The sequence below is a fragment of the Thauera sp. K11 genome (assembly GCF_002354895.1).
In the GTDB taxonomy this organism is placed as follows: domain Bacteria; phylum Pseudomonadota; class Gammaproteobacteria; order Burkholderiales; family Rhodocyclaceae; genus Thauera; species Thauera sinica.
The window spans coordinates 4160661-4218331 of the sequence record NZ_CP023439.1 but is presented as its reverse complement, the minus strand read 5'-3'; the positions used below and the strand labels follow the sequence as shown (position 1 = coordinate 4218331).

Annotated in this window: 49 protein-coding genes, 1 tRNA gene and 1 pseudogene (2 of these 51 cut by a window edge); 25 read left to right on the top strand and 26 right to left on the bottom strand. The window is 66.9% G+C overall.

The window, feature by feature from the left end; all coding sequences use genetic code 11:
- The 3 genes in view from CCZ27_RS18445 to CCZ27_RS18435 are tightly spaced (at most 23 nt apart) and all read left to right on the top strand, a layout consistent with a single transcriptional unit that may run on beyond the window.
- Positions 1-403, top strand: the 3' portion of a protein-coding gene (locus CCZ27_RS18445; protein WP_198363181.1) for an integrating conjugative element protein. The gene continues 1010 nt to the left of window position 1, outside the view; only the last 403 of its 1413 coding nucleotides appear in the window; its start codon lies beyond the left edge, outside the window; its stop codon occupies positions 401-403.
- Positions 403-762, top strand: a complete 360-nt coding sequence (locus CCZ27_RS18440; protein ID WP_096450666.1) for a hypothetical protein — start codon at positions 403-405, stop codon at positions 760-762. The genes CCZ27_RS18445 and CCZ27_RS18440 overlap by 1 nt, the downstream gene beginning before the upstream one ends.
- Before the next feature lie 23 nt (positions 763-785).
- Positions 786-2306, top strand: a complete 1521-nt coding sequence (locus tag CCZ27_RS18435; RefSeq protein ID WP_096450664.1) for a conjugal transfer protein TraG N-terminal domain-containing protein — start codon at positions 786-788, stop codon at positions 2304-2306.
- A 9-nt stretch (positions 2307-2315) separates the two neighbouring features.
- Here the strand turns inward: CCZ27_RS18435 and CCZ27_RS18430 are convergent, their stop codons facing one another.
- The 3 genes from CCZ27_RS18430 to CCZ27_RS18420 are packed head-to-tail and all read right to left on the bottom strand — an operon-like array spanning position 2316 to position 3468.
- On the bottom strand, positions 2316-2690 hold the full coding sequence (locus CCZ27_RS18430; protein ID WP_096450662.1) for a DUF3742 family protein: 375 nt from the start codon (positions 2688-2690) through the stop codon (positions 2316-2318).
- 20 nt (positions 2691-2710) lie between these two features.
- A complete protein-coding gene (locus CCZ27_RS18425; RefSeq protein ID WP_096450660.1) occupies positions 2711-3148 on the bottom strand; it encodes a type II toxin-antitoxin system YhaV family toxin in 438 nt (145 codons plus the stop codon).
- Positions 3148-3468, bottom strand: coding sequence for a type II toxin-antitoxin system PrlF family antitoxin (locus tag CCZ27_RS18420; protein ID WP_096450658.1), 321 nt, complete (start codon positions 3466-3468; stop codon positions 3148-3150). Before CCZ27_RS18420 ends, CCZ27_RS18425 begins: the two co-directional genes overlap by 1 nt.
- A 166-nt stretch (positions 3469-3634) precedes the next feature.
- Between CCZ27_RS18420 and CCZ27_RS18415 the strand changes: the two genes are divergently transcribed.
- The 3 genes from CCZ27_RS18415 (at position 3635) to mobH (ending at position 7457) form a co-directional block, all read left to right on the top strand.
- Positions 3635-4390 (top strand): type IV toxin-antitoxin system AbiEi family antitoxin domain-containing protein, encoded by a 756-nt coding sequence (locus CCZ27_RS18415; RefSeq protein WP_096450656.1) that lies wholly within the window; start codon positions 3635-3637, stop codon positions 4388-4390.
- Positions 4383-5303: a nucleotidyl transferase AbiEii/AbiGii toxin family protein gene (locus CCZ27_RS18410; protein ID WP_096450654.1), complete on the top strand. Its 921-nt coding sequence runs from the start codon at positions 4383-4385 to the stop codon at positions 5301-5303. The genes CCZ27_RS18415 and CCZ27_RS18410 overlap by 8 nt, the downstream gene beginning before the upstream one ends.
- A gap of 288 nt (positions 5304-5591) precedes the next feature.
- Positions 5592-7457 carry a MobH family relaxase gene (mobH, locus tag CCZ27_RS18405; RefSeq protein ID WP_096450652.1) on the top strand — a complete coding sequence of 622 codons (1866 nt, stop codon included), beginning with the start codon at positions 5592-5594 and terminating at the stop codon, positions 7455-7457.
- A 54-nt stretch (positions 7458-7511) separates the two neighbouring features.
- Here mobH and CCZ27_RS18400 read toward each other — a convergent pair whose 3' ends face one another.
- Complete coding sequence (locus CCZ27_RS18400; protein ID WP_096450650.1) at positions 7512-7817, bottom strand: helix-turn-helix domain-containing protein; 306 nt, start codon at positions 7815-7817, stop codon at positions 7512-7514.
- Positions 7818-7939: 122 nt separating this feature from the next.
- Between CCZ27_RS18400 and CCZ27_RS18395 the strand changes: the two genes are divergently transcribed.
- Positions 7940-8560: a substrate-binding domain-containing protein gene (locus CCZ27_RS18395; protein WP_232516462.1), complete on the top strand. Its 621-nt coding sequence runs from the start codon at positions 7940-7942 to the stop codon at positions 8558-8560.
- Positions 8561-8572: 12 nt separating this feature from the next.
- Here the strand turns inward: CCZ27_RS18395 and CCZ27_RS18390 are convergent, their stop codons facing one another.
- The 6 genes from CCZ27_RS18390 to CCZ27_RS18365 form a co-directional block, all read right to left on the bottom strand.
- A complete protein-coding gene (locus CCZ27_RS18390) occupies positions 8573-10495 on the bottom strand; it encodes a tyrosine-type recombinase/integrase (protein ID WP_096450646.1) in 1923 nt (640 codons plus the stop codon).
- Between the two features lie 240 nt (positions 10496-10735).
- Positions 10736-10810 (bottom strand) — tRNA-Gly (locus CCZ27_RS18385).
- Positions 10811-10890: 80 nt separating this feature from the next.
- On the bottom strand, positions 10891-12621 hold the full coding sequence (ptsP, locus tag CCZ27_RS18380) for a phosphoenolpyruvate--protein phosphotransferase (RefSeq protein ID WP_096450644.1): 1731 nt from the start codon (positions 12619-12621) through the stop codon (positions 10891-10893).
- A 4-nt stretch (positions 12622-12625) separates the two neighbouring features.
- Positions 12626-12895 carry an HPr family phosphocarrier protein gene (locus tag CCZ27_RS18375; protein WP_096450642.1) on the bottom strand — a complete coding sequence of 90 codons (270 nt, stop codon included), beginning with the start codon at positions 12893-12895 and terminating at the stop codon, positions 12626-12628.
- 41 nt (positions 12896-12936) lie between these two features.
- Entirely contained in the window at positions 12937-13326 is a 390-nt protein-coding gene (locus tag CCZ27_RS18370; protein ID WP_096450640.1) for a PTS sugar transporter subunit IIA, read from the bottom strand.
- Positions 13327-13420: 94 nt separating this feature from the next.
- Positions 13421-13783 (bottom strand): winged helix-turn-helix transcriptional regulator, encoded by a 363-nt coding sequence (locus tag CCZ27_RS18365; protein ID WP_096450638.1) that lies wholly within the window; start codon positions 13781-13783, stop codon positions 13421-13423.
- 275 nt (positions 13784-14058) lie between these two features.
- On the opposite strand from CCZ27_RS18365, the gene wrbA reads away from it, so the two are divergent.
- The 18 genes from wrbA (at position 14059) to CCZ27_RS18275 (ending at position 30408) form a co-directional block, all read left to right on the top strand.
- Positions 14059-14661, top strand: a complete 603-nt coding sequence (gene wrbA / locus CCZ27_RS18360; protein ID WP_096450636.1) for an NAD(P)H:quinone oxidoreductase — start codon at positions 14059-14061, stop codon at positions 14659-14661.
- Between the two features lie 76 nt (positions 14662-14737).
- The gene (locus CCZ27_RS18355; protein WP_096450634.1) at positions 14738-15709 is read left to right on the top strand and encodes a LysR family transcriptional regulator; all 972 of its coding nucleotides are present in this window, start codon (positions 14738-14740) and stop codon (positions 15707-15709) included.
- A 241-nt stretch (positions 15710-15950) separates the two neighbouring features.
- The gene (locus CCZ27_RS18350; RefSeq protein ID WP_096450632.1) at positions 15951-16895 is read left to right on the top strand and encodes a LysR family transcriptional regulator; all 945 of its coding nucleotides are present in this window, start codon (positions 15951-15953) and stop codon (positions 16893-16895) included.
- 406 nt (positions 16896-17301) lie between these two features.
- Positions 17302-17802: a cupin domain-containing protein gene (locus CCZ27_RS18345; protein ID WP_096450630.1), complete on the top strand. Its 501-nt coding sequence runs from the start codon at positions 17302-17304 to the stop codon at positions 17800-17802.
- Positions 17803-17851: 49 nt separating this feature from the next.
- Positions 17852-18844 (top strand): hydroxyquinol 1,2-dioxygenase, encoded by a 993-nt coding sequence (locus tag CCZ27_RS18340; protein WP_096450628.1) that lies wholly within the window; start codon positions 17852-17854, stop codon positions 18842-18844.
- A gap of 115 nt (positions 18845-18959) precedes the next feature.
- Positions 18960-20432 (top strand): aldehyde dehydrogenase family protein, encoded by a 1473-nt coding sequence (locus tag CCZ27_RS18335; protein WP_198363180.1) that lies wholly within the window; start codon positions 18960-18962, stop codon positions 20430-20432.
- 7 nt (positions 20433-20439) lie between these two features.
- On the top strand, positions 20440-21129 hold the full coding sequence (locus tag CCZ27_RS18330; RefSeq protein WP_096450626.1) for a 3-oxoacid CoA-transferase subunit A: 690 nt from the start codon (positions 20440-20442) through the stop codon (positions 21127-21129).
- Positions 21130-21138: 9 nt separating this feature from the next.
- Positions 21139-21801, top strand: a complete 663-nt coding sequence (locus CCZ27_RS18325) for a 3-oxoacid CoA-transferase subunit B (RefSeq protein WP_198363179.1) — start codon at positions 21139-21141, stop codon at positions 21799-21801.
- Entirely contained in the window at positions 21798-22862 is a 1065-nt protein-coding gene (locus CCZ27_RS18320; RefSeq protein WP_096450624.1) for a maleylacetate reductase, read from the top strand. The genes CCZ27_RS18325 and CCZ27_RS18320 overlap by 4 nt, the downstream gene beginning before the upstream one ends.
- A gap of 46 nt (positions 22863-22908) precedes the next feature.
- Positions 22909-24213, top strand: coding sequence for an ABC transporter substrate-binding protein (locus tag CCZ27_RS18315; RefSeq protein ID WP_096450622.1), 1305 nt, complete (start codon positions 22909-22911; stop codon positions 24211-24213).
- Between the two features lie 39 nt (positions 24214-24252).
- Positions 24253-24978, top strand: coding sequence for an ABC transporter ATP-binding protein (locus tag CCZ27_RS18310; protein ID WP_096450620.1), 726 nt, complete (start codon positions 24253-24255; stop codon positions 24976-24978).
- Positions 24975-25685: an ABC transporter ATP-binding protein gene (locus CCZ27_RS18305; protein ID WP_096450618.1), complete on the top strand. Its 711-nt coding sequence runs from the start codon at positions 24975-24977 to the stop codon at positions 25683-25685. The genes CCZ27_RS18310 and CCZ27_RS18305 overlap by 4 nt, the downstream gene beginning before the upstream one ends.
- A 10-nt stretch (positions 25686-25695) precedes the next feature.
- Positions 25696-26565, top strand: a complete 870-nt coding sequence (locus tag CCZ27_RS18300) for a branched-chain amino acid ABC transporter permease (protein WP_096450616.1) — start codon at positions 25696-25698, stop codon at positions 26563-26565.
- An 18-nt stretch (positions 26566-26583) separates the two neighbouring features.
- On the top strand, positions 26584-27639 hold the full coding sequence (locus CCZ27_RS18295; protein WP_096450614.1) for a branched-chain amino acid ABC transporter permease: 1056 nt from the start codon (positions 26584-26586) through the stop codon (positions 27637-27639).
- A 7-nt stretch (positions 27640-27646) separates the two neighbouring features.
- Positions 27647-28852: a 3-oxoadipyl-CoA thiolase gene (gene pcaF, locus CCZ27_RS18290; RefSeq protein ID WP_096450612.1), complete on the top strand. Its 1206-nt coding sequence runs from the start codon at positions 27647-27649 to the stop codon at positions 28850-28852.
- Between the two features lie 24 nt (positions 28853-28876).
- Positions 28877-29704, top strand: coding sequence for a dioxygenase family protein (locus CCZ27_RS18285; RefSeq protein WP_096450610.1), 828 nt, complete (start codon positions 28877-28879; stop codon positions 29702-29704).
- A 21-nt stretch (positions 29705-29725) separates the two neighbouring features.
- Complete coding sequence (locus CCZ27_RS18280) at positions 29726-30031, top strand: YciI family protein (RefSeq protein WP_096450608.1); 306 nt, start codon at positions 29726-29728, stop codon at positions 30029-30031.
- The gene (locus CCZ27_RS18275; RefSeq protein ID WP_198363178.1) at positions 30028-30408 is read left to right on the top strand and encodes a Rieske (2Fe-2S) protein; all 381 of its coding nucleotides are present in this window, start codon (positions 30028-30030) and stop codon (positions 30406-30408) included. Before CCZ27_RS18280 ends, CCZ27_RS18275 begins: the two co-directional genes overlap by 4 nt.
- 71 nt (positions 30409-30479) lie before the next feature.
- On the opposite strand, the gene CCZ27_RS18270 is transcribed toward CCZ27_RS18275, so the two are convergent.
- The 16 genes and pseudogenes from CCZ27_RS18270 to CCZ27_RS18200 all read right to left on the bottom strand — a co-directional run.
- A complete protein-coding gene (locus CCZ27_RS18270) occupies positions 30480-31061 on the bottom strand; it encodes an RICIN domain-containing protein (protein WP_198363177.1) in 582 nt (193 codons plus the stop codon).
- A 22-nt stretch (positions 31062-31083) separates the two neighbouring features.
- A complete protein-coding gene (locus CCZ27_RS18265; protein ID WP_198363176.1) occupies positions 31084-31800 on the bottom strand; it encodes a pirin family protein in 717 nt (238 codons plus the stop codon).
- Positions 31801-31868: 68 nt separating this feature from the next.
- Positions 31869-32447 carry a YceI family protein gene (locus tag CCZ27_RS18260; RefSeq protein WP_096450604.1) on the bottom strand — a complete coding sequence of 193 codons (579 nt, stop codon included), beginning with the start codon at positions 32445-32447 and terminating at the stop codon, positions 31869-31871.
- Positions 32448-32870: 423 nt separating this feature from the next.
- Positions 32871-41315 (bottom strand): autotransporter-associated beta strand repeat-containing protein, encoded by an 8445-nt coding sequence (locus CCZ27_RS18255; RefSeq protein WP_198363175.1) that lies wholly within the window; start codon positions 41313-41315, stop codon positions 32871-32873.
- A 429-nt stretch (positions 41316-41744) separates the two neighbouring features.
- Entirely contained in the window at positions 41745-43382 is a 1638-nt protein-coding gene (locus CCZ27_RS18250) for an ABC-F family ATPase (RefSeq protein WP_096450600.1), read from the bottom strand.
- Between the two features lie 179 nt (positions 43383-43561).
- Positions 43562-44977 (bottom strand): prephenate-dependent tRNA uridine(34) hydroxylase TrhP, encoded by a 1416-nt coding sequence (gene trhP, locus CCZ27_RS18245; RefSeq protein WP_096450598.1) that lies wholly within the window; start codon positions 44975-44977, stop codon positions 43562-43564.
- Positions 44978-45247: 270 nt separating this feature from the next.
- A complete protein-coding gene (locus CCZ27_RS24650; RefSeq protein ID WP_332460884.1) occupies positions 45248-45655 on the bottom strand; it encodes a hypothetical protein in 408 nt (135 codons plus the stop codon).
- Positions 45656-46017: 362 nt separating this feature from the next.
- Positions 46018-46116 (bottom strand): annotated as a pseudogene (locus CCZ27_RS24835) (hypothetical protein); the annotation flags it as partial.
- Between the two features lie 518 nt (positions 46117-46634).
- Positions 46635-47990 (bottom strand): type VI secretion system protein TssL, long form, encoded by a 1356-nt coding sequence (tssL, locus tag CCZ27_RS18235; protein WP_096450596.1) that lies wholly within the window; start codon positions 47988-47990, stop codon positions 46635-46637.
- A 55-nt stretch (positions 47991-48045) separates the two neighbouring features.
- Positions 48046-48324: a PAAR domain-containing protein gene (locus tag CCZ27_RS18230; protein ID WP_096450594.1), complete on the bottom strand. Its 279-nt coding sequence runs from the start codon at positions 48322-48324 to the stop codon at positions 48046-48048.
- Between the two features lie 47 nt (positions 48325-48371).
- Positions 48372-49370: a PoNe immunity protein domain-containing protein gene (locus tag CCZ27_RS18225; RefSeq protein ID WP_096450592.1), complete on the bottom strand. Its 999-nt coding sequence runs from the start codon at positions 49368-49370 to the stop codon at positions 48372-48374.
- Entirely contained in the window at positions 49363-51381 is a 2019-nt protein-coding gene (locus CCZ27_RS18220) for a PoNe immunity protein domain-containing protein (protein WP_096450590.1), read from the bottom strand. Before CCZ27_RS18220 ends, CCZ27_RS18225 begins: the two co-directional genes overlap by 8 nt.
- 101 nt (positions 51382-51482) lie before the next feature.
- Entirely contained in the window at positions 51483-52490 is a 1008-nt protein-coding gene (locus tag CCZ27_RS18215) for a PoNe immunity protein domain-containing protein (RefSeq protein ID WP_096450588.1), read from the bottom strand.
- A gap of 101 nt (positions 52491-52591) precedes the next feature.
- Positions 52592-53605 (bottom strand): PoNe immunity protein domain-containing protein, encoded by a 1014-nt coding sequence (locus tag CCZ27_RS18210; protein WP_096450586.1) that lies wholly within the window; start codon positions 53603-53605, stop codon positions 52592-52594.
- Between the two features lie 5 nt (positions 53606-53610).
- Positions 53611-55056, bottom strand: a complete 1446-nt coding sequence (locus CCZ27_RS18205; RefSeq protein ID WP_096450584.1) for a hypothetical protein — start codon at positions 55054-55056, stop codon at positions 53611-53613.
- Positions 55049-57671: the 3' portion of a type VI secretion system Vgr family protein gene (locus CCZ27_RS18200; protein ID WP_096450582.1), read on the bottom strand. Its footprint extends 203 nt past the window's final position; 2623 of the gene's 2826 nt are visible here — the last part of the coding sequence; its start codon lies off the right edge, out of view — the gene reads right to left on this strand; the stop codon is at positions 55049-55051. Before CCZ27_RS18200 ends, CCZ27_RS18205 begins: the two co-directional genes overlap by 8 nt.

Below are 57671 nucleotides of genomic sequence, written 5' to 3'. Positions count from 1 at the left end.
CGCCGGCAGCAACTCGCTGCCGATCACGCGCGGCGTGGTCGAGGCGCTGCGCGACGAGCCCGATCAAGACCTGCTGGGCAAGCGCCTGGCGTCCGAGGCCGCGCTGTCGAGCGTTCTGGAGAAGGCCCTGCTGTTGCAGCGCACGCTACTGACCGGCAAGAAAGAGCCGAACGTCGCCGCCAACGAGCTGGCCGTGAAGGCAGTCGACCGGGAGAACACCACGCTGGAGCAGGAGATCAACAACCTCAAGACCGAACTAGAGCTGCGGCGCACGCTGGCTGGCAATTCGGCGATGGCGATCGTGCAGCGGCACGGCACCCGCGCCGCCGGCTCGCGCGGCATCTTCGAGGGCGACACCACGCGCGACCGGCTCAAGGAAGTGCAGAAGCCGAGGAACAACTGATGGCCGCGCGCGCATGGGCCTGGCTGCGGCCCGCCTGGTTGTTCAACCGGCGCGTAGTCCTCGCGCTGCTGTGGGTGCTGGCGGTCGCCGGCATCGCGGCGGGTGTCAACGTCGTCGGCGTGCATGTCGTCGGCAGCATCGACGGCTGGGAGCGGTGGCTGCGCGAGCACTCGGCCCACTTCCTAGTGTGGCGGCTGCTGCTCTACGCAGCCACGTCCTACGGCTGGTGGTGGATGCGTCGGCGCCTGCGCGAGCGCGAGCCTTCGCCCGAGGCGCACCAGCGCCTGCTGCGCGTCGAGATCGCGGCCGTCGTCACCCTCGTGCTGCTCGAAGGCAGCCAACTGCTGCGCAGCGGCTGAACGACTGAGGCGAGGAGCACGCCATGACCCTCTACACGACCGACTACCTGGAGTATTACCTGACGCTCGTCGGGTGGATCGTCAACAACGGCATCTGGAACATCCTGGTGGCCAGCGGCGTGTTTGCGCTGCCCTTCGTTGTGATCGTCGTGCAGGAGTGGCTGCGCGCACGCGCCGAAGGCGCCGACGAGGGCAATAAGGGCGTGCTGTCCTCGATGCGCATCGAGAACCGCGTGTGGGTGGCGATCGTCGTCATCCTGTTCGCCGGCATCCCCTTCATACCGGTCGACCTCAGCACGATCCGGTTCGACACGACGCGCTCTGCGCAGTGCCAGGTCAGCGTCCCGCAACCCAACGACACGGGCTGGTCCAACGCCTACACGACGCTCAACAACCAGAACGCGCTGGTGCCGGTGTGGTGGTTCTTCATGCACGCGATCTCGAAGGCGGTCACGGGCGGGGCGGTGGCGGCGATCCCCTGCGGCACCGACCTGCGGCAGATGCGCATGGACGTGGACGCCACCCGCATCGACGACCCAGTGCTGGCTCAGGAGGTGGGCGACTTCGTGCACGACTGCTACGGCCCGTCGCGTGCCAAGTTGTTCATGAACCGGCCCACGCTCTCCGACGAGCAGATGAACGACGTCACCTGGATCGGGTCGAGCTACTTCCTGGGCAGCACGGGCTTCTACGACACATACCACTCCAACACGCCCCGCACCGCCTGGCCGTATGACGCGACGCGCGATGCGGGGCTGGCTCAGGTGGACAGCGGCGGGGGCTATCCCACGTGCCAGCAATGGTGGTCCGACGGCAACAGTGGCCTGCGTGCGCGCCTTCTGGCGCAGGTCGACCCCGATCTGCTGACGCGCATGGGCCGCTGGGCGGGCTTCCTGTCACAGGCGGAGGTGAACGACTCGGTGGTCCGCGCCGTGGTCTCGCCAAAGCAGCAGAAGATGAACCAGGGCTCGGTCTACACCGACTACGGAGGGCAGATCGAAAAGACGCTGCCCAACATCGTCACGCGCGGCGCCGGCGACCTCGGCATGACGATGGGCTCGCTCGGCGTTTTCCCGGCCATGGACGTGGTGCGCCAGGCGCTGCCGATGGTGCTGTCGCTGCTCAAGATGGCGCTGGTCATCTGCATCCCGCTGGTGCTGGTTTTCGGCACCTACGAGCTGAAGGCCCTGGTCGCGGTGAGCTGCGTGGAGTTCGCGCTGTTCTTCGTGGACTTCTGGTTCCAGCTCGCGCGCTGGCTCGACTCGACGATTCTCGACGCGCTCTATGGCTGGGGGTTCGGAGCGAACCGGCCGCACAGCAACTTCGATCCGCTGATCGGGCTAAACAACGCTTTCGGGGACATGTTGTTGAACTTCGTGATGGCGACGATGTTCCTCGTGCTACCCAGCTTGTGGATCACAGCGTTGGGATGGGTCGGTGTCCGTGCTGGCGGTGTTCTTCAAGGCCTCGCCAACGGTACTCGGGACGCGGGCCAAGCGGGACGTTCGGGAGCTAACGTGGCGATCAGTGCAGTGAAAAAGTAGAGCGTTCCGTTAGTCGTCTTTGAATCGCGGATCGGGATCATCGTCATGCATGGCCGGGTGATAGAACAGCCCTTCACGATGGTCTCTCTCTTCCGCTTTGCGCCCGAGGAAATCGGCATCGTCGTCAGAGTCGTGTTGCCAGGCCATCCTCGCAACGACCACGATGCACAGAAGCAGCAACGCCATCCAGAACGCAGCGTAGAGCAGCACGGCAAACGCTGCGATCTTGACGATCAGCATCACGCCCTTTGCGACACCGGGTTTCCAACCCTTTGCCACCAGTCCCTGCATCGCACGTCGATCCAGCCGAACGCAGCCACGCCACAGCCGGCCCAGGGTTCGGCCCACGCGCTCGGGGAATGTTGTCTGTGCTGCGGTCTTCATGGTGCTACCTCATGTTCAATTCATCTTTCCTGGCGAGGCCTGGTCATTCGTTGCCTCCGTACCTTCGTCACTGTCGGGTCGATCTGACTGCTCAGTGCATCCGACTGTTCGCGGCTCGGTGCTATCGCCGTAGCCCGGTCCTTGAGTGCTGCGAACACGATGACTTTCGCCCTCGCGTCGTAGCGGAAGAACAAGCGGAACCGCCTGCCGATCCTCGCGCACCGCCAGTTGGAGTGCGCCGGCTCCGCGATGTTGCAGTAACGAAACTCATCCCGCGAGGGATCGCCCGGCACGGCGTCCATGACCCGATGGCTCAACGCCTGAAACAGCTTGGCGTTGGCATCGCCATCGAACTGCTGCGGCTCGCTGTCGCTGAGCGGCACTGCGGCCGCCTGTACCTTGCGCAACTGCTCGATGAAGCCCTCATGGAACAGCAGGGTCCAGCCGTGCCGCTGCATCAGATTTCCACGCGCCCATCGAAGTCGTCGCCCAGGACAACCTCATGGCCTGCATGCTCCAGCATTGTGCGAGCCAGTTCCTCGGGCAGACCGCGGATGTTTCGCCCTGCCTCGATGTCACGAGCCAGCAGGGTCAGGAACGCACCGATAGCCGGGTCTTCATGCTCTGCCTCCCCGCGGCTGACGACGACCTGGCCATCCTCGCGCAACTCGAACGCCACCTTGTCGCCGGCCTCCACGCCCAGCGCCTGGCGAACCGCCTTGGGCAGGGTGAGCTGTCCCTTGGACGTGACAGTGGCGAGTTCCTTGACGTTGGGCATGACGGCTCTCCTGGCAATCACCGCAAGGAAAATTCCTTACGATGTCAAGGGGTGGCGCCGTCAGGCGCGATTAGAAGTTGCATTGAAAATACCCGATGAGGCGAATTTCAGCGCTGAATCCTGTCCTCTGGAAGCGCTTGATTGGATTCTGTGCTATTTTTCCACGATGGATGGAAATTCACGGCATCAAGTAATCAAGCGGCTGCAGACCACGCTGCCACGTGGTGCGCCGTTCGACCTGACCACCCTGGCGCCGCTGGGGGTGTCGTCCAAGCTCGCCGCGCGCTATGCCGAGGGCGGCTGGCTCGTGCGCCTGGCCCAGGGCGTCTACGCCTTCCCGAACGACGAGTTCGGCGTCTACGGGGCGCTGAAGTTCCTGCAGCAGCGCGTGCCCGGCCTGCACGTCGGCGGCAAGAGTGCGCTGGGCCTGCAGGGTGTGCGCCACAACCTCGGCCGCGACACGCTGGTCCTGTGGGGCAACAGCCGCTACGAGCTGCCGGTCTGGTTCACTTCGCGCTTTCCGGCACGCTACGTCCATGCGCACCTGTTCGACTGGCCCGATGCCGCACTGGCCGACAAGACCCTGACCACGCCGCCCGGCCTGCCCGATCGGTTGCAAGTCGCCGTGTCCGAGCGCGCCGTGCTGGAGCTGCTCTACGAGGCCGGGACGAAGCAGAGCCTGGAAGAGGCCCGCAACCTCTTCGATGGCCTGCGCTCGCCGAGGAAGGAACTGCTCGGGCAACTGCTGTCGTGCTGCACCAGTGTGAAGACCGTTCGTCTGTTCCTCACCTGGGCACGCGAGACGCAGGTGGTCGACGTCAAGGATCTGCTGGAGCGGCATCCGCTGCGCACCGGCAGCGAAAAACGCTGGATGAGCCGACTGGCCGACGGCACCTTGCTGAGCCTGAATCCCCATGGATAAGAACTACGCCGATACCGTTCGCCTGCTGCTGGCCGTCACGCCCGAGGTCTTCGCCAACGACATCTTTGCGATGAAGGGCGGCACAGCGATCAACCTGTTCGTGCAGGATATGCCGCGCTTGTCGGTGGACATCGACGTGGTGTACCGGCCCTGGCAGGTCGCACGCGACGACGCGCTGAAGGCGATCAACGGCGAGCTGGCCGCCATCGCGCAACGCGTGCAACCGCTGGGCATCCAGACGCGCCTGGTGCGCAGCAAGGATCTCGGTGACACCAAGCTGATCGTCGAGAACGACACCAGCCAGGTCAAGATCGAGGTGAACGTCGTCTTCCGCGGCACGGTGCTCCCGGTTGAACGAAAGCCGTTGAGCGCCAAGACCGGCGACCTGTTCGGTGTCGAGTTCGAGGCGCCGATCCTGGCGCGCGACGAGCTGTATGCCGGCAAGTTGGTGGCGGCCCTGGACCGGCAGCACCCACGTGACCTGTTCGACGTCTGGCAGCTCTATGGGTCTGGCGGCCTCAGCGACGGCATGGTCGAGTGCTTCGTGCTCTACCTCGCCGGCCATAACCGGCCGCCGCATGAAGTGCTGTTCGGCAACGACAAGGACATCGCAGCGGAGTACGAGCGCGCTTTCGTCGGCATGACCGAAGTGGAGTGCTCGCTGGACACGCTGCTTGCCGCTCGTGCACAGATGCGACAGGAACTGCCTCGTCGCCTGACCGAGGGGCACAGACAGTTCCTGAGCGGGCTGGTACGCGCCGAGCCCGACTGGTCGCTGGTGCTGTGCCCGCACGCGGCCGAATTGCCCGCCTTGCGCTGGAAGCTCGCCAATCTGGAGGCGTTTCGCAAGCGGCGCCCAGCGGACTTCGCAGCGCAGGCCAACGCCCTCGATGAGGGGCTGGGTCAGGCCTGACGGCGATCCTGCTGGTCATCGACGGCTGTGGAGAGCGGCAGGAGGCGTTTCAGTCTTTGGCGCTGTTTCAACGGCTGCTGAAAGCAGGCCGTTCCTTGAAACATCATCACCAATCGGCCTGGGCCAGCTCCGTATTGGTTGTGGTCGGGACACCCTGGTTGCCCTATATCCAAAGGCTTCCAAAGGCCAAAGGGCTGGGGAAGGGGCAAGGGAATGGGGCCAAGGGGAATGGCCCTACCCGAAAAGGCCAAAAGGCTCCCCCGACCGGCCCGCCGTCCGGGGTTCGCCATGCTCTCGCTGTTCCAACGCAAACGGCCGCCGCCATCCTCTGGCACGACGCCGACACCCATACCTCCCGCCGACACCGGCAAAGGGTTGATGCGGCCCGAGCCGGCCGCATCGCTGCTGGCGACGCCCCGGCGGCAGAAGCTGTTGGAGCACATCTGGCAGCGCACCTCGCTGTCGCGCAGGCAATTCGCATCGCTGTACCTCGCGCCGCTGGAGCGCTACGCCGAGCTGGTCCAGCAATTCCCCGCATCCGAGAGCCACCACCACGCCTACCCGGGCGGCATGCTGGACCACGGCCTGGAAATCGTCGCCTACGCGCTCAAGCTGCGGCAGTCGCACCTGCTGCCCGCCGGCACCACGCCGGAGGCGCAAGCGGCCCAGGCCGAAGCCTGGACGGCCGGCACCGCCTATGCGGCGCTGTTGCACGACGTTGGCAAGGTCGCCGTCGACCTGCACGTGGAGTACGCGGACGGCACGGTCTGGCATCCGTGGCACGGCCCGCTGCGGCGGCCGTACCGCTTCCGCTACCGCAAGGAGCGCGAGTACCGGCTGCACAGTGCCGCCACCGGGCTGCTCTACGCCCGGCTGCTCGATCCGGGCATCTTCGACTGGCTCGCCGGCTACCCCGACCTCTGGGCCGCGCTCCTGTACGTGCTGGCAGGCCAGTACGAGCATGCCGGCACGCTCGGCGAACTGGTGGTGCAGGCCGATCAGGCCTCGGTGGCCCAGGAACTCGGCGGCGATCCCAGCAAGGCGTTGGCCGCGCCCAAACACGCCTTGCAGCGCAAGCTGCTCGATGGCCTGCGCTTCCTGCTGCGGGAGGAATTCAAGCTGAACCAACCTCAAGCCTCGGACGGCTGGCTGACCCAGGACGCACTCTGGCTGGTGAGCAAGACCGTCTCGGACAAGCTCCGCGCCCATTTGCTGCAGCAAGGCATCGACGGCATCCCGGCCAGCAACACGGCGGTGTTCAACGTGCTGCAGGACCACGGCATCGCCTTGCCCACGCCGGACGGCAAGGCGATCTGGAAGGCCACGGTGGCCAGCGATGCCGGTTGGTCGCACAGCTTCACGTTCCTGAAACTCTCGCCCGCATTGATCTGGGAGGCGGCCGAGCGGCCCGCTCCGTTCGCCGGCCAGGTGCAGGTCGAGCAGGAGCACGAGGACGTGGCGCAGCAGGTTCCCGCAACGCCTGGTGCGGCACGCACGGGGCCAGAGCCCGCCTACAGCGGCGCCCCGCCGGTCGCGCCCCCGATGACGGCAGCGACGGCGGACAACGGTGTCGGGGCGCTGCTCGACCTGCTGGACATGGCGCCCGCCGCGTCGGCGCCGCTCCCGATGCCACCCGAGCCCGTCGCCGACGCGCGGGCAGACGCCGAAGGAGATTCCCTGGCCAGCGCGGTGATGGCGCCGCCGACACCGCCAACCTCGGCACCCCGGCCACAGGCCGAGCCCTCCGGCGACGACTTCATGGCCTGGCTGACCCATGGCGTGCGCTCGCGCAAACTCATCATCAACGACGCCAAGGCCCTGGTGCATACCGTCGCCGGGACCGCCTACCTAGTCAGCCCCGGCGTGTTCCAGCGGTACGCACAGGAACATCCGCAGGTGGCGAGCATCGCGCGGCAGGAGAAGCTAGAGGCTTGGCAGTGGGTGCAGAAGCGCTTCGAGAAACTGGCCGCGCACCGCAAGCAAGCCAGCGGACTGAATATCTGGACATGCGAAGTCACGGGACCGCGCAAATCGCGGCGACTGCACGGCTATTTGCTCCTGGCACCGGACAGCGTATTCGGAGAAACGCCACCCGATAACCCTTACCTACGTCTCGCCAGCGACATGCCAAGAGACGAAAATCTCTCGGTTTGAGCAGAACAAATATAACGAACAGGGATAGGTAAAGCGGCCAGCGCGAGACCGGCTTCAATCCTCAGTCTTGGAAGGAGCCGGTTCGGCCAGCTTGGCTTCGGTCAGGGCCATCAGGTGGGCAGAACTGCATTTCAGCGCACGGGCGATCTTGAGGATCAGGGGCAGCGTGGGCGTGTGCTCGCCGCGCTCGATCTTGCCTACGTGCGAGCGCTCGATGCCGGCCAAGTGAGCCAGCGTTTCCTGGGCGATGCCCTGGTTGGTTCTCTCGTCGCGAACGGCGGCCCCAAACGCGATGGCTGGTTCTGCTTCGTAGGTGGTCGTGCCGGTCGGTCGGCCTCTCTGAATCTGGCGCTTCTGCATTAGCAAAAGCGTCGAGCATTGCCTCGATATAAACCACGTTAAACTTAACTCAAAAGCGCGATTGCATGCTTCATGCTTTCACCGTCGCGATGAGTTTCTTGCCCTTGGGAAGGAGGTTGGATGTGACATCGATCTATGCTTCCACCGCGATCCGTGTGGCAGTGCTCGGCGAGTGGGTGCCTTCACAGCTTGCCGACGTGCTGGCACTGCAACGTGCCGAAGAGCCGGAGACCTCTGCTGCATTGGTCCGATGTGCTGCGGCGGAACTGGCGAGCAAGTCGCTGGACGATGACTTCGATTTCGCGTTGTCGTCCACGGACCTGGAATGGCCTGGCTGGGTGTGCGAGCCGTTGTGGCACGACACGCTGGCTGTCGCCGTCGCCAAGCGTTCGCACCTGCTGGTCCATCGCGACGTACCGTGCCATGAACTGCAAAAGCAGCCCCTCATCTGTGCGCAATCTACCGCGGACGAGCCATGGCAGGCCCTGGTGCATCGGTTGATCGGCGACGCGCCACACGAGCAGGTCGTGAGCACCTTCGACATGGCGATGACGCTGGTCGCCGCGGGTTACGGCATCGCCATCGCGCCCGCCGCGCGGCTGGCAGGATACCAGTGCCGCGGCATCGTGGTGCGACCGCTGGCCGGCGCACCGCCGATCGTCATGTCCTACCTGCTGCACACGTCTGAGGCCTTGACCGAACCCCAGGAGCGGTTCGCGCGCCGCGTCCGCTCCGTGACCTGAAGTCCCGCCGCGTCAAGGCTCCATCAGGTCTTCGGCGGCATCGGCCGTGATGGCGTCTTGCACCAGGCGCTGCACGCTGCGCCGCACCTGCACCGGAATGTCGGAGTCCTCGAGATCATCCGCCGCGATGCTCTGCGCCGCGACCAGCCGCGCAGCCAGGTGCAGGTTCTTCGGGTTGACTGCCTCGATGGCAGAGCGCCCGCCGAGCGCGTCATAGGGCTGTAGCAGCGCGTGGTAGATCGCCCAGGTGTCGAGCCCGCGCGGCACCTGCTTGAGCACGGACTGCACGAGCCTGCGCTTGAGCGGATCGAGTTGCCAGTCGGGCACACGCTGCCCGCGGTGGCCCATGTGGATCGACAGCAGGTTGCCAGCCTGGATCTCGTAGGTGATCCACCGGCGCGACTTGCCGGCGAGCTTGGCGTAGTCCGCCACCGAGAGGTTGTGCGGCGCCTCAAAGGTCTCCAGCACCTGCAGGCGTTCGCGCTGCACCTCCGACAGGCGCGGCCGCGCGTACTCGGGCATGCGCACGGCCGACAGCCGCTGCACCGATGCCGGCGCTGCGGGCAGGTCGGGCGTCGGCGCGGTCACGATCAACTGTGGTGCCGTGAGGTCGATCACCGGCGGCTGTACCGCCGCTTGGCCGGCGATGGTCGGCAGGCCCTGCAGCGTGATGGTCAGATGACGGCTGGCGACCTCGACCTGGTTCTGCTCGAACAGGTCCAGGCGATCGGCCCAATCCTGCATCATCACGCGGCGCTGCTCGACGTACTCGGCATGGTTGTAGGTCGCGCTGATCTTGTCCGGGTCGGCGTGCGAGAGCTGGGCATCCACCCACTTCTTCGGGTAGCCAAGTTCGTTGAGCGCGGTCGACATCGTGGCGCGGATGCCGTGCCCCGTGAGCTGGTCCTCGTAGCCCATGCGCTTGAGCGCGCCGTTGAACGTGTTCTCGCTGACGGGATGCTTCAAGCACCAGTCGCCAGGGATGAGGTAGACCTGGGCCGGCTTGCACTGGTCCAGCAGGTGGCGAACGATCTCCTGGGCTTGCACCGACAACGGCACAATGTAGGGCGGGATGTCCACCAGGCGCTTGCGCTTCTTCTTGGTGAGCAGTGCGCGCTGCTTGAGCCTGGCCACCGGGATGATCCACAGGCCTTGCTCCAGGTCGAACTGGTCGGGCGTGGCGAAGCGCAGCTCGCCGGTGCGCACGCCGGTGAGCATCAGCAGCCGAATCCCCAACTGCGTGTTCAGGCGCCCGCGGTACTTGCGCAGCGTCTGCAACATGATCGGCAGCTCGGGCATGCGCAGGAACGGGTTGTGTTCGACCGGCGGCAGCGGCAGCGCGACGACCTCCAAGTCCTTGGACGGGTTGTCGTGCATGTTCGGGATCGCCACCGTGGCGTAGGTGAACAGTTGGGTAAACCAGGTCCGCAGCTTCTCGGCCACCGACAGCGAGCCGCGCTTTTCTACCTTGCCGATGATGTCCAGCAGGTGCGCGCGGGTGATGTCGTAGATGGTCAGGTGACGCAGCACCGGGAAAACGTCCTTCTTGAAGACGCGGGCGATCTGCTCCAGGCTGGTCTGCCGTCCTTCCTCCAGTGACAACTTGCGGTGTTTCAACCATTGGTCATATACCGCCTGGAACGTGTGTTCGCCCGCCAGCACGATCGCGTGGCGCTTGCGCTTCCGTTCGGTGTGCGGGTTAACGCCCTTGGCGAGCAGGTTGTGGGCTTCATCGCGAAGTTCGCGCGCCTCCTTCAGGGAGAGCGCCGGGTAGCTGCCGAAGGACATGCGATCACGCTTGCCGCCCCAACTGAAGCGGAAGTGCCAGGCCTTGGCGCCGTTGGCGGAAACGAAGAGGGAGAGGCCGTCCGAATCGGCCAGCGTGTATGTCTTGCCAGTGGCCTTGGCCTGGCGAACCATGAGGTCTGAGAGCATGCGCCCAACTCCTGAGAATCGAGTTGGCTGCCATGGTCCTGTCCGACCCCGCGCCGCTCCAGCAACTATGCGGAAACGGGAAGCTCCGCTTTCCGATGTACCACTTGATGTACCGTTTTGTACCGGCAGTCAGTGGTTTTCGCTGGAAGTCACTGGATTCAGCGATGGTGAAAAAGCTGAATGGTGACAATCACTTGCGACGTTCCTCGGTCTTTTCTGGAAGTCCCTGGAAAGTCGAAGTGGAGCGGGTGAAGGGAATCGAACCCTCGTCATCAGCTTGGGAAGCTGAGGTAATGGCCATTATACGACACCCGCCCGAGGGGCCGCCGGCGGGGGCCGGCGCAAAACAGGCCGCCATTCTAATGGCGGGGCTGCTGCGGCGCAATGCGGGGCGTTCAGAGTGCCAGCCGCTGCACGGCCTCGCGCACGCGGGCCTGCTCGTCCATCTTCAGGATGCGCTGCACCTTGGGCGCGAGTTCGCCGAGGTCGGCGCGCAGCACCTGCTGCTTGATCTCGAGGATGTTCGACGGGTGCATCGAGAAGTTGCGCAGGCCCATGCCCAGCAGCAGCAGCGTGTACTCGGGGTCGCCCGCCATCTCGCCGCACACCGACACCGGCATGCCGAAGCGGGCGCCGGCGGAGATCGTGCCGGCGACGAGCTTGAGCACCGCCGGGTGCAGCGGATCGTAGAGGTGCACCACGGCCTCGTCGGCGCGGTCGATCGCCAGCGTGTACTGGATCAGGTCGTTGGTGCCGATGGACAGGAACGACAGCCGGCGGATGAACATGCCCAGCGCCAGCGCGGCGGCGGGGATCTCGATCATGCCGCCGACCGGCACCGCCTCGTTGAACTTGATCTTCTCGGCGCGCAGCTCGGCCTTGGCCTTGTCGATGAGCCGCAGCGTCTGGTCGATCTCCTGCGCGTGCGCCAGCATCGGCACCATGATCTGCATCTGGCCATGCACCGAGGCGCGCAGCAGCGCGCGCAACTGGGTGAGGAACATCTTGGGTTCGGCCAGGGAATAGCGGACCGCGCGCAGGCCCAGGGCGGGGTTCGGTTCGACGCGTGCGTGCGCGCGGTCGAGCGCCTTGTCGGCGCCCAGGTCGAAGGTGCGGATCGTCACCGGCTTGTCCGGCATCGCCTTCACCACCGCGCGGTAGGCTTCGTACTGCTCCTCCTCGTCGGGCAGCACGTCGCGGCCCATGAACAGGAACTCGGTGCGGTACAGGCCGATGCCGTCGGCCTTCACCGTCTTCACCGCGGCCATGTCCTTGGGCGTCTCGATGTTGCACAGCAGGTTGATCGTCTCGCCGTCCAGCGTCGTCGCGCGCGTGTCGCGCAGCCGGTTGAGCTTGGAGCGCTCGATCTCCAGCTCGCTGCGGCGCAGCCGGTATTCCTCGACGATGCGTTCGTCCGGGGCGACGATGATGATGCCGCGCGTGCCGTCGACGATGACGAGTTCGTCGTCCTCGACGAGGTCGCGCACATGGTGCAGGCCAACCACCGCCGGGATCTTGAGGCTGCGGGCGACGATCGCGGTGTGGCTGGTGGGGCCGCCCACGTCGGTGACGAAGCCGGAGATGTTGTGGTCGCGGAAGCCGATGGTGTCCGACGGCGACAGGTCGTGCGCGACGATGATCGTCCCCAGCCCGTCGCGGCGCTTGGGCGGCAGGTGGCCGGGATGCCCCAGCAGCACCTTCACCAGGCGCTCCACCACCTGCACCACGTCGGCCTGGCGCTCGCGCAGGTAGGGGTCCTCGATCTGGCGGAACTGGTCCACCAGGTGTTCCATCTGCTGCACCAGCGCCCACTCGGCGTTGCAGCCGCGGGACTTGATGAGTTCCCGCGCCGTGTCGGTGAGCATCGGGTCGGCCAGCATCATCATCTGCAGGTCGACGAAGGCGCCGACCTCGGAATGCGCCTGGCCCGAGGTGGTGGCCGCCTTCAGGCCGACGAGTTCGCCCTGCACCGTGGCGATCGCGCCGTCGAGGCGTTCGATCTCGTCGGCGAGGTGCTTGGGCGCGACGTGGTAGTGGTTGACCTCGAGCAGCGCGTGCGACACGAGGTGTACATGGCCGATCGCGATCCCCTGGGAGACCGGCAGGCCGTGCAGGGTGAAGGGCATGGCGTCACTCCCCTTCGCCGAACTTGTCCGCGATCAGCCCGAGTATGGCCTGCAATGCGGCATCGGCATCGTTGCCCTCGGTTTCCACGGCAATCGTCGCGCCGCGCGCGGCGGCCAGCATCATCACGCCCATGATGCTCTTGGCGTTGACCTTGCGGCCGTTGCGCTCGAGCCATACGTCGGCGGCGAAACTGCTCGCAAGCTGAGTCAGCTTGGCCGACGCGCGCGCATGCAGGCCGAGCTTGTTGACGATTTCGGCTTCCGCCTTCGGCATGTTCCGTTCTCCCCCTGTTCTTCCGCGGTCTTCGTTCTGTCTCAGCCGTTCTTCATGTGCAGCACGCCATCGCAGCCGCCGGACACCGCGCGCTGCAGCAGGTTGGTCATGTCGCGGTCGCGGTAGGTCAGCACGCGCAGCAGCATCGGCAGATTCACGCCGGAGATGCCTTCCACGCGCCCGGGCTCCAGCAGCTTGGCGGCGACGTTGCACGGCGTCGCGCCGTAGATGTCGGTGAGCAGCAGCACGCCCTCGCCGCTGTCGGCCCAGCCCAGCATCTGGCGCGCCGTCGGCAGGATGTCGAGCGGGTCGTCCTGCGCCGCCAGCCCGAGCTGCACGATCTGCGGCGGGCGTTTGTTGAGCACGTGGCAGGCGCACTGGATGAGCGATTCGCCGAGCGTGCCGTGGGTGACGAGAAAGATGCCGATCATGAGCGTGTCCGCGTGTTTCGGCCGATTGTAGCCGATGCGGCGGGGGCGGCGCCCGCGCCATGACCGGAAGATAGGCGGTGCATGCGCCCCGCGATCAGCGATCCTCTGCGGGGGCCATGCCGTCGAGGCGCTTCAACTCGGCGGACACGCGCGCCATCGCCTCGAACACCGGGTCGAACGCCCTGCCGCGCAAGCTGAGCGAATATTCGACTTGCGGCGGGGAGGCGTCGATCACGCGGCGCACGACGAGCCCTTCCGCCTCCAGCGCGCGCAGCTTGCCGGTGAGCACCTTGGGCGAGACCGACTTGAGGTCGCGCTTCAGATCCCCGAAGCGGCGAGGGCCGAAACGGAGGAACCAGATGATGCGCGGCACCCAGGTCCCGGCAACCACGTGCAGATAGCGTTCGAGCGGGCAATCATCCGGGGGCGGCGATCTCGGGTCGTCACGCGGGGGCACGAGGCTTCTCCTCCTTGGTTACCAAACGGTACCTACTTGCCATTTCCATGGGCGAGGGCTAGTTTGCCTCGTCGCCGAGGCAATGGCGAACCGTTTTCGTGCCCCGACGTGCGCAGCGGGCGGTCGGGTCGCTCCCTCGATCCTGTGACGAAAGATCGCCTCCGCGGCTTCTCGCGCAGGCTGCAGTGACTTCGCATGCGGCGTTCGTGCGCAAGTATGCGAGCCAGGCAGGAAGTGGTTCCCTGATGCACCATCAACCATCCGGAGGAAAAGCCGTGACCAAGGTTCTCGTTCTCTACTACTCGTCGTACGGACACATCGAAGCAATGGCAGGCGCGGTCGCGGAAGGGGCCCGCGAGGCGGGCGCCGAAGCGGTGGTCAAGCGCGTGCCCGAACTCGTGCCGGAGGAGATCGCGCGCAAGTCGGGCATCAAGCTGGATCAGGCCGCGCCCGTCGCCACGGTGGCCGAACTCGCCGACTACGACGCGATCATCTTCGGCACGCCGACGCGCTTCGGCAACATGGCCTCGCAGATGCGCAATTTCCTCGACCAGACCGGTGGGCTCTGGGCCAGGGGGGCGCTGATCGGCAAGGTGGGCAGCGCCTTCGTCAGCACGGGCACCCAGCACGGCGGCCAGGAGACGACGCTCACCAGCTTCCACACGACCCTCTTGCACCACGGCATGGTCGTGGTGGGCGTGCCCTATTCGGAGGCGCGCCAGACGACGATGAGCGAGATCAGCGGCGGCAGCCCCTACGGCGCGACGACGATCGCCGGCGGCGACGGTTCGCGCACGCCGAGCGACAACGAGCTTGCCATCGCCCGCTTCCAGGGCCGCCACGTAGCGACGATCGCGGCAAAGCTCGCGGCGCGGTAGGCGCGCGGGACATGCGGCGCGGACGTGCTCGGCGGCGCAGCCGCGCGCTGCCGGGCACGATTCTGAAGAGGCAAGGATGAACTCCGACGATCTTGGCCTGTTCGATTGCGTCATCCGGGCCGGCAGCATTTCCCGCGCCGCCCTGGACCTGGGATCGGACCAGTCGACCGTCAGCCGCCGCATCAGCCATCTGGAGACCGAACTGGGGGTCCGGCTGCTGCATCGCAGCGGTCGCGGCGTCACGCCGACCGAACATGGCCGCCACCTTCTCGAGTACGCCACCGCCGTCGCCAACCTGCTGCAGCAGGCGTCGGCCGACCTGCGTTCCCGGGGCGGTTCCGGCCCCGCGGCGCTGAGCATCGGTGCCCAGCCGACCATCGCCCGCGTGTCGTTCGGGGCGCTTGCGCATGCTCTCCAGGGGCGCTTTCCCGGTACGCGCCTGCGTTTCGTCGAAGCGCTGGGCAGCCAGATCCTGGACCGGCTCGCCGGGGGCGAACTCGACTTCGCCGTGATGTACCTGCCGGAGCAGATCGGCCAACTGCAGTTCGATCCGCTCCTGAAAGAGGGTGTGCATCTCGTCGTACCCCCGGGCCACGCGCTGCAGGGCGGAGCTTTCGAGGTCGCGCGCCTGGGCGGGGTGCCGTTGATCCTGCCGAGCACGCATCACGGCCTGCGCCGGCTGGTGGAAGCGCTCGGCGTGCGCCACGGCTTCAAGCCGGACATCGCGCTCGAATGCGACGGCTCGATCTCGCTGACCAAGCGGCTGGTCATGCAGGGCTGCGGCTGCACCGTGCTTCCATTGGCCGCGGTGAACGAAGACCTCGCCGCCGGGCGCCTGCGCGCCCTGCGCGTCACCGGCCCGGAGATCTGGCGCACGGTCGGACTGGTGCAGGGACGCAATCGCCAGGTCCCGACCGGCCTGTGGGAAGTCCTGCAGATCGTGCGTGCGCAGATCGAAAGGCTCGTGGAATCGGGCGGCTGGCCGGATACCGCCCTGTCGGGTTCCGACGCCGCGGACGTCGCCGGGCAGGCCGCGCCCGCGGCGTGAGCCGGCGCCGGTCGTGCAGCGCGCTGGCAGGGGCGGACCGCTTTCGTCCGGCAGCGGGTTCCCTGCCTTCCTGATTGCGAACGCCGAACGATCCTCCTTGCCATGTATGGCAGGCAAGGCAGCTATGCGAAAGGTCCGCCGGCCGGTGCCGATCCCTTGCCTAGAATCGGGGTGAGGGGCGGGCAGCAGTCCTGCCCTTCGGAACGGAAGCGCTTGCCGGCAAGCGAATGAGGCGATCGGGATGGATTACTTCAACTGCATGGATGTGTTCGTGCGGGTTGCCGAGGTGGGCAGCTTCGCCGAGGTCGCTCGCCAACTGGGTGTGTCGAAGTCGGTCGTGACGACGCGCATCCAGCAACTGGAGCATTTCGTCGGCGTGCCGCTCTTTCACCGCAGTACGCGGAACGTTCGCCTTTCCGAGGTGGGGCAGTCCTATTACGACGAGTGTTCGCAACTCGTCGCGCGGGCCAACCAGATCGTGGAGGAAATGCGCAATGCGAAGGGGTCTCCCTCGGGCCTGCTGCGCGTCCACGGCCTGCCGGGCCTCGTGCTCGGCCACATGTCGCCGTTTCTTCGCAAGTTCACCGCGAAATATCCTGGAATCACCTTCGATTTCGTCGTCAATGATGCGGTCATCGATCCGGTGAAGGAAGGCTTCGATTGCGTGCTGCAGATCTTTTCGCCGATCTCGGAGGATCTCGTCCAGCGCAAGCTCTTTCCGGTCCGCAGGATCTTCTGTGCGTCGCCCGGCTACATCGCAGGCCATCCGCCGATCCTGCATCCCCTGGATCTGAAGACGCACGACCTGGGCCTCTATTCCCGCTACCCGACCAAGGACAAGTGGGTGTTCGACGACGGAACCGAAAAGGTCGAGGTGGAACTGCTTCCCAAGTTCAAGAGCAATTCGGTTCATTTCCTGAGGGAAATCGCCCTGGAAGGCATGGCCGTCGTCTGCCTTCCGACCGTCGTGGCGGCAAGGGAAGTCATTGCCGGAAACCTCGTGCCCGTCTTGCGCGGCTACCGCAATCCGCCCTATTGGCTGTCCGCCGTCTATCCGAAGACCCAGAGGAATTCCACGCGGCTCAAGCTCTTCCTCGATCACCTCGTCATCGATTTCCCGCACGATCCGCCGTGGGACGTCGAACTCATCGCCAGAGCGCTGCTGCCGGCCGTTCCGGACGTCTGACGCTCGCTTCGTGCGTGGCCTCCCGGTTTGCCGGCATGCCGGGTGTCGTTCTGTTTTTTCGAACGCGCCGTTTGCCGGTCCGCGGCAGGCGCGCCGCCGGCGCCGCGACCGCCGACCGCCCGCGGCGCTTCGTGCCGGACCGGCCTTCCATCCATTTTTGTGCGCAGCAGCAATGTTCCCGTGGCCCCGGCGGGGCCCGGCCCGGAAGGGGAAAGCGCTTCCCGCGCGTCCGGCTGCCCGGTTCCGAAGATCGGTGCGATGCGTTCCCGGCAGCCCGATCGTTCGGTTTTCGCGAACGACACGGTCACCGTTTGCCGGCTTCCCGCCTGGCGCACGTGTAAATAAAGTTTCGACCAGACAGGCGCTGGATCGAAACCTGTTATCGACAAATCATGAGGAGACACCGATGTCTGAATTCGTTACCCGATTCGGCGCTTTCGACAGTTTCGAAAAAGGCCATATCGAAATCATCGACGACGATCCCAGGAATTACGTCTTCTCGAACGTCTTCGAGGTCGCCAGCCGTGCGAAGCCGTACGAGAAGATCGCCGTTGCGAAGAATCTCGAATACGTGATCGAGGCCATCCGGGCCGAAGGCACGTCGGGCTGGATGGCCGCATCCCACGACGAGTTCTGCATCGTCATGGACGGCGAGGTCAGCGTCGAATTCGTCAAGCTCGACGGCCCGGATGCGATCGCTCCCGCGGGCAAGGACGGCACGGTCGCGGTCGGCGGCGCCCCGAAGGGCAAGCGCATGGGGTCGATCCGGCTGCGGCGCGGGCATCAGGCGCTGCTGCCCAAGGGCGCGGCGTACCGGTTCAGCAGCGCAAACCCCTCGGTGATGATCCAGCAGACCATCGTGGGCGATCTCACGGTCCAGAAATGGGCCGAGATCTGCTACCGCTGATCACTGCCCGTCGCCCGAATCCATCGAGCCAATCACCGAGGACAAGACCATGAACGCAATCGCGGAAAAAATTCCCGCCACCGTCGCCGGATACAAGACTTTCACGCTGGGCGCCTTCACTTTCTCCCGCGACGAATATTTCGTCACGATCACGTGGCCGGTCGAGGATGGCGGCCACCAGTCGCACACGATGAGCGTCGACGCCTTCCTGCGGGCGCTGATGCGCGACGTCGCCTGGGGTTTCTTCTACGGCGTCGTCAATTTCGACCACGTGTTCGGGACGCGCAATCTCTACGGCCGCGTCGAGTTCTTCGCCGGCCGTTTCAACGAGCACTATCATAGGAGCGGCCGCTCGTACGTCGAGGTCTTCGACTCGCCGGCGGCCATGCGGCTCATCAAGGAGATCCTCGCCGACTGGGTCAACGAAGGCTTCGATCCGTTCGCCGCGCCGATGGAAACGGGCGATGCGGCCTTCGGCGAAAAGCATGGCAGCAACCTCGGCGCGATCGACCGCTTCCGCGTCGCCACCAAGCGCATGCCGGGCCTCGAGGGCGATTCGCCGCTGCGTGCCGACGACAACGGCTACCCGATCAACCGCGCCTTCGCCGACGTGGCGCAGGACCAGCCGACGATCGAGGCCGAGCCCGGCTTCGAGGGAGAACTGCATGCCTTCAACCTGTTCGCCTACCTGTCGCGCTCGGACGTGACCTGGAACCCTTCCGTGACGTCGGTGTGCAAGCACAGCCTGTTCTGCCCGACGACGGAGGAATACATCCTGCCGATCATCCACGGCAATGACCGCGTCGAGTGGTTCATGCAGATGTCCGACGAGATCATGTGGAACATCACCGACAAGGAGACCGGCCGCCCCCGCGCCCGCGTCCTCATGAAGGCGGGCGACGTGGCCGCCATGCCGGCGAACATCGCGCACCAGGGTTTCTCGAAGAAGCGGTCGATGCTGCTGGTCTGGGAAAACGCGAACCCCGACATCGTGCGCAAGTACGAATCCGGCGAGCTTCCTCCCTACCCGGTCGCCTTCTGACCCTCCCCGGTTCAACCGGCGCAGCTCCCCGGGCGCCGCCGGACGATCGCGCGATCGATCCGTCCGTGCGCCCGGAGGGCGGCTGCATCGAACAATTCCTGCTTGCGGAGCCCCCGTGACTTCAATCCAGAACAAGCTGTTCATCGATGGCAGATTCGTCGATGCCGTCGACGAGGCGACGATCGATGTCTTCAATCCCCACGACAATACGCTGATCACGCGCGTCGCCGAGGCCAGGGCCGCCGACGTCGACCGCGCGGTGGAAGCCGCGGCGCGGGCGTTCCCGAAGTGGAGCGCCACGGCGGCGGCCGAGCGCGGCCGCCTGCTGCTCAAGCTCGCCGACCGCATCGAGGCCGAGGCCGACGGGCTCGCCCGCCTCGAGGCGATCGACACCGGCCATCCGATCCGCGACGCGCGCAACATCGACGTCATGCGCACCGCCGCCTGCTATCGCTACTTCGGCGGCATGGCGGACAAGTTCCAGGGCAGCGTGGTCCCGGTCGAGGCGGGCTTCCTGAACTACGTCCAGCGCGCGCCGATCGGCGTCGTCGGCCAGATCGTGCCGTGGAACTTCCCGCTGATGTTCACGAGCTGGAAGCTCGGCCCCGCGCTGGCCGCCGGCAACACCGTGGTGATGAAGCCGTCGGAGATCACGCCGCTCTCCACGCTGCGCATCGCCGAGCTGATGGCCGAAGTCGGCTTTCCCGAGGGCGTCGTCAACGTCGTCATCGGCTACGGCCACACCGCCGGGCAGCACCTGGCCGAGCATCCGGGCGTGGGCAAGATCTCCTTCACCGGGTCCACCGCGGTCGGCCGCCGCATCGTCGACGCATCCAGGGGCAACCTGAAGCGGGTCCAGCTCGAACTCGGCGGCAAGGGCGCCAACATCGTCTTCGAGGACGCGAACCTCGCCGCGGCCGTGAATGGCTCGGCCTGGGCGATCTTCCACAACCAGGGGCAGGCGTGCATCGCGGGTTCGCGGCTGATCATCCACGAGCGCGTGGCCGACGAGTTCCTCGACCGCTTCACCGGCCTGGCGAAATCCATCCGCCTGGGCAATCCGCTCGACCCGCAGACGGAGATGGGGCCGCTCACCTCCACGGTCCATCGCGACCGCGTCCTGTCCTACGTCGATATCGCCCGCGAGCAGGGCGGCGAGATCCTGGCCGGCGGCAAGCCGCCTGCCGATCCCGCGCTTGCCGCCGGCTGCTACGTCGAGCCCACCGTCGTGCGCGCCCGTCCGGCGGACCGCGTGTCGCAGGAGGAGGTCTTCGGCCCCTTCGTGACGGTGACGACCTTCAAGGACGACGCCGAGGCGCTGGCGATCGCCAACTCGACCGAATACGGCCTGGGCAGCGGCTTGTGGACGCGGGACCTGTCCCGCGCCCACAGGATGGCCGGCGCGATCCGGGCGGGAATGGTCTGGATCAACAGCTACAAGCGGGTGAATCCGGGTTCGCCGTTCGGCGGCGTGGGCCAGTCGGGCTACGGCCGCGAGATGGGCTTCGAGGCGATGCACGACTACACCGAGGCGAGATCCGTCTGGGTCAACGTCGATGCGGCGATCCCGCCGCACTTCAAGCGCTGAGGCAGCCATGATCAGCAAGATTGTCGATTCGGTTGCCGCCGCCGTCGAAGGGATGGGCGACGGGGCCACGGTGATGATCGGCGGCTTCGGCACGGCCGGCATGCCCGCCGCGCTGGTCGACGGCCTCATCGCCGGCGGCGCCCGCGACCTGGTGGTCGTCAACAACAACGCCGGCAACGGAGAAACGGGCCTCGCGGCCCTGCTCAAGGCCCGCCGCGTGCGCAAGATCATCTGCTCGTTCCCGCGCCAGGCCGATTCCTACGTCTTCGACGCGCTGTACCGCGCCGGCGAGATCGAACTCGAACTCGTCCCGCAGGGCAACCTCGCCTGCCGCATCGAGGCGGCGGGCGCGGGCCTCGGGGCGATCTTCACGCCCACCGGCTACGGCACGCTGCTGGCCGAGGGGAAGGAGACGCGGATCATCGACGGCCGCCCCTACGTGCTCGAGATGCCGATCCATGCCGACTTCGCCCTGATCAAGTGCCACCGCGCGGACCGCTGGGGGAACCTGACCTACCGCAAGACCGCCCGCAATTTCGGTCCGATCATGGCCCGCGCGGCCAGGACCACCATCGCGCAGGCGGACCGGATCGTCGAACTCGGCGAACTCGATCCCGAATCCATCGTCACGCCGGGGATCTTCGTCAAGCGCGTGGTCCACGTGGCGGGCGCGGAAAGCCTCGCACAAGCGGCCTGAGGAGCGGACATGACGGAAAACATCAAACGGCTTTCGCGCGATGCGCTTGCCGAACGCGTAGCCCGCGACATCCCCGAGGGCGCCTACGTGAACCTGGGGATCGGCGCCCCCACCCGCGTCGCCAACTACCTGCCGGCGGATCGCGAGATCTTCCTGCAGAGCGAGAACGGCCTGCTCGGCATGGGGCCGGCGCCGGCCAGCGGCGACGAGGACCCCGAACTCATCAACGCCGGCAAGGAGCCGGTCACGCTGCTCGAGGGGGGCGCGTTCTTCCACCATGGCGATTCCTTCGCGATGATGCGCGGCGGCCATCTGGACATCTGCGTGCTCGGCGCCTTCCAGGTTTCCACCACCGGCGATCTCGCCAACTGGCACACCGGCGCCCCGGACGCGATTCCGGCCGTCGGCGGGGCGATGGATCTCGCCATCGGTGCAAAGCAGGTGTTCGTGATGATGGACCTGCTCACCAAGACCGGCGAGAGCAAGCTCGTCCGGCGCTGCACCTATCCGCTGACCGGCATCGGCTGCGTCGACCGCATCTATTCCGACCTCGCCGTCATCGATCTGGGGCCCGGCGGGCCCGAGGTCGTCGAGATGGTGGAAGGGCTCGACCTGGAGACGCTGCGCGCGATGACGGGGGTCGATCTGCAGCTCAAGGAGGTGCGTCGATGAAAGCCTTCACCTACCAGAGCCTGCCGATGCGGGTGATCTTCGGCGAAGGCGCCCTGGCCGGGGTCGCCGGCGAGGTCGAGCGGCTCGGCGCCAGGTCGGCGCTGGTTCTGTGCACCGAGGCCCAGCGCGCCAGTGCCGAAAATGTCGCCCGCCTGCTCGGCCAGCGCGCCGCGGGCGTCTATGACAAGGCGCAGATGCACGTCCCGATCGAGACGGCCGAAGAGGCGCGGCACGTCGCGGCGGACCTGGGCGCGGACTGCTGCGTGGCGATCGGCGGCGGCTCGACCATCGGCCTGGGCAAGGCGATCGCGATGACTTCCGAACTGCCCATCGTCGCCATCCCGACGACCTTCGCCGGCTCGGAAATGACGCCGATCTACGGCATCACCGAAGGCGGACTGAAGCGCACCGGGCGCGATGCGCGCGTGCTGCCGGCGTCGGTCATCTACGACCCCGCGCTGACCGCGACGCTGCCGCCGCGCATCGCCGCGACGAGCGGCATCAACGCCATCGCGCACTCGGTGGAGGCGCTCTACGCCCAGGATGCCAACCCGATCATCAGCCTCATGGCGGAGGAGAGCATCCGTGCGCTGGCCGCCAGCCTGCCGCGCGTCGTCGCCAACCCCGGCGACGCCGGGGCGGCGTCCGACGCGCTGTACGGCGCCTGGCTGGCCGGAGCGTGCCTGGGTGCGGTGGGCATGGCCATCCACCACAAGCTCTGCCACACGCTCGGCGGCACCTTCAACCTGCCGCATGCCGAAATGCACACGATCGTGCTGCCCCACTCCATCGCATACAACCGGCATGCCGCGCCCGAGGCGATGGCGCGCGTATCGGCCGCGCTCGGCGGCGCGGAGGCCGCCTCCGGCATCTACGACCTGGCCGAACGGCTCGGCGCGCCGATGGCCCTGGCCGACATCGGAATGCCGGCGGACGGCCTGGCGCGGGCGGCGGAGCTGGCCACGCAGAATCCCTACTACAACCCCAGGCCCATCGAACAGGCCGCCATCCTGGAGCTGCTGCGCGACGCCTACGCGGGAAGACGCCCGCCCCCGGCCTGACGGCCGGAACACGACCACACAAGAGACAAAACAGGAGGAGACGGACATGAACGACAACGACCAGGCGCAGAGCGCCCTTTCCGAACGCCGCCGCGCACTGAAGCTGATGGGCGGCGCCGCGCTGGCGGCCGGCGCGATGGGCCTTCCGGGCGCCGTGTTCGCTCAGGGCGGCAAGAAGCTCAAGATCGGTTTCGTCACGCCGAAGACGGGCCCCCTGGCGCCGTTCGCCGAGGCGGACAACTTCGTGATCGAGCAGATGCGCAAGCTGTTCGACGCCGGGATCGACGTCGGCGGCGTGAAGTATCCGGTCGAGATCATCGTCAAGGACAGCCAGTCCAACCCGAACCGGGCCGCGGGGGTGGCGACCGATCTGATCGTCAAGGACAGGATCGATCTGATGCTGGTGTCCTCGACGCCGGAGACGACCAATCCCGTCTCGGACCAGTGCGAACTCAACCGCAAGCCCTGCATCTCGACGGTCGCGCCGTGGCAGCCCTGGTTCTTCACCCGCGGCGGCAAGCCCGAGAAGGGCTTCGACTGGACCTACCATTTCTTCTGGGGGCTCGAGGACCTGATCGCCGTCTTCAACAGCATGTGGGCGGGGGCGGGCACCAACAAGGTGGTCGGGGCGCTGTGGCCGAACGACGGCGACGGCAACGCGTGGGGCGATGCGAAGCTGGGCTTTCCGCCGGTCCTGAAGAAGGATGGCTACACCGTCGTCGATCCGGGGCGCTACCAGAACCTCACCGCCGACTACTCGGCGCAGATCGCCAGGTACAAGGAGGCCAACGTCCAGATCCTCACCGGCGTGCCCATCCCGCCGGACTTCACGACGTTCTGGAACCAGGCCATGCAGAAGGGCTTCAGGCCCAAGGTGGCCACGGTCGGGAAGGCGCTGCTGTTCCCCGCCTCGGTCGAGGCGCTCGGCGACAATGGGGACGGCCTGTCGTCGGAAGTCTGGTGGACCCCGCACCATCCCTTCAAGTCCTCGCTGACGGGACAGTCCGCGGCCCAGCTCGCCGACGCCTACGAGGCCGCGGTCAAGAAGCAATGGACCCAGCCGCTGGGCTTCGCACACGCGCTGTTCGAGATCGCGGTCGATGTGCTCAGGCGCGCGAAGGACCTCGACAGCGCCGCATCGATCCGCGACGCGATCGCCGCCACGCGCCTGGACACGATCGTCGGTCCCGTGAGCTGGCAGGGCGGCCCGGTGAAGAACGTCGCGAAGACGCCGCTCGTCGGCGGCCAGTGGCGCAAGGGCGGCAAGCACAAATACCAGCTCGTCATCGTCGACAACTCGCAGGCGACGATGATCCCGGTGCAGGACAAGCTCAAGCCGATCGGCCTTTGACGCGCTCCCCGCGACGATCCACTGCCCCGGAGAAACGCGATGAGCGAACCCCTACTGCGCCTGCATCAGGCCAGCAAGCGTTATGGCGCGCTGAAAGTCACCGACGAACTGAGCTTCTCCCTCGCCGAGGGGGAGGCGCTCGGGGTGCTGGGGCCCAACGGCGCCGGCAAGTCGACCATGTTCAACCTGATCACCGGCGACGTGCGCCCCGACGTCGGCCAGGTCTTCTACGCGGGGGAGGACATCACCCCGCTGCCGCCCTCGGCCCGCTGCCACAAGGGGATCGGCCGCTCCTACCAGGTGCCGCATCCCCTGGCGGGGATGACGGTGTTCGAGAACCTCGTGGTCGGCGCCATGTACGGGGCCCTGCTGGACGAGGAGGAAGCCTACGAGCACTGCGTCGGCGTCCTCGACCGGACCGGCCTCTCGCACCGCGCCAACCAGCTCGCCGGCACGCTGACCCTGCTGGACCGCAAGCGCCTCGAACTCGCCCGGGCGCTGGCGACGAAGCCGAAGCTGCTCCTGCTCGACGAAATCGCCGGAGGGCTCACCGACCAGGAGGCCAAGGCCCTCGTCTGCACCATCGATGCGATCCGCGCGGACGGCGTGTCGATCGTCTGGATCGAGCACGTGGTGAATGCGCTGCTCGCGGTCGTCGACCGGCTGATCGTCATCAACTTCGGCGCGCTGCTGACCGAGGGCGATCCGGAAACCGTCATGGCCAGCCGCGAAGTCCGCGAGGTCTACATGGGGATCGAAGCATGAACACCACCTTGTTGCGCACGCGCCGGCTCACCAGCTTCTACGGCGACTTCCAGGCCCTGTTCGGCATCGACTTCGAGATCGACGCCGGCGAGGTGGTGTCGATCATCGGTGCGAACGGTGCCGGGAAGAGCACCTTCCTGCGCAGCCTGGTCGGCCTGAACAAGGCCGCCGGGACGGCGATCGAGTTCGGCGGCAGGCCGATCGGCGGAATGCCGCCCTACGAGATCGTCAAGCAGGGCATCGCGCTGGTTCCGGAAGGGCGGCGGCTTTTTCCGAGCCTGACGGTCGAGGAAAACCTGCGCCTGGGAGGGCATCCGGGGCGCCCCGGGCCGTGGAGCCTCGAAAGGGTCTACGCGCTGTTCCCCATCCTCGAGGAGCGCCGCAGCAGCCCTGGCACCGCGCTGTCGGGCGGGCAGCAGCAGATGGTCGCCATCGGCCGCGCGCTGATGTCGAACCCCTGTCTCCTGCTGCGCGACGAGATCTCGCTCGGGCTGTCGCCGCTGATCATCCGCGACATCTACGGGAGCATGCCGAAGATCGTCGCCGCCGGCACCGCGGTGATCGTGGTCGAGCAGGACATCGGCCAGGCCATGAGGGTCGCCGACCGCCTGTACTGCTTCCAGGAAGGCCGCGTCTCGCTCGCCGGCCGCTCCGACGCGCTGACCCGGGAGCAGATCTCCGAAGCCTACTTCGGCAGCCACCATTGAGGAGACTTCGATGCTCAACGTCATCGACACCGTCGTGCAGGGCATCCTGCTCGGCGGCCTGTATGCGCTTTTCGCGACGGGGCTGTCGCTCGCCTTCGGCATCATGCGCTTCGTCAATATCGCGCACGGCGATTTCATCGTCCTGGGCGCGTTCGCCGCGCTGGCGCTGATCGGGGTGGTGCCGATGCACCCGCTGCTCACGCTGGCGATCGTGGTCCCGGCGCTCGCGATCCTGGGCTACTGGGCGCAGCGGCTGATCTACAACCGCACGCTGGGGCGCGACATCATGCCGCCGCTGCTGGTCACGTTCGGCCTCTCGGTGATGCTGCAGAACGGCCTGCTCGAACTGTTCTCCGGCGACTCCCGCCGGCTCGATGCCGGCATGCTGTCGAGCGCCAGCATCGGCATCGGCGAGCTGTCGGTGGGCGTGTTTCCGGTGCTGACGCTGGTCATCGCGGTGGCGGTGATCGCCGGCCTGCAGTTCCTGTTCTCCCACACCGCGATAGGGCGGTCGCTGCGCGCGACGTCGGACGATCCCGAGATCGTGCAGTTGATGGCCGTCGACAGCCGCAGGATCTATGCGGTGGCGATGGGGATCGCGTCGGCCACGGTGGCGCTGGCCGGCGTCATCCTCGGAATGACGAAGGCGTTCGACCCGCTGCTCGGCCCGCCGCAACTGCTGTTCGCCTTCGAGGCGGTGATCATCGGCGGCCTCGGCTCCCTGTGGGGCACGCTCGCCGGCGGGATGCTGCTGGGCGTCGCCCAGGCCGTGGGTTTCCGCCTGGACCCCGGCTGGGGAATCCTCTTCGGCCACCTCGCATTCTTCGCCGTCCTGCTCGTCCGTCCGCAGGGCCTGTTCCCGAAAACCCGCGATCACTGACGCGCCGGGAGAAACATCATGACGAACACGAAATTCGCCGTCGAACGCAGCACGCCGCTCTCCCGGGCGGCCCTGGGCACCGGGACGGCCCTCGTCGTCCTGGGCGCGACGCTGCCCTTCTGGGGCGGCGACGACACCCTGGTGACGCTCGTCGAGTTCCTGTACTTCCTGGCGCTGGCGCAGATGTGGAACCTGCTCGCCGGCTACGGCGGCCTGATCTCCATCGGGCAGCAAGCCTTCGTCGGGCTGGGCGCGTACGCCATGGTGGCGCTCACGCTGTTCGCCGGCATCAACCCCTTCATCGCCGTGCCGCTGGCGGGCATCGCGGCAGGCCTCGCGGCATGGCCGTCCGCCCGCGCGCTGTTCCGCCTGCAGGGGCCCTACTTCGCGGTGGGGAGCTGGGTGCTGGCCGAGATCCTGCGGCTGGTGTTCTCGAACTTCACGGTGCTCGGCGGCGGCAGCGGCATCAGCATCACGTCCGCCGTCATGGACGTCGACCCGTGGTGGCGGGGCGCGCTGAGCTACTGGCTCGCGCTGGCGGTCGGCGCGGGCTCGGTCGCCGCCGTCCATGTGCTGCTGCGCTCCAAGCGCGGCATGGCGCTGACCGCCGTGCGCGACTCGGAGACCGCGTCCGAGAGCATCGGCATCTCGGTCGGCCGCATCAAGCTCCAGGTGTACATCGCGTCGGCGATCGGCACCGGCATCATCGGCGCGCTGATCTTCCTGACCAAGCTGCGGGTGTCGCCCGATGCCGCCTTCTCCATGGAATGGTCGGCGCTGGTCATCTTCATCGTCATCATCGGCGGGGTCGGCACCATCGAGGGGCCGCTGCTGGGCACCATCCTCTACTTCGTGCTCCGCAGCTTCATGGCCGACTACGGCGCCTGGTACATGATCCTGCTGGGCGCCATCGCCGTGCTCACCATGCTCTTCATGCGCCGCGGCATCTGGGGCTGGCTCGCGGCCAGGTACGGCCTGCAGCTCTTCCCCGTACAGCGGCGGCTCCGCCGCGATTCCCCGCCATCGGCCGCAGCGTCGATTTCCCTCGGGACCTCTCCTGCTTCCAACCTCTGAGGCCATCATGAGCCAGGCATTCATCTGCGACGCAGTCCGCACCCCCATCGGCCGCTACGGCGGCGGCCTCTCGTCCATCCGTGCCGACGATCTCGGCGCCGAACCGCTGCGGGCACTGCGCCAGCGTCATCCGGACCTGGACTGGGGCGCGATCGACGACGTGGTCTTCGGCTGCGCCAACCAGGCCGGCGAGGACAACCGCAACGTCGCGCGCATGTCTTCGCTGCTGGCCGGTTTCCCGGTCGAGGTGCCGGGGACGACGGTGAACCGGCTGTGCGGTTCGGGGCTGGATGCGGTCGGGATCGCGGCCCGCGCGATCAAGTCGGACGAAGCCTCGCTGATGATCGCCGGCGGCGTCGAGAGCATGAGCCGCGCGCCGTTCGTCGTGCCCAAGGCCGAAAGCGCGTTTTCCCGAAGCAGTGCGATCCACGACACCACCATCGGCTGGCGCTTCGTGAATGCGCTGATGAAGGCCCGCTACGGCGTGGATTCCATGCCGGAGACGGCCGACAACGTCGCCGCGGACTTCGGCATCGGCCGCGAGGACCAGGATCTCTTTGCGCTGCGATCCCAGCAGAAGTGGGCCGCGGCACAGGAGGCGGGCCGCTTCGGCGACGAGATCGTCCCCGTGCTCGTTCCCCAGAAGAAGGGGGAGCCGAAGCGCTTCGACACCGACGAGCACCCGCGTCCCGACACGACCCTGGAGCAGCTCGCCGCGCTCAAGGGCGTGAACGGGCCGGGGCGGACGGTGACCGCGGGGAATGCGTCCGGGGTGAACGACGGCGCCTGCGCATTGATCCTCGCCTCCGAGGCGGCTGCCGGCAGGCACGGGCTGACGCCGGGCGCGCGCGTGGTCGCCATGGCGACCGCCGGCGTGGCGCCCAGGATCATGGGCTTCGGCCCCGCGCCGGCGGTGCGCAAGGTCCTCGCGCTTGCCGGGCTGGGCCTGGACGCGATGGACGTCATCGAACTCAACGAAGCCTTCGCGGCGCAGGCGCTGGCCGTCACGCGCGATCTCGGGCTGCCCGACGACGATCCCCGCGTCAATCCCAACGGCGGGGCGATCGCGCTGGGGCATCCGCTCGGCATGAGCGGCGCGCGCCTGGCCACCACCGCGATGTACCAGTTGCGGCGCACCGGCGGGCGCTACGCGCTGTGCACGATGTGCATCGGCGTCGGCCAGGGCATCGCGCTCATCATCGAACGCATCTGAGAACGACCCGGAGGAGATACGGACATGCGCAACCTGACCGAAGAAAACCTGACCGATGCCGTGCTGGCGAGCCTGGCCGCTTGCGGGGACGCGAGGCTCAAGGACGTGATGACGTCCCTGTTCCGGCACCTCCATGCGTTCGTGCGGGAGATCGAGCCCACGCCCGAAGAATGGTTCGCCGGCATCCGCTTCCTGACCGAGACCGGGAAGATGTGCGACGACAAGCGCCAGGAGTTCATCCTCCTGTCCGACACCTGGGGCGTTTCGATGCTGGTCGATGCGATCAACAACCGCAAGCAGGCCGGGGCCACGGAATCGAGCGTGCTGGGCCCCTTCTACGTCGATGGGGCGCCGGAGAAGAACACCGGCGCAGACCTCGCGCCGGACGAGGGGCCGGGCGTCACGGTGCGCGGCAAGGTGCGCACGCCCGATGGCAGGCCGCTCGCGAATGCGACGCTCGACGTCTGGCAGACGGCCCCGAACGGCCTCTACCACATGCAGGACGCCGGCCAGGACGAGTACCACCTCTGCGGCAAGGTCAGGACCGCCGCCGACGGGAGCTACCGCTTCCGTACGCTCAAGCCGGTTTCCTATTCGATCCCCACCGATGGCACGGTCGGCAAGTGGCTGGGGTGGGTCGGGCGCCACCCGTACCGGCCCGCGCACATCCACTTCATCGTCTCCGCGCCCGGCTGCAGGCCCGTCGTCACGCAGCTCTTCACCGAGGGCGACGCGTACCTCGAATCGGACGCCGTCTTCGCGGTGAAGAATTCGCTGGTCGTGAAGTACGAGCCGGCGGGCGGCGAATGGACGGTCGATCACGACTTCGTCCTCGAACCCGCGGTTGCGTGAGACGACGCCGGGAGCACGCCCATGTATTTCCTTGTCCTCGGCACCGATGCCCCCGGCAAGTCGGACGTCCGCCTGCGGACGCGGCCGCAGCACCGGGCCTACCTGCGCGATCCGGACGGGCACCCGGTCAAGGTGCATCTCGGCGGCCCGACGCTGAGCGCCGACGGAGAGACGATGAACGGAACCCTGCTCGTCGTGGAAGCCGGCGACATCGGCGACGTCGATCGCTTCGTCGCGGACGACCCGTATTCCCGCGCAGGGCTGTTTGCCAGGGTTGAAGTGCGGCCCTGGGCCTGGAGCCTGGGCACGCCGGAGACGACGCGATGAACTGGATGGAGCGGCCGAACCGTCCCGAGCCGGGGGCCAGGCTCTGCGCGCTCGGGGACATCCCCGACTGCGGCGCGCTCGAAGTGCAGTTCGGCGACGGGAGCGAGAATTTCCGCGTCCTCCTCCTGCGGCGGGGGGAGCGGGTGTGGACCTATCTCAACTTCTGCCCCCATTTCTCGCTGCCGCTGAACTACCAGCCGCAGACCTTCCTGGTGCTCGACGACGCGGTCGTCTGCGCCCACCACACCGCCTTCTTCAATCTTTCCGACGGCAGGTGCACCGACGGGCCGTGCGTGGGGAACAGCCTGACCGCGCTGCCTCACCACCGGGTCGGCGACGAGATCCGGTTCGGCGCCGCGCCGGCCGTGTCCCCCTGAAGCCACGACGCCGCGTTCCCGGCCGCGGGCGGCCGGCCCTCCGCCCCGATCGAGCGGGCGAGCGGTCGATGCTACCGGGACGGCCGGGTGTTGCCCGGGATGCTGAAATGCCAGCGCGAGCGGGCCGGGTCGGCCGTCTCGCAGGCTTCGAGATAAAGCGCGCGCCAGCGGTGCTCGTCCGAGAAGGTCGTCGCGGACTCGGGGCCGGCCGTCAGGCACAGCCCGGAGCCTTGCAGCTCGACGTGTCCGTTCTTCTTCAACGTGAAGACCTGCAGGCGCCCGGCCTCGAGGAAGGGGGAACGTTCGCCGCAGTCCCGCGCCACGAGCGCCGCGCCGGGCAGCGCCCGTCCGTTCAGGCCGGCGGCGGTCGCGCACTTGTCGTAGGCCGGAAACCGGATGCGGCCGTCCGCTTCGAGCACCACCGCCTCGTCGGCATACAGGCCGGGCTTGCAGTTGTGCGCCGTCATCGGCAGGTCGAAGCGGATGTACGGCCCCGAGCCGACGATGTCCAGGCAGTAGCCGTCCTCCGGCCGGTCCAGCGGATCGACCAGCTTCAGGTGGCCCGGTGCGGGCGCCGGCGCAGCCTGGCCTGCCGGGCTGCCGACGGCGAGCAGGGCCCCGATGACGAAGCCGATCCTGATCACATGTCTCATGGCGGTGCTTTCCCCGTGCCGGTCAGTAACGCGGCATCTCGTTCGGGCGCAGGTCGAACAGCAGCACTTCCGCCTGATCGCCGTTCGCGAAGTCGATGGCGCCCGGATCGCGCAGCTTCACCGCATCGCCGGCGGACAGCCTTCTGCCATCGATGTCGATCGCGCCGCGCGCCACATGCACGTAGGCAAAGCGCCCGGCCGGCAGCTCGAAGCGCTGGTGCTCGCCGCCGTCGAACAGGCCCGCGTACGCGCGCGCGTCCTGATACACCGACAGCGAGCCGTCCGCGCCATCGGGCGAGATGATCAGCCGCAACCGGCCGCGCTTCTCTTCGGGGGCGAAGCGGCGCTGCTGGTAGCGAGGCGCCACGCCCTTGCGGTCGGGCACGATCCAGATCTGCAGGAAGTGCACCTCGTCCGTGCGCGAGGCGTTGTATTCGCTGTGGCGCACGCCGGTGCCGGCACTCATCGTCTGCACGTCGCCCGGGCGGATCACCGAGCCGGTGCCCATCGAATCCTTGTGTTCGAGCGCGCCGTCGAGGACGTAGGAGAAGATCTCCATGTCGCGATGGCCGTGGGTGTCGAAGCCACGGCCGGGGCGCACGCGGTCGTCGTTGATCACCAGCAGGTCGGAGAACCCCATGTGCTCGGGGTCGTAGTAGCTGCCGAAGGAAAAGCTGTGCTGCGAATACAGCCAGCCGAAATTCGCGATGCCGCGCTCCGCGGCCGGTCTCAGTTCCATCACTTCCTTGTCCTCGATGAGTCGGCGGGTGGCGGCACGCCCGGGCGGGACGTGCCGCGCCCGCGGGTTCAGCCCTTGATCGCTTCGAGCGAGACGGTGATCGTCACGTCGTCGCCCACGTTGGGCGCGTACTTGCCGGCGTTGAACTCGGTGCGCTTGATGACGACGGTGGCGTCGGCGCCGATGGCGTCCTTCTTCAGCATCGGGTGCGCCATGTTGACGAAGTTGGTGACCTTCAGCGTCACCGGCCTGGTGACGCCCTTGATCGTCAGGTTGCCGTCGATGCTCGCCGGCTTGTCGCCCTCGAAATTGACCTTGGTCGACTTGAAGGTGGCGGTCGGGTACTTGGCGGTATCGAGGAAGTCCTCGCCCTGGATGTGCTCGTTGAAGGTCGAATGGCCAGTATCGACCGACTTCATGTCGATGACGATGTCGACCGCGCCGGTCTTCGCCGCCTTGTCGAGCACCACGGTGCCGGTCGTCTTGTCGAAGCGCGAGAGCTGCGTGGACATGCCGAAGTGGCTGTACGAGAAGCGCGGGAAGGTGTGGGTGCCGTCGACGTTGTAGGTCTCCGGCGCGGCCAGCGCGGGGGCGGCGGCAGCGGCGGCGATGACGAGGGCGGCGGAGAGCTTGGCGAGTCGGTTCATGGATCTGTCCTCTACGGTTGGGTGAAGCAAACGGGAAGGTGAAAAGGCTTTCTTGCCGGCGGCGTGAAGGCGGCCGGAACGGTGCGCTGCATGGCCGGCATTTCGTTGCGGTACGGGTCGGCGTCAGGCGGCGCGGCGGGAGAGCATCCGGGCCGGTACGTCGTCACAGAGCAGGCCGGGGATCAGGACGGCGATGCCCCGGTGCGGTGCCTCGGCCGTTCGTGTGTCGTGTCCGTCCATGCGCTCGACTCCTTTGCCGAGGCGCCCGAACCGGGTTCGGGCCGCTGCCATGGACGAACTCTACGTGCTGTCGATATGGCGAGATAGGCGCCAATCGACAAAAGACAATTGCCGGACCTGCAACAATGGGTCGGAATCGCTGCGATGGACCCCGGCCGCTTCCGGGGCGTCCCGCCGCCCGCGCTAGAAGCGGGCGCGAAAACCGGCGCTGCCTTTCAGCGAGGACGACCTGCCGGCGCCGTCGAGCGGTGTATCCGCCGAGATCTCGCCGTAGAGGGCGTAGCGCCCGTCTTTCCATGTGTAGCTGCCGCCGACGCCGAACTCGCCCCACAGGCGCTTGTCGCGCTGCGCTATGTCGGTGCCGGATACCTCGACGCGGGTGCCGCCCAGCCATTCGTACGTCAGGTTGGCGATGCCGTACACATGGGTGCGGCGGACGTCGCCCGCGCTGCCGGTGCTGCTGTCCTGGTAGTCGAGCGAGACGCCGAAGCGGGTCTTCAGGCTGTCGCCGCTGCCGGGCGAGACGTGCGCGCCGAAGGAGTCGGTGAAGCGGTCGAAATCGACGCTGGAATAAACGACCTGCGCCTGCGGCGTCATGCTGTAGCCGCGCTCCAGCGCAATGCGCCGCCCCGCTTCGGCGCTCACGGCGTACCCCGTGCCGTCGTTGCCCTTGGCGCGCTTGCCGAGCACGGCGGATTTGAGGTCGCTGTCGTACCACGAGAACTGCGCCTGGCCGTCCACGTAGTAGCCGTCCGCGCCGTACCAGGTGAGCGTGCCGCCCACGCCGTGGCCCCGCGTCTCGATGCTGCCGTCGCCGTAGATCGAGTCGATGCGGGCGTCGGCCTCGCCGTGGCGGAAATTGACGCCGCCGATCAGCGTGCCGCCGTCGGCCTCCTGCCTGAGCGTGCGGTCGATGCCCACCTGCACCTGCCTGGTCTCGATGCGCTGGTCGGCCCGGCCGCTCGACGATGCCGGCTCGAAACGGTGGTGGCTGGCCTCCACGCGGCCCCATGCTTCGCGCCCGGACGGGACGGAGTCGCCGCCCCAGGCGCGGTTGCCGATGCGCTGCTGCAGGGTCGGCAGGCCGTTCAGCGCGAGCAGGGTCTTGGGGTAGGCTTCGTAGACCGGCACGCCCGGCTGGTAGAGCGGCGGCGCGGGGGGGCGGGGAGGTTCGGGAGGGTTGGTGAGGGCGGAACGCAGATACCAGTCGCCATCGGCCGGATTGGCGATGCCGTTCTTGTAGAGCCGGTAGCCGTAGGCGCCGGCGATCACCGCCGGCTGCCCTTCGAAGGTGTAGTCGCCGCGCAGCGTGAACACACCGCCGGAGGCGCCGCCCACATCGACGATCCTGATGCCCTCGCTGGTCTGCGCGCCGAGGCCGTCGCGGTTGATGACCACGACCTCCGTGCTGCCGGCGGTGTCGCCGGTGACCACCAGCAGGTCGGTGGGCGAGGCGTCGCCCCCCAGCGCCGCTTCGATCTCCAGCGCACCGCCGTCGCTGGTGTAATCGCCCGCGATCGTCAGCGTGCCGATGCTGCGGCCGGGCGCAACCGTGCCGCGGTTGATCACGCTCATCACCTGGCCAGTGCCCTCCAGCCGGGCGCCCTGATCCACGAAGAGCCGGTAGCCGCCGAGCACGCCGTCGACCGCCAGCGTGCCCGCGGCGACCGTGCCCGTGCTGCTGTAGCCCGCACCGTTGCCGGCGATGACGAGGGTGCCGCCGCCATCCTTGACGAAGGTACCCAGGCCGGTGAACACGCCGTTCAGCGTGAAGGCGGTGCCGGCGTCGGTCAGGATCGTGCCGCCGGGCTCGTTGATGCCGACACCGCGCGCGCTGGTCACGTCGCCGGTGGTGTGCAGCGTACCGCCCTCGATGGTGAGGTCCGCCGTCGCCTCGCCAAGGTTGGCGTCGGTGGAGATCTGCAGCGTGCCGCCTTTGACCCAGGTGCCGCCGGCGTAGCCGTTGGCCTGCGTCAGCACCAGGGTGCCGTCGCCGGTCTTGGTGAGCGAGCCGGGTCCGGCGATGGCGCCGCCGTAGCCGAGTCGCGTGCCGGCCACGGTCTCGAGGGTGCCGCCCAGTTCGCCCAGTTCGCCTGGCCGGGTGGTGTCGACATCGGCCGTGGTGCGCAGCGTGCCGTCGTCCAGGCTCAGCGCCGTGCCGGCCTGGCCGAGGTTGGCGTCGCGCGAGATCTGCAGCACGCCGCCGGTGACCGCGGTGCCGCCGCTGTAGGTGTTGTCGGCTTCGAGCACCAGGGTGCCGAGGTCGGTCTTGACCAGCGTGGTGTCGCCGCGCAGTTCCGCGGCGATGGTGGCGGTGAATGCGCGCCCCGCCTCGCTGCCGTCGCCGACCCGGATGAGGGAGCGCTCCGGCGTCGCCACCGAATCCACCAGCGTGATGCCGCCGCCCTGTATCCGGTAGCCGTCGCTGGCGAACTGCATGCCCGAGGCGCGCACCTCGCCGAGCCCTTCGTCCACGTCGACGGTGCCCGGCGCGCCCATGAAGATGGCGAACGCGGCATTGGACCAGGCCGCGTTGGGAATCCCGAGGCCGTTGGTCCAGTTGTCGTCGTCGGCGACGCCGGCCGAGGCATGCCAGGTGCCGTTGCCGCCGAAGACCTGGCCGTTGCCCTCCGGGCCCGGATCGCCGCCGTCCCAGAAGTTGAGTTCGAGACCGGCGGTGTAGGCCAGGTTCACCTGATTGGCCACCGCGGTCTGGACGAAGTAGTCCGCCGCGTCGCTGCCCGTGGGCAGGGTGCCGATGTCGAGCACGCCGTTGTTCATGCTGCCCGCGTAGCTGATGATGCGGTAGATGCCCACGTCGAACGCGCCGCCCTCGGTGAGCGCGACGTCGATCGTGCCGGCCAGGGTCAGGTCGCCTTCCACCACGGTCAGGTCGTTGAACGCACCGCCCACGACGTTCGCCTGCCCGAACTGGTAGGCCAGCACCGACCCCGCATCCAGATCGAGGTTCTGCCTGATGGTGAGCGTGCCCGGCACCGTGCCGATGTCGCCCGGTGCCAGGGTGGCGCCGGCGGCGATGGCGACGCTGCCGCCGATGATGCCGGTGCCGCCCAGCGTCCCGCCGCCCTGCGCCGTGGTCAGCCCGGTGGCGGCGCGCTGGTCGCCGTTGACGTAGAGGCCGCCGGCGACGATGTCGGTGGTGCCGCCGTAGCTGTTGGTGCCGAACAGCACGGTGTCGCCCGTGCCCTGCTGGACGACCTTGCCCGAGCCGGAGATGTTGCCGGTGAAGGGCAGCAGGTCGCTGCGCTCGAAGGCCAGCGTGCCGTCATCGAGCACGTCGCCGAAGAAGTTGCCCGCGCTGCCGCCGTCGCCCAGTTGCAGGGTGCCGCGTTCGATGGTGGTGCCGCCGCTGTAGGTGTTGTTGGCGGTGAAGACGGTCGTGCCCGTGCCCCGCTGGACGAAGGCGCCCGTGCCGGTGATCTGGCCCGGCAGGGTCACCGCATCGCTGCGGTCGACGGCGAGCACGGCATTGTCGACCACCGGCCCGACGATGCTGCCGGAGGTGCCGCCGTCGCCCAGTTGCAGCACGCCCGCGGCGATGGTGGTGCGGCCGGTGTAGGTGCTGTCGCCGGTCAGGATGGTCGTGCCGGTGCCGATCTGGTCGAGCTGGCCGCCGCCGGAAACGACGCCGGCAAAGACGTAGGCATCCGAGCGCTCGAAGGCCAGCGTGCCCTCGTCGGCCACGTTGCCGACGATGCTGCCGGTGGTGCCGCCGTCGCCGATCTGCAGCGTGCCCTGGGTGATGGTGGTGCCGCCGGTATACGTGTTGGCGCTGGTCAGCACCGTGGTGCCGCTGCCGCGCTGGGCGAGTTCGCCGCCGCCGGAAACGATGCCGCCGAAGGTGTAGGTGTCCGAGCGGTTGAAGGCCAGCGTGCCCTCGTCGGCGACGTCGCCGAGGATGCTGCCGGTGGTGCCGCCGTTGCCGAGCTGCAGCGTGCCGGCGTCGATGAAGGTGCCGCCGGTGTAGGTGCTGTCGTTGGTCAGCACCGTGCTGCCGCTGCCGATCTGGCGCAGTTCGCCGGCGCCCGACACCATGCCGCCGAACGCGTGGCTGTCGCTGCGGTTGAAGGCCAGCGTGGCGCCGCCCGCCACATCCACGTCATTGAGGATGCTGCCGCTGGTCCCGCCGCCGCCCACTTGCAGCGTGCCGGCCTCGACGATGGTGCCGCCGCTGTAGGTATTGGCGTTGGTGAGGACGAGCGTGCCGTCGCCGGCCTTGGTCAGGAAGGCCGCCGGCAGCGACGGGGCTTCGACGATGGCGCCGTCGAGCGTGAGCCGGGTCCCGGCGTCCGTCTCTATCGTTCCGCTGCTGGTGCCGATGCCGCTATTGCCGAGGATGACCATGCGGCCGGTGCCGAAGCTGGCGGTCGTCCGCAGCGTCGAGCCGTTGAGGATGGCGAGGGCGCCGGACGCGGCGCCGAGGTTTTCGTCACGGGAAACCTGCAGCGTGCCGCCGGAGATGCCGGTGCCGCCCGTGTAGCTGTTGGTGCCGGTGAGGATGAGCGTGCCGAGGTCCTCCTTGAACAACGCGCCGCCGTTCAGGGGCGAGGCGATGGTCGCCGTCACCGCGGTGCTGGCCGCGGTGCCGTCGCCGACGCGGATGAAGGAGACGCCGCCGCTCGCGGGATCGGGCACCAGCGTGATCGGATCGCCCTGGATCAGATAGCCGCTGCTGGCGAACTGCATGCCGATGGTCCTGACCGTGCCGTTCGTGTCGTCCACCGTGACCGTGCCGGGCGTCGCCATGAAGACGGCGAAGGCCGTGTCCTGCCACGGCGCATTGGGATTGCCGCCGGGGTTGTTGGTCCAGTTGTTGTCGTCGCCGACGCCGGCGTCGGCATGCCAGACGCCGTCGCCGCCGTTGATGACGTCGTTGTTCTTCGGGCCGGCGTCGCCGTCCCAGTAGTTGAGGGCGAGCCCGGCGGTATTGACCAGGTTGACCTGGTTCGGGACGGCGGTCTGGACGAAGAAGCCGGTCAGCGGACCGGTCGCGACCGGCGCCTCCTGCGGCGTCGCCGGCGCGGTCATGTAGGAACCGAGCTGCAGCCCGTCGTTCGGGATGGAGAGGCTTCCGCCGTAGTTGAAGATGCGGTAGATGCCGGGGCCGAGGGTCTGGCCGAAATCCACCACGTTGATGATGCCGTCCAGGATCAGGTCGCCCTGCACCACGGTCAGGTCGTTGAGCGCGCCGCCGGCGACGTTGGCCTGGACGATGTTGTAGAACAGGATGGCGTTCGGGTTGAGCGTGAGATTGCCCTCGATGGTGAGCGTGGCGGGGGTCTGCGGCTGACTGCCGGGGCCCAGCGTGGCGTTGTCGGCGATGACGACGTCGCCGCCGACGGTGCCGTCGCCGCCCAGGCGGGTGCCGCTGGCCGCGGTGGTCGGCCCGTTCGCGGCACTCTGGTTGCCGTTGATGTAGAGCCAGCCGTTCGAGATGGTGGTGGGGCCGTCGTAGCTGTTGTCGCCGGTGAGGATGGTGACGCCGGCGCCGGCCTGGACCACTTCGCCGCTGCCGGATATCTCGCCGTCGAAAGTGACCCGGTCGGCGCGGTCGAAGACGAGGCGGCCGTCGTTCGCGACGTCGCCGGCGATGCTGCCGGTCGTCCCGCCATCGCCAAGCTGCAGCGTGCCGCTGCCGATGGCGGTGCCGCCGGAGTAGGTGCTGGCATTGGTCAGCACCGTGGTGCCGCTGCCGATCTGGTGGAGTTCGCCGCTGCCCGACACCGCGCCGCCGAAGACGTAGGTGTCGGACCGGTTGAAGGCGAGCACGCCGTTGTCGGCCACGTTGCCGAGGATGGAGCCGGTGGTGCCGCCGTTGCCGAGCTGCAGCGTGCCGGCCGCGATGGTGGTGCCGCCGCTGTAGGTGTTGGTGCTGGTCAGGACGAGTTCGCCGTCGCCGGCCTTGACCAGCGCGGCGGCCGGCAGCGACGGGTCTTCCACGATCGCGCCGTTGACCGTGAGCCGGGTCCCCGCGTCCGTCGCTATCGTTCCGCTGCTGGCGCCGATGCCGCTGCTGCCGAGGATGATCGTGCGCCCGGTGTCGAAGCTGGCGGTCGTATTCAGCGTCGAACCGTTGAGGATGATCAGCGCGCTGGACGCCACCCCCAGATTCGCGTCCTGCGAGATCCGCAGCGTGCCGCCGAAGATGCCGGTGCCGTTGGTGTAGGTGTTGACGCCGTCGAGGACGAGCGTGCCCAGGTCCTCCTTCACCAGACCGCCGCCGGTCAGCTCCGCGTCGATCGTCGCCGTCATCGCGGCGCCGGCCGCGGTGCCGTCGCCGACGCGGACGAAGGTGATGTTGCCCGTCGTCGAGTCCAGCAGCGTGAGCGGCTGGCCGGTCACCCGGTAGCCGTCGCTGGCGAACTGCATGCCGCGGCTCGTGACCGCCCCCAGGCCGTTGTCCACCGTGACCGTGCCCGGCGTGGCCATGAAGATGGCGTAGCCCCCATCCAGCCACGGCGCGTTGATGTCGCCGGCGGAATCGGTCCAGTTGTCGTTGAGGGTGCCGGGCGAAGCCTGCCAGGTGCCGGTGCCGCCCTCGATGGCGTCGTCGTTCTTCGGCACGACGTCCCAGTAGTTGAGGGCGAGCCCGCCGGTGTTGACCAGGTTGACCTGGCCCTGGATCGAGGTCTGGACGGTGAAGCCGGTCAGCGGCGCGACCACGGTCTGCGTGTCCTGCGGCGAAGCCGGGGCATTGACCAGCGAGCCTATCGTCAGGCCGTTGTTGGTGAGGGTGCCGCCGTAGTTGATGATCCGGTAGACCCCGGGGCCGAAGACCTGGCCCTGGTTGGCGACGTCGATGATGCCGTCGAGCACCAGGTTGCCCTGCACCACGGTCAGGTCGTTGAGCGCGCCGCCGGCGACGTTGGCCTGCACCAGGTTGTAGAGCAGGAAGGAATTGGGGTTGAGGGTGAGGCTGCCCTGGATGGTCAGGGCGCCGGGCGTCTGCGGCTCGGCGCCGGGGGCGAGCGTGGCGTTGTCGGCGATCGTCACGTCGCCGCCGACGATGCCGTTGCCGCCCAGGCGCGTGCCGGCGGCGGCGGTGGTCGGCCCGGTCGCGCCGGTCTGGCTGCCATCCACGTAGAGCCAGCCGCTGGCGATGGTGGTGGCGCCGGCATAGCTGTTGTTGCCGCTGAGGACGGTGACGCCCGCGCCGGCATGGACCACCGCGCCACTCCCCGAGATGGTGCCGCCGAAGCTGACCCGGTCCGAGCGGTTGAACGCCAGGACGCCGTTGTCGATCACGTCGCCGACGATGCTGCCGGTCGTGCCGCCATTGCCGATCTGCAGTGTGCCGCCGCTGATCGTCGTGCCGTCGGCATAGGTGTTGGCGCCGGACAGGATCAGGGTGCCGGCGCCGCTCTTGGTGAGCGTGCCCGCGCCGGCGATGCCCTGGCTCACCGTGCTGGTCACGCCGCCATCCGTCTGGATGGTGCCGTCGCTGGCGGTGACGGTGAGCGCGCGCGACGGCGAAAGATCGAAGCTGCTGGTGATCTCCAGCGTGCCGCCATCCAGCGTCAATGGACTGCCGGCAGCGCCCAGCCGGTTGTCGGCATCGATGGCGACGGTACCCTGCCGGATCGTGGTGCCGCCCGCATAGCCGTTGGCGCCGGACAGCGTGAGCACGCCCGCGCCCGTCTTCAGCACCGCGCCCGACCCGCCGATGACGCCCGAATAGCTGCCGTTGTCCGGCTGGACGAAATGCACCAGGCCGTTGTCGGTGACGCTGGGCGGCAGGCTCTGCGCGCGCGCTTCCAGCGTTCCCGCGGGGTCGACCACCACCGAACCGTTGAAGTTGACGTTGTTGCCGGTCAGCGCCAGGGTGCCCTGCTGCACCGTGACGGCGAGCGGCGTGCCGCCGCCGTTGCTGCCCACCGTGCCGGACAGCGTCCAGCGGCCCTCGCCGGCCTTGATCAGCGTCTGGAAATTGCTGATGTTGCCGGGCAGCGCGTCGCTCGACCCGGCCGCGCCTTCGAGCCGCAGCGCGTTGGTGCCGCCGCCGCCGTTGAAACCGCCGCTGATGACCGAGCCCGGAAACAGCGTCAGCGTGTCGTTGCCGCTGGCGAACGAGAGGCCGCCATAGACCACGGCGCCGGCGCGGTTGATGAAATTGACGTCGCTGTGCGACTGGTTGCCGATGACGTTGTCGATGACGCTGCTGCTTCCGCTGCCGCGCTGGATGGTGCCGTAGTTGTCGATGGTGTTGGTGCCGAGGGTCTTGTCCTCGAACCAGATCGCCGCCGAATTGAGCCCGGAGATCAACCCCCGGTTGATGACGGTGTTGCCGGAACCGATGAGATTGATCGCCTCGGCATTGGTCGATGCACCCAGCGCCCGCACCGAGGCACCCTCGGCGATGGTCAGCGTGCCGTTGGAATTGAATTCGATGGTGTTCCGGCCCGCGCCCCACAGGCCGTTGCCGCCGCTGCTGCCCGCGGTGCTTAAGACGCTGGCGCCGGAATTCACCGTGATCGTGGCGTTGTCGCCGAGGCTGATCGCGCTGGCGTTGCCGCCGTTCAGTTGCGCGCCGCCGTTGATCGTGACCGTCGCGCCGGACGCCGTGGATGGACCGCTGCCCACCGTCGCGTTGGTCGTACCCGTGCACACGGCATTGGGCAGGGGGCTGCACGCAGCCCATGCCGTGGGAGAACCGAGGGTCCCGCTCGCCGACAGTCCGGCGAGTATCGAAAAGGATACTGGCGACAGCTTCATACATCCCCCTTTTCCCGGGTGCCTCTCGATTGGCGCGCCGAGCCCCGCATTCCCGGCGGCCGTTCCGGACCGCCGTCGATGAGGGATTCTTCCGCTCGTCGTTGCGCCAACCAGGGCCTGGCCGGCCCTGTCGCACCCTTTCAGGCGTTGCGTCTGATGACTGAGAGATACATGGTGAGGATGCGTGCGTCAAGCTGCACAAACCGGCGGCTGGGGCGTTCTTCGTGGAATATCAGCCACTTGACCGGCTCTCCCGGCGCCCCTGTCCGGAGATGCCCACGGCTGCCGCGCTCCTGCTCCCGCGTCTCCAGCCGTGGGGAACGCTCAGGCGTCGCTGCCGCCGAACACGTACTTGGCGAGATATTCCTCGTAGGTGCCGCGGTAGTCGATGATCCTGCGGTCGAGCTTGATCTCGATGATGCGGGTCGCCAGCGAACTGACGAATTCGCGGTCGTGAGAGATGAAGATCAGCGTGCCGGTGAATTTGTCGAGGCCGCTGTTGAGCGACTCGATCGATTCCATGTCGAGGTGGTTGGTCGGCTCGTCCATCAGCAGCACGTTGGGGCGCGACAGCATCAGCTTGCCGAACAGCATGCGGCCCTGTTCGCCGCCGGAGATCACCCTGACCGATTTCTTGACCTCGTCGCCGGAGAACAGCAGGCGGCCCAGCGTGCCGCGCATCAGCGTCTCGTTGTCCTCGCCGGTGGCCGCGGCGGTGATGCGCGAGTAGTCGGCGATCCACTCGGTGAGGCTCGCGTCGCTGGCGAACTCGGCCGAGTGGTCCTGCGCGTAGTAGCCGGGCTTGGCCTTCTCGGCCCACTTCACCTGGCCCTTCTGCGGAGCGAGTTCGCCGACCAGCAGCTTCATCAGCGTGGTCTTGCCGACGCCGTTCTCGCCGATGATCGCGACCCTCTCGCCGGCCTCGATGGCGATCGAGAACCTGTCGATCAGCGGTCCTTCCATGCCTTCGTAGCCGAAGCTGATGTTGTCCACCTCGCAGGCGAGGCGGTGCAGCTTGTCCTTCTCGTCGTACTCGAAGCGGATCCACGGGTACTGGCGGCTGGAGGGCTTCACGTCCTCGGGCTTGAGCTTCTCGATCAGCTTCAGGCGGCTGGTGGCCTGCTTGGCCTTGGACTTGTTGGCCGAGAAGCGGCGCACGAATTCCTGCAGGTCCTGGATCTTTTCCTTGGCGCGGGCGTTGGCGGCGGACTGGCGCTCGCGGGCCAACGTCGACGCTTCCATGTAGTCGTCGTAGTTGCCCGGGTAGATCGTGATCGTGCCGAAGTCCAGGTCGGCCATGTGGGTACAGACCTGGTTCAGGAAGTGGCGGTCGTGCGAGATGATGACCATCGTGCAGTCGCGGTTGTTGAGCACGTCCTCGAGCCAGCGGATGGTGTTGATGTCGAGGTTGTTGGTCGGTTCGTCCAGCAGCAGGATCTCGGGGTTGGCGAACAGCGCCTGGCACAGCAGCACGCGCAGCTTCCAGCCCGGGGCGACGTTCTTCATCGGCCCGTCGTGCAGCTCGGTGCCGATGCCCACGCCCAGCAGCAGTTCGCCGGCGCGCGACTCGGCGGTGTAGCCGTCGTACTCGGCGAACCTGCCTTCGAGTTCGGCGGCGTGCATGTAGTCTTCTTCGGTGGCCTCGGGGTTGGCGTAGATCGCGTCCTTCTCCTGCATGCAGGTCCACATTTCCTCGTGGCCCATCATCACCACGTCGAGCACGCGCATGTCTTCGTAGGCGAACTGGTCCTGGCGCAGGTAGGCCATGCGCTCGTGCGGGTCCTTCGACACGTTGCCGGCGGAGGATTCGAGCAAGCCGCACAGGATCTTCATGAAGGTCGACTTGCCGGCGCCGTTGGCGCCGATGAGGCCATAGCGGTTGCCGTCGCCGAACTTGACGGAGACGTTTTCGAAGAGGGGCTTGGCCCCGAATTGCATCGTGATGTTGGCGGCGACGAGCACGGAAGATCCTGTTTCTGCAAGAAAATCAAGCGCGGGATTATAGCGCAAGAGGGCTTGGACATCCCCGGTATCTGGATGCGAGGGGTGCCGATCCGCGCCGAGGGGGATGTTCCTTCCGCAGCCGGCGGAGCGAATACCCCGCGCGGCGCAACCTCGGCACCGATACGTATCAGACCGAATCAGATGAAACGCGCGATATAGCAGGGCTCGCCCGGCGACGCGCCGTCCGGCAGCGGCAGCCACACCCGGCGCCCGCTGCCCGGCACCAGCGCCAGCGCCTCGCCGTCCGCATTCTCGATGCGCTCCGCCACCGCCTCGCGGTTGCCGCCCGGCAGCACGAATTCCAGCCGGTCGCCCTGCGCGAAGCGGTTCTTCACCTCCACCTCGGCCAGCCCGCGCGCCGCATCGAACCCCACCACCTCGCCCACCAGCAGGCTGCGGCCCGATTCCGAATGGCCGCGCAGGTAGTTCTGGTGTTCCGGCGTGTGGTGGCGCTGGTAGAAACCGTCGGTGTAGCCGCGGCTCGCCAGCCCTTCCAGTTCGCCCAGCAATCGGGTGTCGAAGGCCCGGCCGGCCAGCGCGTCGTCGATCGCGCGGCGATAGCTCTGGCTGGCGCGCGCGGCGTAGTAGGGACTCTTCGTGCGGCCCTCGATCTTCAGCGAATCCACGCCGATTCCCACCAGCCGCTGCACATGCTCGATCGCGCGCAGATCGCGCGAATTCAGGATGTAGGTGCCGTGCTCGTCTTCCTCGATCGGCATCAGTTCGCCGGGCCGGGTGCCTTCCTCCAGCAGCCACACCTTGCTGCCGCCGACGTGGCGGGGGCCGCCGCCCAGCCCCCGCCCCAGGGCCGCATCCTGCCCGCCGCGCGTGGCCGTGCCCACCGCGCCGGCCTCGCGCGGATTGCCGATCGGCGCGCCGCCGCAGGTCTGCACGTCGCCGGTGCCGTTCTCGGCGGCCTCGTGCAGCTTGTAGTCCCAGCGGCACGAATTGGTGCAGGTGCCCTGGTTGGGGTCGCGGTGGTTGAAGTAGCCCGACAGCAGGCAGCGGCCGGAATAGGCGATGCACAGCGCGCCATGCACGAACACTTCCAGCTCCATGTCCGGGCAGGCGTCGCGGATCTCGGCGACTTCGTCCAGCGACAGCTCGCGCGACAGGATGATGCGCTTGACCCCCACCGACTGCCAGAAGCGCACCGACGCATGGTTCGTCGTGTTGGCCTGCACCGACAGGTGGATGTCCACGTCCGGCCAGCGCTCGCGCACCATCATGATGAGGCCGGGGTCGGCCATGATCAGCGCGTCGGGCTTCATCGCGATGACGGGCGCCATGTCCTCGTCGAAGGTACGGACCTTGGCGTTGTGCGGGTAGATGTTGGCCACCAGGTAGAAAGACTTGCCGGCGGCGCGGGCCTCCTCGATGCCGGCGGCGAGCACGTCCAGGCGGCCGAAGCCGTTGTTGCGCACGCGCAGCGAGTAGCGCGGCTGGCCGGCATAGACCGCGTCCGCGCCGTAGGCGAAGGCGGTGCGCATCATGTCGAGCGAGCCGGCGGGGGCGAGCAGTTCGGGACGGCGGAGCGGAGACGGCGGGGGCATCGGCGGGCAGGGGCGGGAACGGGAGGCGGATTGTACCGGTTCGCCGGGCACGCCGTTTTTCGTGCATCGGGGCGGGGCGCGGGAGTGCTTCGAATCCGGTGTGGCGGCGGGGGATGCGTTCCTCGGGCTACAGAACTCGCCCTCGCTGCGCTCGGTGCTCGGACAGTCCCCGCCCGTTCCACGCATCCCCCGCCGCCACACCTGCCCCGGACGTTCTTGGGACCCATCGTGCCTGCGGCTCGACAAGGAAGAGGAATACGGCGGCGCGGATCAGGGTGTCGCCCGGCCGGCCCACCAGCCGCTCATCAGCCCGGCGGGCTTGCGGCAGGCGCTGACCCGCGCACTGGCCTTCCACGCCTGCACATGCACGTCGAGCCCGGCGAAGACGCCGTAGCCCGCGCCCGCGCGGATCTCGCCGCCGGCCTCCAGGCTCTCGCCGGCGCGGATGGCGCCGTCGGCCGCGATCGCCTCGCCCGCCTTGACTCCCCAGCCGGCCTCGATGTGCATGGCGCTGCAAATGGAGCGCCCGGCGACGATGCCGTGGCCGGTGCGCAGGCCGGCGGCGCACACGTCGCCCCCCGCCTGCACGCCCTTGCCGCAGCGCAGCTCGCCTTCGGCGCGGAGGTCGCCGCCGACGAAGGCGTTTCCCGCCAGCTCCAGCACCCCGCCGCAATGCACGTCCCACCCGCGCGCAGGTCGCCGCCGCCGCGTACGTCGCCGCTCGCCTCGATGCCCCAGCCGACCCGGATGTCGCCGCCCGCCTCGATCCTGTCCCCGGCGCGGATGCCGCCGGCGACGCGCAGCTCTCCCCCCGCGATCAGCGCTTCTCCGGCGCGCACGCCGCCGCCGGCACGGATGTCGCGCCCTGTACGGACGATGCCCGCGACGTCGATGTTGCCGCGCACTTCCAGGGTGCCGGCGAAGACGATGGCGTCGGCATCGACGTCATCCAGCACGCGCACGCCGTCGGACGGGCCGAACTGGTCGAGCAGCCAGCATGCGTCGCCGATACGGCCGGCAGCCACCAGCGCATCCAGCAGTTCCTGGTAGTTGCTCCCATCCTGGTAGTGGCGGACGAACCAGCGGAATCCGTCGGTGCACGGACGCTTGGTTTTGACGAAGTCTTTCGTGAGATCCATGGACTTGACCCTCGTGCAATCGTGCCGCCACGTGCGTCGTGGCGGCTGGATCGCAGCCGGGCGGAAATGGAACGATGAGATGCAAAGAACGCTCCCGGCTGCACGTTGAACAAGGCGCCGATGCGCCCTGGGCAAGGTGCCGTGCGGGGAGCTTGGGGCCCTCAGGCCCGGTGCTGGCCCCGCACGGCCGTGGAAAGCACGGCGGGAGACCCTGTTACCCTGAATGCCAGTTCTGGCGTGATGCCGGGCAGCGCGGACGCGGCAAGGCCCATGCGCGCACGGCCACCCGCGCAGTGCGCGAGGGGAGAGGCCGGGGAGCGATGGGCGGCGTTCATCGGTGCGTAAGTGGCGGATGTGAAACGGGAAGCCGCATTGTAGGCCAGTCCTGGCGATGTGCCCATGGGGCGGACGGCGGGCCGCGCTTTCCGCCCGCCACCGGCAACCCGAACGCGACCAGGAAATGGGTGGAAGTGACGAAATCGTCTTTTCTCACGTCGATGCTCGCGCGTTCCTGATCGTCACTGCGCCACCACCACTTCCACCCGGCGGTTGCGGGCGCGGCCGGCAGGCGTCGCGTTGTCCGCCAGCGGTTCGGTATCGCCTTTGCCCAGCGTTTCCAGCCGCGCCTTGCCGACGCCCTTGCCCGCCAGATGGGCGGCAACGGCGGTGGCCCGCTTTTCCGACAGCACTTGGTTGGAAGGGAATTCCGGCGTCTTGATCGGCTGGCCGTCCGAATGGCCGGTGACGACCACCCTGCCCGGCACCTTGGCGATCTCCGCCGCCAGACGGTCGAGGGTGGCGACGATCCTGGGCGATACCCTCGCCTGCGCCGGCAGGAACATGTCGTCGCCGCGGAACACCACGCTGCTGCGGAAAGCCTCGTCCTTGACCGTGACCCTGCCCGCCGCGATCTCGTCCCGGAGCAGTTCGGCAAGCCGCAGGCGCGCTGTGGGCGGCGATGCAGGCGGCACCGCCATCTTGGCGATGGCCTCGATCTGGGCCACCACCCGGTTGGTCTCCTGCACCAGCCAGTACTTGTGCCAGGCAAAGAACGCGAGCACGACCAATCCGAGCACGCTGGCCGTCACCCACACCGGGATGCTGTACAAGGGCTTGAACAGCTTGTCCGCCTCGGCCCACAAGTTCGGCGACAACGCCGGATCGACTGGCCCCTGGGCCGCATGGAGGATGGTGTAGAGGCGGTGGCGCACCGCTTCCAGTTTGCGGGCACCGTCGGATTCGGTGGCGTACTGCCCCTCGAAGCCCATGCAGAGGATGCGGTACATCACCTCCAGCAGATCGATGTGTTCCTGCGGCTGCTCGGCCAATCGGCCGATCAGCAGAAAGAATTTGCGCCCGCCTTCCACGTCCTGGTGAAAGCGCTGGGCGAGGCTGTATTCCGCCCATACGCCCGAAGCGCCCCACGCCGTGCTGCTGGCAGCTTCATCCACGGCCGTACACAGGCAATAGCGCGCGGTGATCACATGCTCGCGGCGCAGACTGGCCTTGTCGCACAGGCTCTGGAACGTCATGACTTCCTGTTCGAGCAGTTTCCGAAAGACAGGCATCGCTTCATGGTCGGCGGGCAAATTGTCCGGCATTTCCGCCAGCATGCGCAGGAGCGGAATGGATGCCTGCAGCAGAGGATTCCGGGCTGACAAGATGTATCCCAGTCTCTCTTCCACGTCCGGTTCCGGATCGAGGAGCGGCTTCTCCGAAGAGCGGCCACGACCATCTGTGGCCCTCTCGTTGCTACTGGTTGCGGGGCGATTGCCTTCCGGACCAGTCGAAGGCGTTGTTGCCCGGTTTGCCTGCGACCCGGATGGGCTTTCTTCATCCTCGATGAATTGAATCGGTACTTCGCTGTCAGCCATGTTCCAACCCTGTCTTTGCTTGTTGTTCGTTGTTCAGCACGCATTCCCTGCGCGCTCACCCCACGCTATCGGGACGGCTGCCGATCAAGGCGCAGCCACATTCCGTCTTGTGGCCTGACAAGGCGACAGGGATGCCATCCAGCGTCCAGTCCGGATCGCCTTCGATGATCTTGTTGATGCCGTGCGGCTTGCTGCCGGGATAGCGTTGCGGACAATCGACCAGGTCTCCCAGGCGGGCGATGGCTCTGCCGTCCAGACTGTCCGTGGGCGATCCGCTGATGACCCTGCCGCCATGCGTGGTCATGTCGCCGACGACGATGACTGTTCTGCTCATGATGTCCTCCAGTAAACTGTGTTGAGTTCGTTGGGATGTCCGGCACGTCACAGACCCTTGAAATACCAGGTGACGGCCCCGGAGGGGCCGATCTCCGGCCCGGGCATGGTTTCGCCCTGCCGCATCCGTATTTCCTTGCCGCGGAGGTGGATGGCGTACCACATGCCCTCCTGCGGGCATGGCTCGCCGGGGCGGGCCGAAAGAACCTGAAGGGCGGCTGCGCCGGATGCAGGTGGTGGCCGCCGATCCGGCTCGGCCTGGTAGGCGCGCGCGAAATCGACCAGATCCTTCGGGTAGGTCACGTGATTCCGGAAGCGGCCGTCGTCGATGTCCTTCAGGTAGCACAGCGCCGCCAGTTCGAAGCACCAGTAGCCGAAGTACCCGCCGTGCCCCTCGTCGTCGATGTCCTTGTGGGTGTCGTGGAACGGCATACCTTCATTGGAGGCATACCATCTTTCCACCGCCTCCTTCATCAAGGTGCTCTGTTCGGCGGGGTCGTCGCTGTCGATGGCGTCGAGGGCCGGGGTGTACGGCTCGTCGTGATACCAGGCGTTCACGAAACCGCGTCCAGGGATAAAGGGCGAGATCAACTCCTCATAGATCGCGTCCGCCCCTTGAAACCCTAGGAAAAGCGCATCGATACGAGGTAACAAATCCTCGCGCCGAAGCAGGATGGTCAGCCCCACCAATAGCACTGCCGACAGGTATTCCGAGCGGTAACCAAATCCGAAAATCGATCCTTCGGGTTTCGCGCCGATGACGCCCGCGGCTTTGGCGAAGGTTTCCCACGCTTCTACGACTTCATCCAGATCGTCCCGGAGCTTCTCTATGGGCTCGCCTGCTGTATAGCGGAGATGAAGGAGATTCTTGATTTGAGATGCTTGGCCCCTTAATGTGGATTTACGTATATCAATCGGCAGTTCAGGGTCAGCAAGTCGTTGCTTGCGCATCGGGAATGCAATCTCAAACGTTTCCCGTTCCCAAATCTTATAGAACCCCTCCGTCAAAAATGGCTGACGTCGACGTTCAAGAAAATTCTCACCCATGGTGCCGCTCCGTCAGTTGCGCCAGGCAGGCATCGATCTGTTCTCCGCCGCGGGCATCGATGCCGAGATCTGCGAGGTCTTCCTCGATCATGAAGCCCAGGGCGGGGGGGCCGAATTCCGGGGTTGCCGGTCGGGCAGTCTGGCTGGTTTCGCCGTAGTAAACCGTCGCCATGCCGATTGGAACGTCCTTGAGTGTGGCGCTGCCTTCGGCATCGAGCAGCCCTTCCCGAACCTGCCCGTCGGCAAACACGACCCGGTAGGGCGCACCGCTGACCGGGCAGAGATCGGGATAGTGGTAAAAGAGCGTCATCTCCGGCTTTCGGCTCAGGCCGTCGGAATGGCTCCCCGGCTGGGCCGTCGCCTGCTTGGTGATCGCCGCCGAGTTCTTCGGAACCCGTTCCAGCCAGCGTTTCACCCGCTGTTCCACGACGCTGACGATCATGGGAATGTTCGCCATGGCCAGATCGAGGCCCTGCAACATGTCCTGCCGTACCGATGCCGGGCGGCGGCCGAATATCTCGGAGTTCGCGACCTCCGTCCGGGCGCCTTCGATCAGGGAGCGGATGAACCCCGCGTCGAGGCTTTCCATCAGGAACGCCTGAGGATTCACCTTGTGGCCGGCCTGGTAGAGCGTGTGGCGCATCGCGTCGAGCAGCAGCGGGGCGTAGCGCTCCGGGTCCCGGTTGACCGTCTTCAGGGTTTTCTTGATTCCGTCTCCCGGCCCGGGTATCCAGCCGACCACCGCCATCACCATGTTGAAGCACGCTTCTTCCCGCTGCTCGGCCGAGCCGTTCTGGCTGTGATGCAGGTCGTAGGCAGCGTAGGCCGTGTCGTAGATGTCGATGGCCTGCTCGAGAAAGGGCAGCGTGCCTAGCGCCACCGCCTGGTCGACATCGCCCGGAAAATCCTGCAGATCCACTTGATCAGCATGGTGTCGCTCCGTCAGTTGCGCCGGGCAGGCATCGATTTGTTCCGAGTCGCGGACGGACAGGCCGATCTCCGCGAGATCTTCCGCAATCCTGAAACCAAGGGAGGGTTTGCCGGATTCCGGCGTTGCCGGCGGGGCGGTCTGGCTGGTTTCGCCGTAATAAACCGTCGCTGCGCCGATCGGAACGTCCTCGAGCGTGGCGCTGCCTCCGGCGTCGAACCGGCCTTCCCGAACCTGAAAGGCGGCTGCGCCGGGTTCCGGTGGCGGCTGCCGATCCGGCTCGGCCCGGTAGGTCCGTGCAAAATCGACCAGATCCTTCGGGTAGGTCACGTGATTCCGGAAGCGGCTGTCGTCGATGTCCTTCAGGTAGCACAGCGCCGCCAGTTCGAAGCACCAGTAGCCGAAATACCCGCCGTGCCCCTCGTCGTCGATGTCCTTGTGGGTGCCGTGGAACGGTAGCCCTTCGTTTGCGGCGTACCATCTTTCCACCGCTTCCTTCATCAAGGCGCTTTGCTCAGCGGGATCTGTGCTGTCAATCGCGTTGAGTGCCGCGGTGTACGGCTCGTCGTGATACCAGGCGTTCACGAAACCTCGCCCAGGAATAAAGGGCGAGATCAACTCCTCATAGATCGCGTCGGCCCCATGAAAACCGAAACACAGAGCGTCGATCCGGGGCAGCAAGCCCTCGCGCCGAAGCAGAATGGTGAGACCCGCCAACAACACCGCAGGCAGGTATTCCGAACGATAACCGAATCCGAAAATCGATCCCGCGGGTTGTGTGCCGATGACTCCCGCGGCTTTGGCAAAGGCTTCCCACGCTTCGACGACTTCATCCAGATCGCCCCGGAGTTTCTCGATTGGCTCGCCCGCCGTGTAGCGGAGGTGCAGCAGGTTGGTAGTCTCGGAGGCGTGGCCTTCGAGCATGCATTTCCTGCCTAATGGCGACAATTTAGGGTCTGCCAGTTCTTTTGCCGTTATCGGCCTTGCAATCTCAAACGTTTCCCGCTCCCAAGTCTTATAGAACCCTTCCGTCAGGAACGGCTGACGGCGGCGCTCGAGGAAATTGGTCTTGATGTCTTCCATGGCTTCTCTTTCCGGGCTTTGGATTTCTGCTGATTCATACTGGTCGCACCTTTCTTTCCTGAATTGCGCCGACCTGTCGGCAAAGCGCGGCCCGCGGCCCGTCACGGCCCCTTGAAATACCAGGTGACGGCGCCGGAGGGGCCGATCTCCGGCCCGGGCATGGTTTCGCCCTGCCGCATCCGTATTTCCTTGCCGCGGAGGTGGACGGCGAACCACACGCCTTCCCGCGGGCAGGGCTCACCGGGGCGGGCCGAAAGAACCTGAAAAGTGGCTGCGCCGGGTTCCGGTGGCGGCTGCCGATCCGGCTCGGCCCGGTAGGCTCGGGCAAAATCGACCAGATCCTTCGGGTAGGTCAGGTGATTCCGGAAACGGCTGTCGTCGATGTTCTTCAGGTAGCACAGCGCCGCCAGTTCGAAGCACCAGTAGCCGAAGTACCCGCCATGCCCCTCGTCGTCGATGTCCTTGTGGGTGCCGTGGAACGGCATTCCTTCATTTGAGGCGTACCATCTTTCCACCGCTTCCTTCATCAAGGCGCTTTGCTCGTTGGGATCGTTGCTGTCGATGGCGTCGAGGGCCTCGGTGTATGGCTCGGCGTGATACCACGTGTCTACAAAACCGCGACCGGGAATAAAGGGGGACACCAGTTCTTCATAAACGGCGTCAACCCCTCGAAAGCTGAAAGACAGAGCGTCGATTCGAGGCAACAAGTCCTCGCGTCGCAGCAGAATGGTGAGACCCACCAGCAACACCGCAGGCAGGTATTCTGAGCGATAACCAAATCCGAAAATCGATCCCGCGGGTTGTGTGCCGATGACGCCCGCGGCTTTGGCAAAGGCTTCCCACGCTTCGACGACTTCATCCAGATCGCCCCGGAGTTTCTCGATCGGCTCGCCCGCCGTGTAGCGGAGGTGCAGCAGGTTGGTGGTCTCGGAGGCGTGGCCTTCGAGCATGTATTTTCTGCCTAATGGCGACAATGTAGGATCGGCCAGTTCTTCAGCCGTCACCCGCCGCCTAATCTCAAAGGTTTCCCGCACCCAGGTCTTATAAAACCCTTCCGTCAAAAACGGCTGACGGCGGCGTTCGAGGAAATTGGTCTTGATGTCTTCCATGGCTTCTATTTCCGGGCTTTGGATTTCTGCTGATTCATACTGGTCGCACCTTTCTTTCCTGAATTGCGCCGACCTGTCGGCAAAGTACGGCCCGCGGTCCGTCACGGCCCCTTGAAATACCAGGTGACGGCTCCGGACGGGCCGATCTTCGGGCCGGGCATGGTTTCGCCCTGCCGCATCCGTATTTCCTTGCCGCGGAGGTGGACGGCGAACCACACGCCTTCCCGCGGGCAGGGCTCACCGGGGCGGGCCGAAAGAACCTGAAAGGTGGCTGCGCCGGACGTCGGTGGCGGCTGCCGATCCGGCTCGGCGCGGTAGGCTCGGGCAAAATCGACCAGATCCTTCGGGTAGGTCAGGTGATTCCGGAAGCGGCTGTCGTCGATGTTCTTCAGGTAGCACAACGCCGCCAGTTCGAAGCACCAGTAGCCGAAATACCCGCCGTGCCCCTCGTCGTCGATGTCCTTGTGGGTGCCGTGGAACGGCAGCCCTTCGTTCGCGGCATACCATCTCTCCACCGCTTCCTTCATCAAGGCGCTTTGCTCGTTGGGATCGTCGCTGTCCAGGACGTCGACAACCAACGCATACGGGTCATCATGGAACCACGTGTATTTGTCGCTTTCCTCGGCGGGGGGCAGAAACGGTTCCGTCAGCGCGTCATAGATCGAGTCGTCGCGCCGGTAGATGTGGCAAAGCTCGTGGATACGGGGAATCAGGTCTTCCCGGCGCATCAGGATCGCCACGCCGACCAGTTGGACGATGTCGTTGTAGTCCGTCCGATAGCTGAAGCGGAATGCCGACCATTCCTCATCCCCCTTGAACTCTCTTTGAACCTTGGCGAAGTCCTCCCATGCCGCTACGACCTCGTCCAGATCGCTCCGGAGCTTTTCGATGGGTTCGCCCGCTGTGTAGCGGAGATGAAGGAGATGGGTGGTTTCGGAGGCGTGGCCCTCGAGCATGTACTTTCTGCCTAATGGCGATAATTTGGGATCTGCCAGCTCCCTAGCTGTTATCGGCCGCCTAATCTCAAAAGTTTCCCGTTCCCAAGTCTTATAAAACCCTTCCATCAGAAACGGCTGACGGCGGCGTTCGAGGAAATTGGTCTTGATGTCTTCCATGGCTTCTATTTCCGGGCTTTGGATTTCTGCTGATTCATACTGGTCGTGCCTTTCTTCCCTGCACGGTCCTGCGGCTTGTCTTCGGGTGCTTCGGTAAACACATTCGTAAAATTGTCGATGTCGGTCTGATGCGCCGTGTGCTCTGCGGCGGAAACCTCCCGCTTCTCTTCTAAGGCCAGATCTAGTTCTTCGCGGTGAACCTTACCGGCACCAGAGGCTGTCGAAACTTGAATTACATGGCGGGAGTATTTATTAGGATTCCCCAGTATTTTTTGCATACTTGGGCTCAAACCCTTGTGTCTCTCGACCCGTTGTCGAATCCACTTGTGGCTCATCTTCGGCACGTCATTTGGCAACGGCGCTGGCGGCACAGCACGGGCATTCCCGCCCTTCACCTGCTTGCGGTATTCTCGTTGCTCCGCCCGCTTGGCCGGCTGCAGGCTCTTGTCCTGCGCCGATTCGGCAATGAGCAGGCTCCGTATCCCGGATTCAGAGAGCGGCACGCTCCGCGTCTTGTATTCCACCACCGCGTACGGCCGCGCCCGACCGGTCCGCCAGATCGCATCGATGCCCCGGCCGCGTGCCTTGATCTGGTGCTGCAACCGCATGAGCCGTGCGCCATCCGTGAGCTTTGCGCTGCCTGTGCCGATATCGTGCTGCGCCGTTTGCCGGCCCCAGCCCAGTTCGTCCTGGCAGTGGTAGTCGCCCACGTGCTCGCCGATGCTTTCCTGCCGCTGGTTCAGGTTTGCCGTGGCGATCTCGGCGGCGTTCGCCGTCCCGTTGAAGGCCGATACCCCGTGCGCTTGCCCGTGCGTCCCGACCTCGCCTTCCCGGCGCCCCTGCTGCTGCCCCGGCGGCTGCTTCGGGGCCGGATGGGCGGTTTGCCTCGTGACCGCCGCCGTGTTCTTCGGAACCACTTTCAGCCAGCGTTTCACCCGGCGCTCCACGACACCGACGATCACGGGGATGTTCGCCATGGTCAGATTGAGGCCCCGCAGCATGCCCTCCTGTACGAGCGCCGGGCAGTGACTGAAGAATTCCGACTTCGCGATATCCGACCTGGCGCCTTCGATCAGGGAGCGGATGCGCTCCGCGTCGATGCTTTCCATCAGGAAGGCGTAAGGGTCGACCTTGTAGCCTGCTTGGTAGAGCACGTAGCGCACCGCATCGAGCAGCAGCGGTGCGTAGCGTTCCGGGTCCCGGTTGATGGTCTTCAGGGTCTTCTTGATCCCGTCGCCCGGCCCGGGTATCCAGCCCACCGCCGCCATCACCACGCCGAAGCACGCTTCTTCACGCTGCTCGGCCGAGCCGTCTTTGTTCTGATACAGGTCGTAGGCGGCATAGGCCGTGTCGTAGATGTCAATGGCCTGCCCGAGAAAGGGCAGCATGCCGAGCGCGACCGACTTGCCGACATCGACCAGGAAGTCCTGCAGATCGACTTGATCAGTCATGGTGCCGCTCCGTCAGTTGCGCCAGGCAGGCATCGATCTGTTCCCAGCCGCGGACGGACAGGCCGATCTCCGCGAGATCTTCCGCGATCCTGAAACCAAGGGAGGGTTTGCCGAACTCCGGCGTTGCCGGCGGGGCGGTCTGGCTGGTTTCGCCGTAGTAGACCGTCGCTGCGCCGATTGGAACGTCCTTGAGCGTGGCGCTGCCTTCGGTGTCGAGTCGGCCTTCCCGAACCTGCCCGTCGGCAAACACGACCCGATAGGGGGCGCCGCTGACCGGGCAGAGATCGGGATAGTGGTAAAGGAGCGTCATGTCCGGTTTTCGACTCAGGGCGTCGTAATCCGTGAAGGGCGGCATCCGCACCGGCACGCTCTTCGGTCCGACCATGGAGAATGCGGCGCGGTGGATCGTGACTTTTCCGGAGGTGCCGGCCTCGATCGTGTCGGCGGCAAGCCGGACGTAGCTTCCGCCACCATTGAGTTCGAGTTGCTTGGTGGCGGAGATGGCGATCGTCTCGGCGGTTTCGTTGATCGAGACCTTTGCCAGCAGGTTGATGCTGTGCTTCAGCGCATGCAGGTCGATGTCGTCATGAGCGGCAACCAGGCGCAGCCCCAGCTTGTGGGCAAAGAGCTTGATGCCCGCCCTGACGCTGGCGAAGAGACCTTTGCCGCTGGCGATGCCGACACTGCCGCCGGTGGTGATGCCGGCGTGTTCGTCGCTGGCCAGATGGGTACTGCCGGCCGTGGTCACCTCGATGCCGGCCGGGCTGGAGAGCGTCAGGTGCGGCTGGGCGAATTCCGGGAAATGCCCGCGTTCGGCATTGCCCATCCCTTCACCTTGCAGGGCCTTGTTCTGGGCGGCCACGCGTGCGGCGACTGCATCCTGTTCGCCGCGGGTTTGCGCCTCATGCTGGCGGGCGAGATCGGCCAGTTGGGTATGTGTTTCCTCGGCCATCTCCAGCCGTGCCAGCGTCTCGCCCATGGATTTGACATGGCTGGCGGCGTGGCTGCGGGTTTCGGTGGTGAGCAGCATGCCCGCCCCGGCGCGCACGACGCCGTGCGCATCGGTGCGCAGTTCGAACCCTTCCCCGCGCCGGTCGGCCCGCCCGCTGGTGTCGGGAATGCGGGTGATGCTGCCGAGGTTCAGTTGGCTCAGCGCATGGTCGGAGGACAGTTGCGCCTGGATCTGGCCTTCGCTGTCGTCGAACACGAGGTGGTTGTTGCGCTGGCCGTACAGTTCCTTGCTGCGCAAACCCGAGAGCGCCTGGTTGCCGGGCAGTTGCCAGGGCGGCAGGTTCTGGTTGTCGGCCACCCGGCCGGTAACGATGGGTTTGTCCGGGTCGCCGCCTTCGAAGCTGACGAGCACCTCGTGGCCGATGCGGGGGAGCTGGATGCCGCCGTACTGGTTGCCGGCCCAGGCGGTGGAGACCCGCAGCCAGCAGGAGGAATGGTCGTCGCTGCGGTGGTAGCGGTCCCACGGGAAGGCGACCTTGACGCGGCCGTAGGGGTCGGTCCAGATCTCCTTGCCCGCCGGGCCGGTGACGATGGCGCGCACCGGGCCGCCGATGGCCGGGCGGGGATGGTTCAGCGGCGGCCGATAGACCTCTCGCGTCGGTTGCAGCTCGAGATCGACGGTGCAGCGCCATTGCTGGGCGGGGATGCCGGCGCTGCCCTGGCTTTCCTGGGCAATCTCTTCGATGTCCAGGCGCGCGGACAGGATCAGCCATTCGATGTTGGCCGCGTCCTGCGGGTGTTTCTTCAGGTGGAAGGTGTGGCCGGCGGCCAGGCCGCGGACGTTGCCCCGGGCGCTGGCCTGCCAGCCGGCGGCGCGCAGGGCCTGCAGGCGCACGCGGGCGAAGTGTCCGCCTTCGGCGCGCGGGTCGTTGGCCGGGCCGGACATGCCGCCGGCGCCGGCCTTGGGCTGGCTGGTGTCGGCCGGCCAGTGGAAGACTTCGTGGTCGGCATGGCCGGTGGGGCGCGGGTCGTGGTGGCGGACGGCCAGATCGGCGCGGCGGCGGGTGTAGTCGACGTCGGTGCCGGCCCAGGCGCCGGTGACGAGGCGGTCCCGGATGGAGACGGCGTGCAGGTATTCCTCGTCGAGCTTGTGGCCGGGCGGGTAGACGCTCACCTGCCGGTAGGCGTCGCTGGGCGAAGGGCGATAGGCGCCGGGCTGGTCGGCGAGGATCAGGCGGTGCTTGCCGTCGGCGTGCTCGAACCACCAGGCGATGCCCCATTCTTCGCACAGGCGGGCGAAGAAGTGGTAGTCGGTTTCGTTGAACTGGGTCTGGTAGTCGCGCGGCGGGTACTTGGCGGTCTGCAGGCGCTTTTCGACGACGAAGGGGGTGTCGGCGAAGAGGTCGTCCAGGATCTGGATGACGGTCTTGTCCTGGAAGATCCTGCAGTCGGCGGTGAGGGTGGCGAGCCACAGCCAGGGGCGCAGGGTGAGGCCATAGACGTGGTGGCGGCCTTCTTCGCGCAGGTAGCGGGCCTCGGCGATGAGTGCGGAGATTTCGCGCACGCCGGCGCCCTGGTTGGCCAGCCCCTGGTCGCCGACGGCGCCGGGGATGAAGTGGCCCCGGCCTTCGAGCTGGATGCTGACGGTGATCTCGCGGCCGACC

Excerpts from the sequence above, each read along its gene's own strand:
- CCZ27_RS18440 (WP_096450666.1), top strand. The coding sequence starts at position 403 with ATGGCCGCGCGCGCATGGGCCTGGCTGCGGCCCGCCTGGTTGTTCAAC.
- CCZ27_RS18435 (WP_096450664.1), top strand. The coding sequence starts at position 786 with ATGACCCTCTACACGACCGACTACCTGGAGTATTACCTGACGCTCGTC.
- CCZ27_RS18430 (WP_096450662.1), bottom strand. The coding sequence starts at position 2,690 with ATGAAGACCGCAGCACAGACAACATTCCCCGAGCGCGTGGGCCGAACC.
- CCZ27_RS18425 (WP_096450660.1), bottom strand. The coding sequence starts at position 3,148 with ATGCAGCGGCACGGCTGGACCCTGCTGTTCCATGAGGGCTTCATCGAG.
- CCZ27_RS18420 (WP_096450658.1), bottom strand. The coding sequence starts at position 3,468 with ATGCCCAACGTCAAGGAACTCGCCACTGTCACGTCCAAGGGACAGCTC.
- CCZ27_RS18415 (WP_096450656.1), top strand. The coding sequence starts at position 3,635 with ATGGATGGAAATTCACGGCATCAAGTAATCAAGCGGCTGCAGACCACG.
- CCZ27_RS18410 (WP_096450654.1), top strand. The coding sequence starts at position 4,383 with ATGGATAAGAACTACGCCGATACCGTTCGCCTGCTGCTGGCCGTCACG.
- mobH (WP_096450652.1), top strand. The coding sequence starts at position 5,592 with ATGCTCTCGCTGTTCCAACGCAAACGGCCGCCGCCATCCTCTGGCACG.
- CCZ27_RS18400 (WP_096450650.1), bottom strand. The coding sequence starts at position 7,817 with ATGCAGAAGCGCCAGATTCAGAGAGGCCGACCGACCGGCACGACCACC.
- CCZ27_RS18390 (WP_096450646.1), bottom strand. The coding sequence starts at position 10,495 with ATGCTCTCAGACCTCATGGTTCGCCAGGCCAAGGCCACTGGCAAGACA.
- ptsP (WP_096450644.1), bottom strand. The coding sequence starts at position 12,621 with ATGCCCTTCACCCTGCACGGCCTGCCGGTCTCCCAGGGGATCGCGATC.
- CCZ27_RS18375 (WP_096450642.1), bottom strand. The coding sequence starts at position 12,895 with ATGCCGAAGGCGGAAGCCGAAATCGTCAACAAGCTCGGCCTGCATGCG.
- CCZ27_RS18370 (WP_096450640.1), bottom strand. The coding sequence starts at position 13,326 with ATGATCGGCATCTTTCTCGTCACCCACGGCACGCTCGGCGAATCGCTC.
- CCZ27_RS18355 (WP_096450634.1), top strand. The coding sequence starts at position 14,738 with ATGAACTCCGACGATCTTGGCCTGTTCGATTGCGTCATCCGGGCCGGC.
- CCZ27_RS18350 (WP_096450632.1), top strand. The coding sequence starts at position 15,951 with ATGGATTACTTCAACTGCATGGATGTGTTCGTGCGGGTTGCCGAGGTG.
- CCZ27_RS18345 (WP_096450630.1), top strand. The coding sequence starts at position 17,302 with ATGTCTGAATTCGTTACCCGATTCGGCGCTTTCGACAGTTTCGAAAAA.
- CCZ27_RS18340 (WP_096450628.1), top strand. The coding sequence starts at position 17,852 with ATGAACGCAATCGCGGAAAAAATTCCCGCCACCGTCGCCGGATACAAG.
- CCZ27_RS18330 (WP_096450626.1), top strand. The coding sequence starts at position 20,440 with ATGATCAGCAAGATTGTCGATTCGGTTGCCGCCGCCGTCGAAGGGATG.
- CCZ27_RS18325 (WP_198363179.1), top strand. The coding sequence starts at position 21,139 with ATGACGGAAAACATCAAACGGCTTTCGCGCGATGCGCTTGCCGAACGC.
- CCZ27_RS18320 (WP_096450624.1), top strand. The coding sequence starts at position 21,798 with ATGAAAGCCTTCACCTACCAGAGCCTGCCGATGCGGGTGATCTTCGGC.
- CCZ27_RS18315 (WP_096450622.1), top strand. The coding sequence starts at position 22,909 with ATGAACGACAACGACCAGGCGCAGAGCGCCCTTTCCGAACGCCGCCGC.
- CCZ27_RS18310 (WP_096450620.1), top strand. The coding sequence starts at position 24,253 with ATGAGCGAACCCCTACTGCGCCTGCATCAGGCCAGCAAGCGTTATGGC.
- CCZ27_RS18305 (WP_096450618.1), top strand. The coding sequence starts at position 24,975 with ATGAACACCACCTTGTTGCGCACGCGCCGGCTCACCAGCTTCTACGGC.
- CCZ27_RS18300 (WP_096450616.1), top strand. The coding sequence starts at position 25,696 with ATGCTCAACGTCATCGACACCGTCGTGCAGGGCATCCTGCTCGGCGGC.
- CCZ27_RS18295 (WP_096450614.1), top strand. The coding sequence starts at position 26,584 with ATGACGAACACGAAATTCGCCGTCGAACGCAGCACGCCGCTCTCCCGG.
- pcaF (WP_096450612.1), top strand. The coding sequence starts at position 27,647 with ATGAGCCAGGCATTCATCTGCGACGCAGTCCGCACCCCCATCGGCCGC.
- CCZ27_RS18285 (WP_096450610.1), top strand. The coding sequence starts at position 28,877 with ATGCGCAACCTGACCGAAGAAAACCTGACCGATGCCGTGCTGGCGAGC.
- CCZ27_RS18280 (WP_096450608.1), top strand. The coding sequence starts at position 29,726 with ATGTATTTCCTTGTCCTCGGCACCGATGCCCCCGGCAAGTCGGACGTC.
- CCZ27_RS18275 (WP_198363178.1), top strand. The coding sequence starts at position 30,028 with ATGAACTGGATGGAGCGGCCGAACCGTCCCGAGCCGGGGGCCAGGCTC.
- CCZ27_RS18270 (WP_198363177.1), bottom strand. The coding sequence starts at position 31,061 with ATGAGACATGTGATCAGGATCGGCTTCGTCATCGGGGCCCTGCTCGCC.
- CCZ27_RS18265 (WP_198363176.1), bottom strand. The coding sequence starts at position 31,800 with ATGGAACTGAGACCGGCCGCGGAGCGCGGCATCGCGAATTTCGGCTGG.
- CCZ27_RS18260 (WP_096450604.1), bottom strand. The coding sequence starts at position 32,447 with ATGAACCGACTCGCCAAGCTCTCCGCCGCCCTCGTCATCGCCGCCGCT.
- trhP (WP_096450598.1), bottom strand. The coding sequence starts at position 44,977 with ATGCCCCCGCCGTCTCCGCTCCGCCGTCCCGAACTGCTCGCCCCCGCC.
- tssL (WP_096450596.1), bottom strand. The coding sequence starts at position 47,990 with ATGGCTGACAGCGAAGTACCGATTCAATTCATCGAGGATGAAGAAAGC.
- CCZ27_RS18230 (WP_096450594.1), bottom strand. The coding sequence starts at position 48,324 with ATGAGCAGAACAGTCATCGTCGTCGGCGACATGACCACGCATGGCGGC.
- CCZ27_RS18225 (WP_096450592.1), bottom strand. The coding sequence starts at position 49,370 with ATGGGTGAGAATTTTCTTGAACGTCGACGTCAGCCATTTTTGACGGAG.
- CCZ27_RS18220 (WP_096450590.1), bottom strand. The coding sequence starts at position 51,381 with ATGGAAGACATCAAGACCAATTTCCTCGAGCGCCGCCGTCAGCCGTTC.
- CCZ27_RS18215 (WP_096450588.1), bottom strand. The coding sequence starts at position 52,490 with ATGGAAGACATCAAGACCAATTTCCTCGAACGCCGCCGTCAGCCGTTT.
- CCZ27_RS18210 (WP_096450586.1), bottom strand. The coding sequence starts at position 53,605 with ATGGAAGACATCAAGACCAATTTCCTCGAACGCCGCCGTCAGCCGTTT.
- CCZ27_RS18205 (WP_096450584.1), bottom strand. The coding sequence starts at position 55,056 with ATGACTGATCAAGTCGATCTGCAGGACTTCCTGGTCGATGTCGGCAAG.